The sequence below is a fragment of the Streptomyces sp. NPDC048297 genome (assembly GCF_043201585.1).
In the GTDB taxonomy this organism is placed as follows: Bacteria; Actinomycetota; Actinomycetes; order Streptomycetales; family Streptomycetaceae; genus Streptomyces.
On sequence record NZ_JBICZA010000019.1, the window covers coordinates 133,610 to 178,217 of the forward strand.

A 44,608-nucleotide genomic window follows, 5' to 3' on the forward strand; every position below is an offset into this window, starting at 1 on the left:
GGTTGGCGTCCTCGCGGGCGTCCGCCCGGGTCCGCGACGCCGCCTGGTCGGCCTCGGCCAGGGCGTCCGACGCCTCGGTGCGCACCCGCTGGGAGTACTCCGACGCGTCCGCGCGCAGCCGCTCGGCCTCCCCGATCGCCTCCGCGACCGTGTGCTCGGCGAGCGCCTTGGCGGCCTCCGTCTCCTCGCTCGCCTCCCGGCGCAGCCGCGAGGTGTCCTCGCTCGCCCGCTCCCGCTCGGCGTAGGCGTCGGAGCGGACCCGGTCCGCCTCCTCCTCGGCCTCCCGCTTCGTACGGTCCGCCGCGTGCTCGGCGGCCGAGCGCAGCCCGGCGATCTCCTCCTGGGCCTGCTCGTGCAGCCCGGCGACGGAGTCCCGTACCTGCTGGGCGTGCTGCTCGGCCGCGGACACCATCTCGGTGGCGCGCCGGTCGGCCTCCTCGACCAGCCGGGTCGCCTCGGTCTGCGCCTCCTCGACACGCTTGCGCGCCGAGGCCAGCAACTCCTCGCTCTGCTCGCGGGCCCGCAGCCGCTCCTGGTCGGCTTCCTCACGGGCGGCGCCGAGCAGTTCCTCCGCCTCACGGCGGCGCCGGACGGCCTCCTCCTGGGCGGCGGCCAGCGTCTCGGACGCCTCGGTGCCCAGCCGCTCGGCGGCGGCCTGCGCCTCCGCGCGCACCCGGTCGGCGGTGTCCTGCGCCTCCGCCTTGAGCCGCTCCGCCTCCGCCGCGGCCTCCGACCGCAGCCGTACGGCGACGGCCTCGCCCTCGGCGCGCGACGCGGACGCGTCCGCCGCGGCCTCCGTGCGCAGCCGTTCGGCCTCGGTCTCGGCCTGCTGCTGGAGCGTACGGATGCGTTCCGCCGCCTCCGAGCGCAGCCGCTCGGTCTCCTCGCCGGCCTCACGGCGGATCCGGGCCGCCTCCTCGCGGGCGTCCGTGAGCGCCTGCTCGGCGGCCGACAGCCGCTCCTGGGCCTCCGCCTGCAGCCGCGTCAGCTCCGCCGTCGCCTCGGCGCGCCGCGCCTCGACCGCACGCTCGGCCTCCTCGCGCAGCTCGCGCGCCGCGTTCTCGGCCTCCGCCTTCAGGGCCTCGGCCTGCTCGCCGGCCTCCGCGCGGTGCCGCTCGGCCTCCGTGCGGGTGCGCTCCAGGGTCTCTTCGGCCTGCCGGCGCAGCGTGGTCGCCCGCTCGATGGCCTCGGTGCGGACCTTCTCGCTGTCCGCGGTCGCGGTCCCCCGCAGCTCGTCGGCGTCGGCCTTGGCCTTGGCCAGCAGCTCCTCGGCGGACTTGGCCGCCTCCTCGATCTTCGATACCGCCTCGCGGCGGGCCTCGGCGCGGATCGACTCGCCCTCGGCGACCGCGTCGGAGCGCAGCTGCTCGGCCTCGCCGCGCAGCCGGCGGGCCTCCTCCTGCAGCTCGACCGTCTTGGCGCGGTACTCCTTGGTGTCGTCCTTCGCCGCGCCCTTGAGCTGCTCGGCGATGTCGTGCGCCTCCGCGCGCAGCCGGTCCGCCTCGGTCTCGGCCTCGGTACGGATCCGCTCGGCCTCCTCGGCCGCGGCCCTGGTGGTCTGCTTGGCGTCCTCGGACGCCCTGTCGAGGACCTCCTCGGCGGTCCTCGCCGCCTTCGCCAGCTGGCCGGCCGTCTCCTCGGCGGTGACGCTGCGCGCCTTCTCGGACGCCTCGGCGACGATCTTCTCGGCCTCGGCGCGCGCGTCGGCGACCAACTGCTCGGCCTCGGACCGGGTGGTGTCGGCCTCCTTGGTGGCCTCCTCGACCAGCCGGGCGACCTGTTCCTTGGCCGTACGCGTGCGTGCCTCGCCCGCGGCCTCGGCGCTCGACAGCGTCTTCGCGGCGGCCTGCTCGGCCTCCGTGACCAGCTTCTCGGCCTCGGTCTGCGCCTTGCGCAGCGCATCCTCGGCCTGCGTCATCCGGTCGTCGGCGGCCCGGCCCAGCTCGGCGGCCCGGCGGCGCACGGTGTCCGACTCGCTCGCGGTGGAGGAGCGCAGCTGCTCGGCGTGGTCGGTGGCCTCCTGCGCCTGCGTGGAGGCGGCGTTCAGCAGCCGCTCGGCGTCCGTGCGGGCGCGGCGCAGCAGCTGCTCGGCCTCCGCACGGGCCGTCTCGGCGTCGTTCTCCAGCCGCTCCCGGGCCTCCCGGGTCAGCCGCTCGGCCTCGGCGCGGGCGGCGGCCATGGACTGGTCGGCCTCGGCGCGGGACTCGTCCAGCAGCCGGCGGGCCTGCGACTCGGTGCGGGCGCGCAGTTGTTCGGCCCACGCCACGTTCTCGTTGACGTGCGACTCGACGGTCTGCCGGCGCTCGGCCAGCTCCTGGTCGAGCTGCTGGCGCCGGGTGACCGCCTCCTGGTGCAGCTCGGCCTGCAGACGGGCGGCCTGCTCGGCGTGTTCCTGGAGGATGCGCTGGGTCTGCGCGCGGACCTGGCTCAGCTCGCGCTCGGCGTCCTGGCGCAGCTGGTCGGCCTGCATCTGGGCATTACGGAGCAACTGCTCGGCCTGATAGCCGATGTCACCGCCCTCGTAGGAGGGCCGGGTCATCAGAGTGCGGCGCGCCTCGTGCAGCTTGGCGCGCAGCACCTCGACCTGGTAGCCGAGGTCCTCGGCGTGCTGGATCGCCTTTTCCCGCTCGGTCTTCAGCCGCTTCATCTCGGCCTCGAACCGAGTGAGGTGGTCGACGTCAGCCGCCGGCTCTCGCTCCTGGCTCTCGTAGCCCCGCACTGCGCGGTCCCATCCGTCCCCTGGTCAGCTTCTGCAACGAGCTCCGTCCATCGGCCGAACGGGGCCCCCGGGGGAATGGTGTCAGATCAACGGCGGAGCATGGGCTGCTGCCCCGACGCTCGTCCCCCGAAACCCGGACCCCGGCATGCGGCCGCCCCCGCGTTCGGAGACGACCGCCCCCAACCCTACCGGCCCATATGTACGCGGGTCAGTGCTCAGGTGACTCAACAGGGGCCGAAGTGACCAGTTCTGTCAGGACACCGTGGCAGTCCTTGGGGTGCAGGAAGGTGATCCGCGACCCCATGGAACCGCGGCGCGGCTCGTCGTAGAGGACCCGCACGCCCTTGCCACGGATGTCCGCCGCGTCCGCGTCCACGTCCGCCGTGCCGAAGGCGATGTGGTGCACACCCTCGCCGTTCTTCGCCAGCCACTTGCCGACCGCCGAGTCCTCCCGGGTCGGCTCCAGGAGCTGCAGATAGGAGGCGCCGCCGTCCGACGTCTCGTTGATCTTGAGCATGGCCTCCCGCACGCCCTGCTCCTCGTTGACCTCGGTGTGGAACACCTCGAAGCCGTAGGTTGCCTTGTAGAACTCGACAGTGGCGTCGAGGTCGTGACAGGCGATCCCGATGTGGTCGATTCGCGTCAGCATGGATTCAGTGGAGCGCTCGGGAGGTGGTTACGCAACGTGCGCGCGATCACACCGACGGCCCGATGACGGCACGGAGTGCCACTCAGTACATTCGAAGTAAACCCTCGTTCACTCCTCGGCTGCACAAGCCGGTAAGGGGATCGCAGCTCATGTCTTCTGGAACTCCTGGTACGACCAGCTCGGTGATCGTCGCGGGCGCGCGCACGCCCATGGGACGACTGCTGGGCTCGCTGAAGTCCTTCTCCGGAGCCGACCTCGGCGGCTTCGCTATCAAGGCCGCCCTCGATCGTGCGGGGATCGGCGGCGACCAGGTGCAGTACGTCATCATGGGCCAGGTGCTGCAGGCCGGCGCGGGCCAGATCCCGGCCCGCCAGGCGGCCGTCAGGGCGGGCATCCCGATGAGCGTCCCGGCGCTCACCATCAACAAGGTGTGCCTCTCCGGCCTCGACGCCATCGCGCTCGCCGACCAGCTGATCCGCGCGGGTGAGTTCGACATCGTGGTCGCCGGCGGCCAGGAGTCCATGACCAACGCCCCCCACCTGCTGCCGAAGTCCCGCGAGGGCTTCAAGTACGGCGCGATCGAGATGCTCGACGCCATGGCCTACGACGGCCTGACCGACGCCTTCGAGGGCATCGCCATGGGCGAGTCGACGGAGAAGCACAACGCCCGCCTCGGCATCCAGCGCCCCGAGCAGGACGAGATCGCCGCGCTCTCCCACCAGCGCGCCGCCGCCGCGCAGAAGAACGGCGTCTTCGAGGCCGAGATCACCCCGGTCGAGATCCCGCAGCGCAAGGGCGACCCGGTCCTGTTCAGCAAGGACGAGGGCATCCGCGCCGACACCACCGTGGAGTCCCTGGCCAAGCTGCGCCCGGCCTTCACCAGGGACGGCACGATCACCGCGGGCACCTCGTCGCAGATCTCCGACGGCGCCGCCGCGGTGGTCGTGATGAGCAAGGCCAAGGCCGAGGAACTGGGCCTGACGTGGCTCGCCGAGATCGGCGCCCACGGCAACGTGGCGGGCCCCGACAACTCCCTGCAGTCGCAGCCCTCCAACGCCATCCAGCACGCCCTGAAGAAGGACGGCCTGGAGGTCTCCGACCTCGACCTCATCGAGATCAACGAGGCCTTCGCCGCGGTCGCCGTGCAGTCAATGAAGGACCTCGGCCTTTCCACGGAAAAGGTGAACGTGAACGGCGGCGCGATCGCCCTCGGACACCCGATCGGCATGTCGGGCGCCCGTCTGGTCCTCCACCTGGCGCTGGAGCTCAAGCGCAGGGGCGGCGGCGTCGGCGCGGCCGCGCTGTGCGGTGGCGGCGGCCAGGGTGACGCGCTCATCGTGCGGGTACCGAAGGCGTGAGCGCTCTCCTTGGACGTCGGTGAAGTCGTGCGGCTTGTGCGGCTTGTACGTCCGTGAAGCTGGTCGATGAAGTCGCACGTCTTGTGCGTCTTGTGCGTCTTGTACGTCGGTGAAGTGAACGGAGCTGTTTGATGCAGGACGTCTCCTCTCTGGTGGCCCAGGCCAGGGAAGGCCGGCCGCGGGCCGTGGCCCGGCTGATCACCCTGGTGGAGGGGGCGTCCCCGCAGCTCAGGGAGGTCATGGCGGCACTGGCCCCGCTGACCGGCAACGCCTACGTGGTCGGCCTGACCGGCTCCCCGGGCGTCGGCAAGTCCACCTCCACCTCCGCGCTCGTCACCGCGTACCGCAAGCAGGGCAAGCGGGTCGGCGTCCTGGCCGTCGACCCCTCGTCCCCGTTCTCCGGCGGCGCCCTCCTCGGCGACCGCGTGCGCATGTCGGAGCACGCCTCCGATCCCGGCGTCTACATCCGCTCGATGGCCACCCGCGGTCACCTCGGCGGCCTGGCCTGGTCCGCCCCGCAGGCGATCCGCGTCCTGGACGCGGCCGGCTGCGACGTGATCCTGGTCGAGACGGTCGGCGTCGGGCAGTCCGAGGTCGAGATCGCCTCCCAGGCGGACACGAGCGTGGTGCTGCTGGCCCCGGGGATGGGCGACGGCATCCAGGCGGCCAAGGCCGGAATCCTGGAGATCGGCGACGTCTACGTCGTCAACAAGGCCGACCGGGACGGCGCCGACGCCACGGCCCGCGAGCTGAACCACATGCTCGGCCTCGGCGAGGCCCGCGGCCCCGGCGACTGGCGCCCGCCCATCGTCAAGACCGTCGCCGCGCGCGCCGAGGGCATCGACGAGGTCGTCGAGGCCCTGGAGAAGCACCGGGCCTGGATGGAGGAGCGGGGCGTCCTGGCGGAACGCCGCCTGGCCCGCGCCTCCCGCGAGGTCGAGACCATCGCGGTCACCACCCTGCGCGAACGCATCGGCGACCTGCACGGCGACCGCCACCTGGGCGCCCTGGCGGAACGCATCGTCGCCGGTGACCTGGACCCGTACCGCGCCGCCGACGAACTGGTGGCGAGCCTGACGGAGGCCTGACGGCCGGTCCAGGGTGGGGTGGGTGGTGCGGTTGGCCTGGGTGCCTGGGTGCCTGGGTGCCCGGGGGCGGTCGGTGTGGCCGGTTTGGCTGCGCCTGGTTGGGGGGCGGTCGGTTGGGTTGGGTGGTGCGGTCGGCTTGGCGCTCGTGGCGGGGTGATGCGGCTTGGTTGTGCCGGATCGGGTGCCCGTATCGCTTTAGGGGTCTCTGGCGAGGGTGGTGCGGTCGGTTTGGCCGTGCCCGGTCGGGGGCCGGTATCGCCTTGGCCGTTTCTGGTGGGGCACTGTCGTTGGTCGGCTGTGCCAGGTCGGGTGCCGGCATCGCCTTGGGGGTCTCTGGCGGGGTGGTGCGGTCGGTTTGGCTGTGCTGGGTCGGGGGCCGGCAACGCCTTGGCCGTTTCTGGTGGGGCGCTGCCGTCGGTCGGCTGTGCAGCATCGGGCGCCGGTATCGCCCCGGCCGTCCCCGACGGGGTGGTGCCGTCGGCTCGTCCGCCCCTGACCGGCCGTCGCGTTCCGTCCGGCTGTCCGGGGTCGGCCACGGTCCTGGCTCTGGCTGTTCAGCCCCGGGTACTGGCATGGCTCCGGCCCTTCAGCCCCGTCACTGCAAATGCTCTGGTCGCCCCCGGCAGGGCACTGCTAGCTTGAGTGCCATGTTCCTCCTCATGGCGTAGGGCGCACCACGCACCGTTCAGGTGCTCAGGTGCCCTGTTTCCGTCTCCCGTCGAGGAACTTCCGCATGTCCGCGACCACTTCGCCATGCCCGTCGTACGCCGCCGTTCTGCGCGTGCCGTACGCCCGTCGCACCTTCGCCGCCGCGCTGGTCGCGCGGCTGTCCTACGGCACCGTCACGCTCTCGGTGCTGCTGTCCGTCACCCGGGCCACGGGCTCCTACGCCGTCTCGGGTGTGGTGATGTCCCTGTTCGGCGCCGCGACGGTCTTTCTGCTGCCCCTGCGCGCGTCGCTGATCGACCGGTACGGCCCGCGCCGCGCCCTGCTCCCGATGTCCGCCCTCTACGGCACCCTGCTCACCGCCCTGGCGGCCCTCACCTGGCGCCCCGGCGCCCCGGCGGCTCTCGTCGCGACGGCCGCCGCCCTGGCGGGCGCGTGCGCGCCTCCGCTGGGGCCCACCATGCGTGCCCTGTGGTCCGAACTCGCCGCCGACCGACGACTGTTGCAGCGGGCCTACAGCCTGGACGGCGTCGCCGAGGAACTGCTCTTCGTCTCCGGCCCGGCCCTGGTCGGCGCGCTGGTGACCTGCGCGCCCCCGGCGGCCGGCATCCTGCTCAGCGCCCTGCTGAACGTCACCGGCACCTGCGCCTTCGTCACGTCCCCCGCGATGACCGGCCCCCGTCCCACGCCTCGCGCGAGGCGCTCGGGTGCGCTGCGCGGTCTGCTGCCGTCGGTCGCCGTGGCCGCGGGGACCGGACTGGCGCTCAGCGGTGTGGACCTGCTGGTGACGGCCTTCGCGAGTGAACGCACCCACGGCACGGCCCTCGTCCCGTGGATTCTGGGCGCGCTCTCGGCCGGCAGTGCGGTGGGCGGTCTGGTCAACGGCGCGATCGACTGGCGCCGGCCCGCCCGCGTGCGGCTGGCGGGCTTCGCGACGGCCCTCGGCCTGGTGATCGCCGCCGCCGGTCTCGCGCCCGGCCTCTGGTCCCTCACGGCGGCCATGGTCTGCGCCGGCGCCTTCATCGCCCCGGCCCTGACGACGGCCTACCTCCTCGCCGACGAGACGGCGCCTGAGGGCTCCCGTACACGGGCGGGGGCGTGGGTGAACATGGCGGTGAACGCCGGATCCTCCGCGGGAGCGCTGGCGACGGGGCTGCTGATCGGCGCGCTGCCGCTGCCGTGGTGTTTCGCACTGGCAGGCGCCGCCGCACTGCTCTCGGCCGCTGCCGTGACCGCGGGCGGCCGTGCCACCGCGGTCGTGGGGGCGGAGACAGAGGTGGAGGCGGAGGCGGAGGCGGAGCTTCCCGCGGCTGATCCCCCGGTGCGGGCGTAGTCGAGGGCCCGGGGGACGGTCCGGGAGAGGAGCCCCACCGGCGCCGGGCCGTGTGACCCTCCCCCGCCGACCGCCGACCGCCGACCGCCGACCGCCGACCGCCGACCGCCGACCGCCGACCGCCGACCGCCGACCGCCGACCGCCGACCGCCGACCGGAGGACCGCGCCGCGTTCGGCTCTTCACCGGGCAGGCGTCGTCAGGGACGCCCCCGCTGTCCTCTCAGATGGTCGGCGATCGGCTTGAGCGACGTCTCCAGCTCGGTCAGCGCCTCGGGTGAGAGGAGATCGATGAAGTGCCGGCGCACGGACGCCACGTGGTACGGCGCGACCTTCTTCATCGTCTCCAAGCCGTGCTCGGTCAGCACCGCGTACAGCCCCCGCCGGTCGGACTCGCAGTTCTCGCGGCGCACCAGGTCCGCGTTCTCCATCCGGGTGATCTGGTGCGACAGCCGGCTCTTGGACTGCAGCGTGGCGGAGGCCAGGTCGCTCATCCGCATCCGCACGTCGTCCGACTCGGACAGATTGACGAGGATCTCGTAGTCGTTCATCGTCAGGCCGAAGGGCTGCAGATCCTTTTCGAGCTGGTACGTCAACAGCCTGTTGACCTCCAGGTGTGTGCGCCAGGCGCACTGCTCCGCATCGGTCAGCCAGCGCGTGGCCGTCTCGGTCTCCATGAATGAAGTCTACCTAAGAATGTTGAATGGCGAACTACTTCGGTTGGTGTGACGGTGCGCACGCGTTCGATGTCACACTCCGCAGATTACCGCTCACAGCCCGAAGCGACGCTGGAGGTCTCCCAGCTGTCCGGGAAGGCGCGGTGCCCCCGGCGACCCCGGACCGTGCCCACCCGGCCCCGTTCCGCCACTGCCGGGGACTCCCGGTTCGGACGGAACGGCACCCGTGGCCTGCTCGGCCATGAGGGTCTCGCTCGACTGCAGCAGGACCGTCCCCGCTCCCACGAACTCGAACTGGTGCTCCTCACCGGAGGCGCCCCCGAGGCCCGTCATCGCACGTAGACCGCCCATCACGCCCGTCAGGTACCCGTGGTCGTAGTGATGACACGGCGACGGGCAGTCGGCCCACCCGACGAGTGCCTGGGGGTCCACCCGGATCGGAGGTTCCATGAACACCACCGGACCGTTAGATGCGGCCACGAACTTCCCGGTTCCGATCAGGGTCAGAAAGCCCGGCACGATCGACTGTTTGAGGGCGAGACTTGGCTGAAACGCGAGCAGATTGCCCGCGCGAATGGTCAGGTTCCCGTCGTCGAGGTCGTACGAATTGACGTCGAAGGCCCGGTCGGCGAGCAGCATCTTCCCCGAACCCTCCGCCACGACCCAGTCGCTCGCGTGCAGTGGCGAATGGAACGAGGTGCGCACGAGCCGGTCCAGTCGCCCGTGCCCGATGCCGTTGAACTCGATCGCCCCGTAGTAGGCGATCATCTTCCCCTTCTGCAGGAACCACTGCCCGCTCTTGAGCTCGACGCAGAACGTGTAGCTGTTCACGTTGTCGTCGGCGGGCAGCGTCATCGGATCGTGCACGACCGGGCCGCCGGGGGTTCCGTACGCGCTCACAGCTTCTCCTCCGACGCCTGGACGTACACCGTGCCGCTGCCGCTCAGCTCCAGCTGGAAGGCCTCGCCGGAGCCGCGGCCCACCATGTCGCGCCAGCCGAGCGCGGTGGAGAGCTTGTTGCGCACGTCGCCGTGGTGGGCGACGTAGGCCTGCGGGTCCACATGGACCGGACGCTGGGGGGTGATCGGCACCTCGAAGACGCCGCCGTGCGCCATCACGGCCACCGAGCCGTGCCCCTGGAGGGTCGTGGTGAACAGGCCCTGCCCGGTGACCTGGCCCCGGACCAGGCCCATGACCCCGCCCTGCGAGCCCATGAACATCGTGCCCTGGTGGAGGGTGCCCTCGAAGGCGAGGAGCCGGTCGGCCTCGACGTACAGGGTGTCACCGGAGAGGTTGATGACGTGCACGTGGTGGCCGCCGTGCCCGAAGAAGACGGTGCCGCTGCCCTCGACGCTCATCAGCGGGGTCGCCTCGCCGGTCACCCGGCGCCCGATCATGGACATGAGGCCGCCCTGACCGCCCTGGAGGTTGGGCGTGAAGGACACGTCCCCCTTGTAGGCGAGCATCGCCCCGCGCTGGCTGAACAGCCGCTGACCGGGCAGCACGGTCGCCTCGACCATCTTGGAGTTGATCTCCCGGAAGCTCATCTCACAGATCCCCCGCGATCGTGTTCCGCTCGCTGGGCTGCACATAGACCAGTCCGTCGCCCTCGAAGCGGATCTGGAACGCCTCGCCGCCGCCCTCCCCGAACAGCGTGCGGAACGTCACGCCGGACTGGAAGGACTGCCGGACCTCGCCCTGGTGGGCGATGTAGGCGCCCGGGTCGACGATCAGCGGGTACTGGGGGCTGACCCGGAGCACCACCGCCGGCCCGTCCGAGAGGAGGGCCGCCTGGCCGTGGCCCTCGACGGTCGTGGTGAACAGCCCGTTGCCCTGCGCGGCGCCGCGCATCCCCGTGAACGTCGTGCCGGTGCGCAGGCCCGCGTCCGTCGCGAGCAGGTTGCTCGACTCGACGTAGAGCTTGTCGCCCTGCAAGGAGACCAGGTTGATCTCCGACGCCCGGTCCGCGAACCAGCAGGTCCCCTGCCCCCTCACCTCCATCACCGTCATCTGCTCGCCGGTCAGCCGCCGGGTCACCATCCCGCGCAGCCCCTCGCCGCCGCCCGTCATCTTCTTGAAGGTCATCTGCCCGTCGTACGCGACCATCGAGCCGTTCTTCGCCTTCACGGCATCCCCGGTCATGTCGACGGCGAGCACCTTGCTCCCTTGGAGCCGGAACATCGCCACGCTGCGAAAGTAGCGGCCACGCGGGTGGACCGGCCAGGGCCCCCGGGTGGAGGACGACCCTGAGCGAACCCCTAGGGACACCGTTTGCCACAATGGGGGAACGCTTGTGCTTGCGTTCACAAAGAGTGGACGCCTCTCCCATCGAAGGTGACCTGTGGACATCAAGACCGCCACCGCCCTCCGCCGCCTCCGCCTGGTCTCGGCCCCGGAGGCCGTGTCCTTCCTGATCCTGCTCGTCTGCTCGGTGCTGAAGCGGACGACGGACTTCGACGCGGTCCCCGTGATGGGTGCGGTGCACGGCGTCCTGTTCATCCTCTACGTGCTCTTCTGGGCGGACGCCTGGAACCGCACCAAGTGGTCGCTGAAGACCGCGGCCCTCTACTTCGTCCTCTCGGTGCTGCCCACCGGTGGTTTCTTCGCCGAGCGCAAGCTGCGCCGTGAGTCCGAGGCCGCGGTCATCGCCGCCCGCGCCCGCAAGGAAGAGGTGGCGAGCGCATGATCGTCGCCTTCTCCGTGACGCCCCTCGGTGTCGGTGAGGACGTGGGGGAGTACGTCGCCGACGCCGTCCGCGTGGTCCGCGAGTCGGGCCTGCCCAACCGCACCGACGCCATGTTCACCTCGATCGAGGGCGACTCGTGGGACGAGGTCATGGACGTCGTCAAGCGCGCCGTGGCCGCCGTCGAGGAGCGTGCGCCGCGCGTCTCGCTCGTCCTCAAGGCCGACATCCGGCCCGGTGTGACCGACGGCCTCACGTCCAAGGTCGAGACCGTCGAGCGCCATCTGGCGCAGTAGCGGACGCCGAACTCGCAGGAAACCCCGGCCCGTTGGAGCCGGGGTTTTCTCGTCCCTACTCTTTGAGCGATCGCTCAAAACGGTGTACGTTGCAGGCCAGAAGTTTTGAGCGGTCGCTCAAACATGACTCTGACGTGGGGGAACATCATGGGTCTCTACATAGAGACACGTATCCGCGCCGACCTCGACGACCTGTGGGACCGCACCCAGGACCCCGCCCAGCATCAGCGCTGGGACCTGCGGTTCACCGAGATCCAGTACCTCCCGCGCGCGGAGGGCGAGCCGCAGCGCTTCCGCTACGCCGTCCGCCTGCTGCCGTTCCTCACCGTGTCCGGCACCGGCGTCGCCGCCGGCGAGAAGCAGCGACCCGACGGCACCCGCACCTCCGCCCTGCGCTTCCGCTCCCCGCACCCCCTCTCCCTGCTCGCCGAGGGCAGCGGCTACTGGCGCTACGTGCCCGACGGTGACGGTGACGGCGACGGCGACGGCGTTCGTTTCCTCACCGGGTACGACTACCGGCCCCGCTGGGGCGCGTTCGGCGCCGTCGCCGACCGGCTGGTGTTCCGCCCGCTCATGGGATGGGCGACCGCCTGGTCCTTCGACCGGCTGCGGCTGTGGCTGGAGCGCGGGATCACCCCCGAACGGGCCCTGGTCAACTGGCTGGCCGAACTGGCGGTCCGGGCGCTGGTGCTCGTCGTGTGCCTGACCGGACTGGGTCTTGGCCCCGTCCTGCGGGCCTTCGGACCGCTCACCGTCCTCGTGGTCTACCTCTGCCCCGTCCTGCTCGTGGTCGCCGTGTCCCTCGCGCTCCTCAAAGCACCGCTCGCCTGCACCCCGGCCGCCCGCCGCTGCCTGCGCAGCCCCCTCGTCCAGAGCGGCACACCCCGTGTCCTCGCCACCCTGGAGGAGCACTCATGAGCGCGGCCTCGATGTTCCGCACGGTCATGGGCGACGACTTCGACCGGCTCCACCCCCGGCTGCGGCGCCGCTTCTCGGTGGGCCTGGCCGGCGGGGAGGCCTGCACCGGCCGGGGCGTGATGCACCGGATCTGGCACGGACCGGCCTTCGTGAGGCCGTTCCTGGCCCTCGGCACCACCCGCAACATCCTGGTGCCCGAGGCCGGCCGGAACGTCCCCTTCGTCATCGAGAACGTGCCGTACGCCGACACCTTCGGCCGTGAGACGGTGAGCTTCGTGCGCACCTTCGACCTGCCCGGCCGCTCCCGGCGCTTCGACGCCCAGATGGTGCTCAGCCCCAAGGGCGACCGCATCCTCGACTACCTGGGCACCCACCAACACCTGGCCAGCGAACTCCACTTCGCCGCCGAACCCGACGGCTCCCTGCTCATCCGCTCCGGCGAACACCGCTTCCGGGAGGGGCCGGTGGATATCCGCGTGCCCGAACTCGTCGGTGCCACGGCCGAGGTGCGGGAGTCGTACGACGACGCGGCCGGCCGCTTCCGGATCCGCGTCCGGGTCGTGAACCGGTACTTCGGCCCGCTCTTCGGCTACGAGGGCTCCTTCACGGCGTCGTACGCGTCCGTGCGTGGCCGCGGCGTACGGGCGGGGCTTCGGCCGGTGAGGGAGGAGGCGCGGGCATGACGCCGCAGCACGCGGGGCGGGGCGCCTCGGGGGGCGAGCCGGTGAAGGCCGAGACCGCCAAGTCCCAGGAGACGAAGACCAGGCTGCTGGAGGGTGCCCTGCGGGTGCTCACCGAGCAGGGCATCGCGAAGACGTCCGCCCGTACGGTCGCGGCGGCTGCCGGGGTCAATCAGGCCCTGGTCTTCTACCACTTCGGATCCGTGGACGAACTTCTCGCGGCGGCCTGCCGGTACGGGGCGGAGCAGACCGTGGCGCGGTACCGGGAGCGGTTCGCGGTGGTGGGATCGCTGTCCGAACTCCTCGCGGTCGGGCGGGAGATGCACGAGCAGGAGCGGGCGGTCGGGCATGTCGCCCTGCTCGGGCAGCTGATCGCCGGGGCCTCGGCCCACCCCGTGCTCCGACCGGCCACGACCGCCGGGCTCGACCTGTGGATCACCGAGATCGAGCAGGTGCTGAGGAGGGTGCTGGCGGGGACGCCGTTCGGCGAGTTCGCCGATCCGGCGGGGCTTGCGCGGGCGGTGGCGGCGTCGTTCGTCGGGATCGAGCTGTATGAGGGGGTGGACGAGGCGGGGGCGCACGCGGCGCTGGACGCGTTGGAGGGGTTGGGGGCGGTGGTCGCTGCGCTGGAGGGGTTGGGGCCGGTGGCGCAGAGGGCGGTGAGGTATCGGTTGCGGGGGGCTGGGAGGGGGGCGTAGGGGGCGGGCGGGTGGTTTGCCGGGTGCGACGCCGTTGTGGCTGGTCGCGCAGTTCCTCGCGCCCCTTGGGTGATGTGGTGGTCGTTGGCTGGGGTGGTGCCCGTGTTGTCGTGCGTCGGGTGCGGGGTGGTTGTGGCTGGTCGCGCAGTTCCTCGCGCCCCTTGGGTGATGTGGTGGTCGTTGGCTGGGGTGGTGCCCGTGTTGTCGTGCGTCGGGTGCGGGGCGGTTGTGGCTGGTCGCGCAGTTCCTCGCGCCCCCTGGGTGATGTGGTGGCCGTTGGCTGGGAAGGCGCCCGTGCCGTCGTGCCCGTGGGGTGATGTGGTGGTCGTTGGCTGGGATGGGGCCCGTGCCGTCGTGCCCCGAGGCTTCGGGGGGCTTGGTGACCGAAGGTCGAGACGGGGCTGCTCGGGATATGACCGGCCGGTAGGGTCTGATGACGTGCCGAAGCCTCTCAGTCTCCCGTTCGACCCCATCGCCCGTGCCGACGAGCTCTGGAAGCAGCGCTGGGGAAGCGTGCCCTCGATGGCCGCGATCACCTCGATCATGCGGGCGCAGCAGATCCTGCTCGCCGAGGTCGACGCCGTGGTCAAGCCGTACGAGCTGACGTTCGCGCGGTACGAGGCGCTGGTGCTGCTCACCTTCTCCAAGGCCGGTGAGCTGCCGATGTCCAAGATCGGTGAGCGGCTGATGGTGCATCCCACGTCCGTGACGAACACCGTCGACCGGCTGGTGAGGTCCGGCCTGGTGGCCAAGCGCCCCAACCCCAACGACGGCCGCGGCACCCTCGCCGTCATCACCGAGAAGGGCCGCGAGGTGGTCGACGCGGCCACCCGCGACCTGATGGCCATGGACTTCGGTCTCGGGGCGTATGACGCCGAGGAGTGCGGGGAGATCTTCGCGATGCTGCGCCCGCTGCGGATCTCGGCACACGACTTCGACGAGGGGTGACCCGGGGCAAGATCTCCCGGAACGGGTCGTTACGCTCTTCGGCATGAAGAAGAGCGTGCTGACCCGCTACCGCGCCCTGGCCTACATCACCGGTGTGCTTCTGGTGCTCCTGTGTCTGAGCATGATCGCGAAGTACGGGTTCGACATCGACGGCGCCGCCGCCGTCACCCGCGTCGTCGCCATCGCGCACGGCTGGCTGTACGTCGTCTACCTGGTCTTCGCCTTCGACCTGGGCTCCAAGGCGAAGTGGCCGGTCGGCAAGCAGCTGTGGGTGCTGCTGGCGGGGACCATTCCGACCGCCGCCTTCTTCGTCGAGCGGAAGATCAGCCGCGAGCTGGAGTCCCGGGTCGAGAGCCCGGCCCCGGCTGTCGCCAAGGCGTAGGGGTCGTATGGGCCCGTATGGGCCCGTATGGGCCCATAGAGGACCGTAGAGGCCCGTAGCGTCCGCGGTGCGCGCCCCGGCGCGGCCTGCGCGTTCCGGGCGGCTCCACCGCCGTACGAGTGTCGTACGGCGGTTGCCCATCGACATTTACTAGGACGTCCAAGTAAATTCGATGGCATGGACGCTCACGCCATCGAGGAAGGCCGCCGGCGCTGGCAGGCCCGTTACGACGCCGCGCGCAAGCGCGACGCCGACTTCACCACGCTCTCCGGCGACCCCGTGGAGCCTGTGTACGGCCCCCGGCCGGGGGACACGTACGAGGGATTCGAGCGGATCGGCTGGCCCGGGGAGTACCCCTTCACCCGCGGCCTCTATCCGACCGGCTACCGCGGGCGTACCTGGACGATCCGGCAGTTCGCCGGGTTCGGGAACGCCGAGCAGACCAACGAGCGGTACAAGATGATCCTGGCCGCGGGCGGCGGAGGGCTGTCCGTCGCCTTCGACATGCCGACCCTCATGGGCCGCGACTCCGACGACCCGCGCTCGCTCGGCGAGGTCGGGCACTGCGGGGTCGCCATCGACTCCGCGGCCGACATGGAGGTCCTGTTCAAGGACATCCCGCTCGGTGACGTCACGACGTCCATGACCATCAGCGGGCCGGCCGTACCCGTCTTCTGCATGTACCTGGTCGCCGCCGAGCGGCAGGGAGTGGATCCCGCGGTGCTCAACGGGACCCTCCAGACCGACATCTTCAAGGAGTACATCGCCCAGAAGGAGTGGCTCTTCCAGCCCGAGCCGCACCTGCGGCTGATCGGCGACCTGATGGAGTACTGCGCGGCGGGCATCCCCGCGTACAAGCCGCTGTCCGTGTCCGGCTACCACATCCGGGAGGCCGGCTCGACGGCCGCGCAGGAGCTGGCGTACACGCTCGCGGACGGCTTCGGGTACGTGGAGCTGGGGCTCTCCCGCGGCCTCGACGTGGACGTGTTCGCGCCCGGACTTTCCTTCTTCTTCGACGCCCACGTCGACTTCTTCGAGGAGATCGCCAAGTTCCGGGCGGCCCGGCGGATCTGGGCGCGCTGGATGCGGGACGTGTACGGCGCGAAGAGCGAGAAGGCGCAGTGGCTGCGGTTCCACACCCAGACCGCCGGCGTCTCGCTGACCGCGCAGCAGCCGTACAACAACGTCGTCCGTACGGCCGTGGAGGCGCTCGCGGCGGTGCTCGGCGGGACGAACTCGCTGCACACGAATGCGCTGGACGAGACCCTCGCCCTGCCCAGCGAGCAGGCCGCCGAGATCGCGCTGCGCACGCAGCAGGTGCTGATGGAGGAGACCGGGGTCGCGGGCGTGGCCGACCCGCTGGGCGGCTCCTGGTACGTCGAGCAGCTGACGGACCGGATCGAGGCGGACGCGGAGAAGATCTTCGAGCAGATCAGGGAGCGGGGCCTGCGGGCCCATCCGGACGGACGGCACCCGGTCGGTCCGATCACCTCCGGGATCCTGCGCGGCATCGAGGACGGCTGGTTCACCGGCGAGATCGCGGAGGCCGCCTTCCGCTACCAGCAGGCGCTGGAGAAGGGCGAGAAGAGGGTCGTGGGCGTCAACGTCCACACCGGCTCGGTCACCGGGGACCTGGAGATCCTGCGGGTCAGCCACGAGGTGGAGCGCGAGCAGGTACGGGAACTCGCCGGGCGCAAGGGCGGGCGGGACGACGCCGCCGTACGCTCCGCTCTGGATGCCATGCTGGCCGCCGCGCGGGACGGCTCCAACATGATCGTACCGATGCTGGACGCGGTGCGCGCCGAGGCGACACTCGGTGAGATCTGCGGCGTGCTGCGGGACGAATGGGGGGTCTACACGGAGCCCACAGGCTTCTGAGGGACCCGCACGTCGGCTTTGCGGCTTCCCGAGGAGCGCGACCAGACGCCCGGCCGACTTCCGTGGCCGGGCGTCGTCGACCGCGATCAGGTCCGGGTACGGCTTCTGGAGCGTGGGAGCCTGGAGGGCCTCGCTCTGTTCGCATCCGCCGAGGACGACTGCGGGGCGCACGGCATTCCCGAGCGGCCCCACACGCGGAACCTCGGGAGCGGGGGCTGGGCAGCGGGAGCGGTGGTGGCGGGACGCTCGCGGTGGGTGCTGCGGACCGCGACCCCGACGAGCTGCTGACCTCGGCAGGGCGCGAACACCCCGACACGCTCGGTCGCATGGTCAAGCACTTCGCGCGCGCTCTGACGTCAACCCATGACGCGCGCTCTGACGTCAACCCATGACGCGCGCTCTGACGTCAACCCATGACGCGCGCTCTTACGTCAACCCCATGACGCGCGCTCTGACGTCAACCCATGACGCGCGCTCTGACGTCAACCCATGACGCGCGCTCGTACGTCAACCCCATGACGTACGTGACCTGTCCTTCGGCGGGCCCGCTCCGGGGCGTCGCGGCCCGGTTCGCGCCAAAGAGACACGCTCTAGCCGAGGCGCGATGCCCCTGCCAGTCCCAGCAGCAGGACGCGGGTGAAGCCGTGGACCCAGTCCTCGTCCGCCGGTTTGCCGCTGACCAGGGTGCGGTGGACCACGGCGCCCGCGACCATGTCGAAGATCAGGTCCGCCGCGCGGGCGGATTCCGCCGGGTCCGGTTCCGAGGGGAGTTCGCCGCGGCACTGGGCGCGGGCGCGGCCCTCCAGGACCAGGCGCCGCTGGCGGCCGACGATGGAGCCGCGGATGCGCTCGCGCAGGGCCTCGTCGCGGGTCGACTCCGTGACCACCGCCATCAGGCCGCTCTTGGCCTCCGGCCGGGCCAGGATGGCCGCGAACTGGAGGACCACGCCCTCGATGTCGGCGGCCAGGCTGCCGCGGTCGGGGAGTTCGAGTTCGTCGAAGAGCTCGGCGACCGCGTCGACCACCAGCTCGTTCTTGCCGGCCCAGCGCCGGTACAGCGTCGTCTTGGCGACCCCGGCCCGCGTCGCCACGTCCCCCAACGTGAGCTTGGACCAGCCCAGTTCGACCAGAGCCTCCCGCGTGGCGGCCAGGATCGCGGCGTCCGCCTCGGCGCTGCGCGGGCGCCCGGGGCGGCTGGCGGGGGTGCGGCTCTGCATCCCCTGACCATAACCGGCGCGTTGAACGGCGCAATCTGTTCGGTCGTGAGGGAGATCACCGGGCAGTGGTGTACCGCAGCCCCCTCGTGCCATTACGCTACGACTCGTAGCGAAAGCTCGTGACGGACGTACGCGAGCGGCCGTCACCGGCGTGGGGTGGGGACCCCGGCGTCACAAGACATCGCACTTTTTTCTTTCATACGCGGGAACGGGGGAGGATAGACGCATGCAGCCACGGAACATGTCCATGAGCGGCGTCGTCGACCTCGCCGCGGTGAAGGCGGCCCAGGAGGCCAAGGCCAAGGCCGAGCAGACGCGCGCCGCAGCCGCCCGGCAGGGCGGCACGGGGGCGATCTCCCCGGCCGATCTCGTCATCGACGTCGATGAGGCCGGATTCGAGCGGGACGTCCTCCAGCGGTCCGCCGAAGTGCCGGTCGTCATCGACTTCTGGGCCGAGTGGTGTCAGCCCTGCAAGCAGCTGAGCCCGGTCCTGGAGCGGCTGGCCGTCGAATACGACGGGCGCATCCTCCTCGCCAAGATCGACGTCGACGCCAACCAGATGCTGATGCAGCAGTTCGGGGTGCAGGGCATCCCGGCGGTGTTCGCCGTCGTCGCCGGCCAGGCGCTGCCCCTCTTCCAGGGCGCGGCGGGCGAGCAGGAGATCCGCCAGACCCTGGACCAGTTGGTGCAGGTCGCCGAGGAGCGGTTCGGTCTGACCGGCCTGGCCGTCGACCCGGACGCCGAGCCGGGCGCCGTCCCCCAGGAGGCGCCCGAGGGACCGCACGACGCCCTGCTGGAGGCCGCCGCGCAGGCCCTGGACGCCGGGGACCTTGGCGGGGCCGTCCAGGCGTACAAGAACGTGCTGGGCGACGACCCGGCCAACACCGAGGCCAAACTCGGGCTCGCGCAGGCCGAGTTGCTCCAGCGGGTGCAGAACATGGACCCGCAGAAGGTGCGCGCGGACGCGGCCGGGAAGCCGGCCGACGCGGCCGCCCAGATCGCGGCGGCCGACCTGGACCTGGTGGGCGGTCACGTCGAGGACGCCTTCGGGCGGCTCATCGAGGCCGTGCGGCGTACGGCGGGCGACGACCGGGACAGCGTCCGGCGCCGGCTGCTGGAGCTGTTCGAGGTCGTGGGGCCCGAGGATCCGCGTGTGGTGGGGGCGCGACGGGCGCTGGCGCGCGCCTTGTTCTGACCAGTCGCTAAACGCCACGGCTTGTGATGCCGGGGTGAAAGATTTACCGATGAACCGTCAGCACGGCTTCGCTTTACCAAATCTTGGTAATCGCGCATGCTGTTACTCGGAGTAAATCAAGGCCGTTGATCTGTCTGGTTTCGACCAGGGATCAACGGCTTTGTTCTGCCCTTGGGCGGCACCCTGTGTCGCGCCTCGAAAGCGTTCGGCCGTGGCTCGGTTATCCGTCCGTTACTAGCGAGTAACGAACCCCCTTGTGCCCGGCGCGAGAATGCACCACGATCGGCGACGCTCGGTCCATTCCCGTACCCCGGCAACCGGTCGGGTCGCGGGAGAACCTGGGTCCCCACCGAGCAGGGCCGGCGGCAGGAGCGCCGGCTCTAGGGCAGGGGGGTCTTCGCCTCACCGGCGAAGCCTGTCCGGAAGGTTGTGCGTGATGCGTGTCAGGCGCGACCAGTGGTTGTCGCTCGGGGGTGATCGCCGGTGATTCGGGCGCTGTTGGCGCCACCGAGCGCAGGCGCTCTCCTTCCCGAGGACGTAGCACTTCTCCCATCCCTGTCCGGCTGAGCCGCCGACCGGTTCGAGCGCGGGCCAGGAGATGTACGTCCGAGAAGGAGGAAATATGGAGTCCCAGGTGCGTGGCGGGACCAGATGGAAGCGCTTCGCTGTGGTCATGGTGCCCAGCGTCGCCGCTACGGCCGCGATAGGTGTCGCCCTCGCGCAGGGCGCTCTCGCTGCTTCGTTCAGCGTTTCCGGTCAGTCGTTCAAGGTGAGCGCGGACCGGCTCGAAGGCAAGGGCTTCGAACAGTACGGGGCCATCGACAACGGTTACACCCTGGACGGCAAGAAGACCGCCCACCCGGTGGCCGTCTCGGCGTTCAGCCACGCCGAGATCACCAACCTGTGCCAGTCCGTGGTCACCCCGGACGTGCCGGTCTTCGGCAAGGTCAGCCTGATCCTGCGGGCCGGCGCCGGCGAGAAGCACGTCCAGGCCGACCGGATCTACATCGACGTCGCGGACCTCAACGCCGACGCGACCTTCAACAACATCGACATCGGTGTTGCCGCCAAGGACGCCGGCAAGGGTCCGGGCATGAAGGGTGGCAGCGAGCAGGCCAACCCGTACGGCTTCGCGCAGCAGGCCGACTCGGCCACGCTGCTCAACGTGAAGCAGACGGCCTGGGCGACCACCGCCGGTACCTTCGAGCTCAGCGGGCTGCACATGTCGCTGTCGACGGAAGGCAAGGAGTGCTACTAAGCACTCGCTGACGGGCGGGGGAGCCACTGGCGCCCCCGCCTGTCCCTACTCCGGCCGCGTCTTCACGCGCGGCACACATCACCACCACAGCAACGCCGCACCAGGGAGCTGTTTTCCATGAGCGCCGAGACCCCTGCCGCCGCACCCGGCCAGTTCACCCACCGGAGGCAGCAGTTCCGCGCCTGGCGGGGTGACCGTCCGTTCTGGGCCGGTCTGTACGTCCTGCTCAGCGGCCTTCCGATCATCTACTTCCCGTACTTCCACCTGCAGGTGGGCCACCTGACCCTGGCGATGGCGACCACGGCGGGAGCGGGATCCCTGATCATCGGCGTGCTGCTCATCGTCCTGGGCATCAGCCTCTGGTTCCAGAAGCACATCCGGACCTTCGCGGGTGTCGCGGCGATCCTGCTGGCGCTGGTGTCCCTCCCCGTGTCCAACTTCGGTGGCTTCATCATGGGCTTCCTGCTCGCCCTCGTCGGCGGTGCGATGGCCGTCTCGTGGGCCCCGGGCGGGACGCCGCAGCCGGAGCCGCCGGCCAAGGCCGCCCCGGGCGAGGGCGACGCCCCCGCGACCGCGCCGCTGCCCCACCAGGCGGCGGACGGGGCGTACGAGGCGAATGACCTGTCAGGAACGAGCCCGGCCAACGGGGCGAACGGGAGGCACAGTGCCGGCTGACGAGGTGACCCACGGGACCGATGTGGACGGGGCCCGTGAGAGAACCAGGGCCCGCCACGCGGCACCCAAGAAGCCGCTGTTCACCAGGTTCCACATGCCGGCGGGCAAGGCGATCGCCTCCGTGGCCATGCCCACGGCGGTGCTGGTGGGCCTGGGCTTCACATCCTCGCTCGCCCTCGCCGACAACGGCGGCGGCGGCACGGCGACGGCCAACAGCCAGAAGGCCTCGGACTACAAGGACTGCGTCGCGGCGCTGGACGGCTCCAAGGACGCCTCCGCCTCGCCCTCGCCGTCCGAGAGCCCGTCCGCCGACAAGGCCACGCCGAGCCCGTCCGCTTCGGCGTCCGCCGACGCGAAGGACACCACGGGCGCCAAGGACACGGGCGCCAAGGACACCAAGGACTCGGGCACGACGTCGTCCTCGGGCACCGGTTCCGGTTCCGGCGACACGGCCACGCCCGAGCCGACGGCGACCTCCGGATCCTCGGACTCCGCCGGCACCAGCACGCCCGCCCCGTCGGCGTCCAAGAACAGCGGCGGTCTGCTCGGCGCGGTCGGTGACACGCTCGGCGGCCTCCTCGGGGGCGGCAGCACGAGCTCCGGTACGTCCGCGAGCCCGAGCCCGTCCGCGTCCTCGTCCGGTACGTCCGCCACGTCGTCGCCGGACGCCTCGGCGTCCCCGGGCAAGACCGGCGGCACCCTCACGGACACCGTCGGCAAGGTCACCGACACCGTCGGCAAGACCGCCGGCAAGGTCACGGACACCGTCAAGGACACCACCGACGGGGTCTCCAAGACGGTCCAGGACACCACCGGCGCGGTCACGGGCGCGGCCTCCGCGGCCACGTCCGGCGCCTCCGCCGGTGCCGTCCCGGACAACTGCGAGCAGGCCACCGACGACGTCAGCGGCGTCGACAACAAGGTGCCGGTGGCGGACGACCCCTGGTACCTGAACGCCAGCTCGCTGCTGCTCAAGGGCGCCGACTACCAGGGCATCGTCGAGGTGAAGACGGCCAACGGCTCCACCAAGAAGGTGCTGAAGTACGTCATCTCCGGCGGCACCGACATCGGTGACCTGCACCAGACGGTGAAGGACAAGCTGTCGGGCAAGACGTACCACGTGCAGGCGGCGGCCGGTTCGACGTCGACCATCCGCGACGGCGACACCGTGTTCTACACCGAGAGCATCTCGGGCAACCTGTTCGGCCTGGTCCCGCTGACCTTCAGCCCGGACAGCCCGCCCCCGCTGAACCTCCCGCTGATCTACTTCACCAACGTCAAGGTGGTCCAGGCCGCTCAGTTCGGTGGCAACCTGCACGTGCCCGGGATGCACGTGTACACCACCGACAACTGACCGGTCCCGCAAGCCGGTCCGGGAGCCGCACAAGCCGTGGCCCGGTCCTCCTCAGGGAGGGCCGGGCCACGGTGCGTCGCGCTGCGGGGGCGTCAGGCGGGGTCGCCGCCGCCCACATGGTGGACCCGCACCATGTTGGTGGTGCCGGGGACGCCGGGGGGCGAGCCGGCGGTGATGATCACCGTGTCGCCCGCGTTGAAGCGGTTGAGCTTGGCCAGCTCCTGGTCGACCATCTCCACCATCTCGTCGGTGCTGTTCACGAACGGCACCACGTGCGACTCCACGCCCCAGCTGAGGGTCAGCTGGTTGCGGGTGCCTTCGTCGGTGGTGAAGGCGAGGATCGGCTGGGCCGCGCGGTAGCGGGACAGCCGGCGGGCGGTGTCACCGGACTTGGTGAAGGCGATCAGGCCCTTGCCGCCGAGGAAGTCGGCGATCTCGCAGGCCGCGCGGGCCACCGAACCGCCCTGCGTGCGCGGCTTCTTGCCGGGCACGAGCGGCTGCAGGCCCTTGGAGAGCAGCTCCTGCTCGGCCGCCTGGACGATCTTCGACATCGTCTTCACGGTCTCGACCGGGTAGGCGCCCACGCTCGACTCGGCGGACAGCATGACCGCGTCGGCGCCGTCCAGGATCGCGTTGGCCACGTCGGAGGCCTCGGCGCGGGTCGGACGGGAGTTGGTGATCATCGACTCCATCATCTGGGTCGCCACGATCACCGGCTTGGCGTTGCGCCGGCACAGCTCGATCAGGCGCTTCTGCACCATGGGGACCTTCTCCAGCGGGTATTCGACGGCGAGGTCGCCACGGGCGACCATCACGCTGTCGAACGCCATCACGACGTCCTCCATGTTCTCGACCGCCTGCGGCTTCTCCACCTTGGCGATCACCGGGACCCGGCGGCCCTCCTCGTCCATGACCTTGTGGACGTCCTGGATGTCCTTGGCGTCGCGGACGAAGGACAGCGCGACCATGTCGCAGCCCATGCGGAGGGCGAAGCGCAGGTCCTCGACGTCCTTCTCGGACAGCGCGGGCACGTTGACGGCCGCGCCGGGCAGGTTGATGCCCTTGTGGTCGGAGACGACACCGCCCTCGATGACGATCGACCGCACCCGGGGGCCCTCGACGTCCAGCACCTTCAGCTCGACGTTGCCGTCGTTGATCAGGATCTGGTCGCCGCGCGAGACGTCACCCGGCAGCCCCTTGTAGGTCGTTCCGCACATGTGCTTGTCGCCCGGGACGTCCTCGGTCGTGATGACGAACTCGTCACCGCGCTCCAGTTCGACCGGACCCTCGGCGAAGGTCTCCAGGCGGATCTTCGGGCCCTGGAGGTCGGCGAGGACACCGATGGCCCGGCCGGTCTCCTTGGACGCGGCCCGGACACGGTCGTACCGCGCCTGGTGCTCGGCGTGGGTGCCGTGGCTGAAGTTGAACCGGGCCACGTTCATGCCCGCCTCGATCATGGCGACGAGCATCTCGTGGGTGTCGACCGCGGGGCCGAGAGTACAGACGATTTTCGAACGGCGCATGGGGCGATCCTATCGGTTTGTTTCGCTGCGGAATATTCCGTCTGACGGAAGATACAAATGGGCGGACATGCGCTCAGGCGTGTTACTGCGCTGTATTGTTCAGCCGCTCTTTTCGACCAGCGCATACGTCTGTGTGGCGATCTCCAGTTCCTCGTCGGTCGGCACCACCGCGACCGCGACCCGCGCGGAATCGGGCGAGATCAGCCGGGGCCCGTCGCCGCGTACGGCGTTCCGCCCGGCGTCGACCTCCAGGCCCAGGCCCGCCAGCCCCCCGATCGCGGCCTCGCGCACCGGCGCCGCGTTCTCCCCGACGCCCGCCGTGAAGACGACGGCGTCCACCCGGCCGAGTACCGCGTAATAGGCGCCGATGTACTTCTTGATCCGGTGAATGTAAATGTCGAAGGCGAGCCGGGCCACTTCGTCGCCCTCGTCGACGCGGCGCCGGATCTCGCGCATGTCATTGTCCCCGCACAAACCGAACAGACCGCTCATCTTGTTGAGAAGAGTGTCGACTTCGTCCATGGACATTCCGCCAACGCGCTCCAAATGGAAGATGACCGCCGGATCCAGATCACCCGAGCGCGTCCCCATCACGAGCCCCTCCAGCGGCGTCATCCCCATGGAGGTGTCCACACAGCGGCCCCGCTCCACCGCCGCGGCGGAGGCGCCGTTGCCGAGGTGCAGCACGATCACGTTCACCTCGGACGGGTCCTTGCCCAGCAGCCGCGCGGTCTGCCGGGACACGTACGCGTGCGAGGTGCCGTGGAAGCCGTAGCGGCGGATGCGGTAGCGGTCGGCGATCTTCGGGTCGATCGCGTAGCGCGCCGCCGACTCCGGCATCGTCGTGTGGAACGCCGTGTCGAACACCGCGACCTGCGGCAGGTCCGGACGCAGTGCCCGCGCGGTGCGGATGCCCGTCAGGTTGGCCGGGTTGTGCAGCGGGGCGACCGGGACCAGCCGCTCGATCTCGGCGAGGACCGCGTCGTCGATCACGGTGGGCTCGGTGAAGAACATGCCGCCGTGCACCACCCGGTGCCCGATCGCGGCCAGCTCCGGAGAGTCGAGACCCAGGCCGTCCCGGTGCAGCTCCTCGCCGACCGCCTTCAGGGCCGCCTCGTGGTCGGCGATCGGGGCCCGCTGCTCACGCATCTCGCCGGTGACCCGGCAGGTGTGCTTCAGCCGCGAGGTCTGCTCGCCTATGCGCTCGACCAGACCCACCGCCAGACGGCTGCTGTCCCGCATGTCCAGCAGCTGGTACTTCACCGACGAGGAGCCGGAGTTGAGGACGAGGACACGGGTGGGGGAACTCACTGCTGAGACGCCTCCTCGGTCGGGTGCTGGGCCTGGATCGCCGTGATGGCGACGGTGTTGACGATGTCCTGGACGAGCGCGCCCCGGGACAGGTCGTTGACCGGCTTGCGCAGACCCTGCAGCACCGGGCCGACGGCGATCGCGCCGGCCGAGCGCTGCACGGCCTTGTACGTGTTGTTACCTGTATTGAGGTCCGGGAAGATCAGAACCGTTGCCTGCCCGGCGACATCGGAGTCCGGCAGCTTGGTCGCCGCGACGGACGGCTCCACGGCCGCGTCGTACTGGATCGGCCCCTCGATCTTCAGGTCGGGGCGGCGCGAGCGCGCCAGCTCGGTCGCCTCGCGCACCTTGTCCACGTCGACGCCGGAACCCGACGTACCCGTGGAGTACGACAGCATCGCGATCCGCGGCTGGACACCGAACCGCGCGGCCGTGCCCGCCGACTGCACCGCGATGTCCGCCAGCTGCTCGGCGTCCGGGTCCGGGTTGACCGCGCAGTCGCCGTAGACGAGCACCTTGTCGGCCAGGCACATGAAGAACACCGACGACACGATCGAGGAACCCGGCGTGGTCCTGATGATCTCGAAGGCGGGCCGGATCGTCGCGGCCGTGGAGTGCACCGAACCGGACACCATGCCGTCCGCCAGGCCCTGCTCGACCATCAGCGTGCCGAAGTAGTTCACGTCGGAGACGACGTCGTAGGCCAGTTCCACCGTGACGCCCCGGTGCGCGCGCAGTTCGGCGTACCTCTCGGCGAAGGAGTCGCGCAGCTCGGAGGTGGCCGGGTCGATCAACTGGCTGTCACCGAGGTCGATGCCGAGGTCGGCGGCCTTCTTGCGGATCAGGTCGACCGGTCCGAGCAGGGTCAGGTCGCACACGCCCCGGCGCAGCAGCACCTCGGCCGCGTGCAGCACCCGTTCCTCGGTGCCCTCCGGCAGCACCACCCGGCGCCGGTCCGCGCGGGCCCGCTCCAGCAGCTTGTGCTCGAACATCATCGGGGTGACCCGGTCGCCGCTCGGCGCCGAGACCCGGCGGGCCAGGTCGGCGGTGTCGGTGTACCGCTCGAACAGGCCGAGCGCGGTCTCCGCCTTGCGCGGGGTCGCCGCCGTCATCTTCCCCTCCAGGGAGAAGAGCTGCTCGGCGGTCGGGAAGCTGTTGCCGGCCACCGAGAGCACCGGGGTGCCGGGCGCGAGCCGGGCGGCCAGGGTGAGGATCTCCTCGCTCGGCACCTCGTTCAGGGTCAGCAGCACACCGGCGATCGGCGGGGTGCCGGCGCTGTGCGCGGCCAGCGAGCCGACGACCAGGTCGGCGCGGTCCCCGGGGGTGACGACCAGGCAGCCCGGGGTCAGGGCGGGCAGGAGCTTCGGCAGCATCGCGCCGCCGAAGACGAAGTCCAGCGCGTCGCGGGCGAGCCCGGACTCGTCGCCGAGCAGCACCCGGGCGCCGAGGACCTGGCCGATCTGCGCGACCGTCGGCGCGGACAGCGCGGGGTCGTCGGGCAGCACGGAGGCGGGGACGGGGAGGCGGCCCGCCAGCCGCTCGGCTATCGCGTCGCGGTCCTCGCGGGCCACCCGGTTGGCGACCATGGCCAGCACGTCGCAGCCCAGGCCGTCGTAGGCGCGGAAGGCGTTGCGGGTCTCGGCCAGCACCGATTCCGCCGTCTGCCCGCGGCCGCCCACCACGGGGATCACGGACGCGCCGAACTCGTTGGCCAGCCGCGCGTTCAGGGCGAGTTCGTCGGGCAGCTGGGTGCCGGCGAAGTCGGTGCCGAGGACCAGGACGACGTCGTAGTCGCGGGCCACCAGGTGGAAGCGGTCCACCAGTGTGGAGACCAGTTCGTCCGTGCCCCGCTCGGCCTGGAGCGCGGACGCCTCGTGGTAGTCCATGCCGTAGACCGTGGCGGGGTCCTGGGAGAGCCGGTAGCGCGACCGCAGCAGCTCGAACATCCGGTCGGGCCGGTCGTGCACGAGCGGACGGAACACCCCCACCCGGTCGACCTGCCGGGTCAGCAGCTCCATGACCCCCAGCTCGACGACCTGGCGGCCGTCGCCGCGGTCGATCCCGGTCACGTACACGCTGCGCGTCACGCGTAGTCTCCGATCCTTCTCGTCCTGCGCGTCCTGCGCGGTCCTGCTCGTCCTGCTCGCCGTGCTCGTCCTGCGCGGTGCATCTCGCGGGCTGGACCCTGTCATAAAAATCGCCCACCGAGGTGAGCTGAACCATCTTGACAATACCCCTGAGGGCAGCTAATGCGCCCGTCAGGGCAGTGTGGTTCCGCTCCGTCCCCGGACCGTGCTCGGACCTCCGGGAGCGTGACAGAATCGAAGCGGCTCACCGGTACCGACAGCGAGCAGGAGACACAGCACGATGCGCATCGGAGTTCTCACCGCAGGCGGCGACTGCCCCGGCCTGAACGCCGTGATCCGTTCGGTCGTGCACCGCGCGGTGGCGCAGTACGGCGACGAGGTCATCGGCTTCGAGGACGGCTACCGGGGCCTGCTCGACCGTCACTACCGCGCCCTCGACCTGGACGCGGTCAGTGGCATCCTGGCCCTCGGCGGCACCATCCTCGGCTCCTCCCGGCTGGAGCGCGACCGGCTGCGCGAGGCCTGCGATCGGGCCACCGACATGGTCGAGGAGTTCGGCATCGACGCGCTGATCCCGATCGGTGGCGAGGGCACGCTCACCGCGGCCCGCATGCTCTCCGACGCGGGCCTGCCCGTCGTCGGCGTCCCGAAGACCATCGACAACGACATCTCCGGCACCGACCGCACCTTCGGCTTCGACACCGCCGTCGGCGTGGCCACCGAGGCGATGGACCGCCTCAAGACCACCGCCGAGTCCCACCAGCGCGTGATGGTCGTCGAGGTCATGGGCCGGCACGCCGGCTGGATCGCCCTGGAGTCCGGCATGGCCGCCGGCGCCCACGGCATCTGCCTGCCCGAGCGCCCCTTCGACCCCGCCGACCTGGTCAAGATGGTCGAGGAGAGGTTCTCCCGCGGCAAGAAGTTCGCCGTCGTCTGCGTCGCCGAGGGCGCCCACCCCGTCGAGGGCACCATGGACTACGGCAAGGGCGAGATCGACCAGTACGGCCACGAGCGCTTCCAGGGCATCGGCACCGCGCTCGCCTACGAACTCGAACGGCGCCTCGGCAAGGAGGCCAAGCCGGTCATCCTCGGCCACGTCCAGCGCGGCGGCGTCCCCACCGCGTACGACCGCGTCCTCGCCACCCGCTTCGGCTGGCACGCCGTCGAGGCCGCCCACTGCGGCGACTTCGGCCGGATGACCGCGCTGCGCGGCACCGACATCGACATGGTGCCGCTCGCCGACGCGGTCACCGAGCTGAAGACGGTCCCGCAGGACCGCATGGACGAGGCGGAGTCGGTCTTCTAGGGGGCGGTCCAAGGGGGCCGGTCCAAGGGGTCCGTCCAAGGGAGCCCGGGTCCCCAAGGGGGCTCTTCCGGGGGGATTTCAGGGAGCGGCGAGCGCCCAGAAACGGTCGACGATCCCGTCGAGGAACTCGTGACCCGAGTCGCCCGAAGCGGTGGCCGCCCTGTTCCCGCCCCAGTTGAGGCTGGCCACCATCTGCCCCTGGTAGTCCGTGTGCAACTGCCGCAGGGCGTCCTCCAGCAACCCCCGCTGAAGGGGCACCGTCCTGGCGACCGGCCGCACATAGGCCTGCCATCGCGTGGTCACCGCGCTGCGCAGCAGCTCGGCCAGCCTGCCCTCCTGCCCGGTCACGCTGACGAAATCCGGCAGCGAGAGCTGAAGCACCTCGGCGAGGGCGGCGGACTGGCGCTCGTTGCCGCGCCATTCGCCGCTCTCCTCCATCCGCAGATACGCGCGGTGCTCCAGACCGGCCGCACGGGCCACGTCCTCGCTGGCGAGCTCGCGGGAGACGCGGTGCTCGCGCAAGGTCCGCGGACGAGCGATGAGTTCACCCGGGGAACACCACAACACACCAGCGAGAGCGGTGAGTTCGGGGTCGCTGGGTGCGACGGCGCCTCGCTCCCAGGCGACGACGAGACCGGGCGTGACATGGGGCAGACCGTACGAGGCCCGCATGCCGTAGGCGACATGTTCGGGGCCCATGCCGAGTGCGGCGCGCAGTCTGCGGGCGGCGAGGGCGTCGAACGGGAGAGCCGGGGGCCGGGCTGAGGGTTGGCGCACCTCGCACAGGCTAGCGGTGCGCGGCGGTGCCGGCCACGGTCCGTTCGCACGAGATCACCCATCGTGGATTCGTACCTCTCACCCCTTCACCGCACCCCTTCACCGCACCTCTTCACCGCACCTCTTCGCCTCACCTCTTCGCCTCACTCCTTCACCCCACCCCTTCGCCTCACCCCCCACCTCACCCCGTCACCGCCCCTGCGGCACCCACTGATAGACCAGTTCCGGCCTGCCCACCTGCCCGTACAGCGGACTGCGTCCGGCTCTGCCCGCGTCCACCAGGTGCTCCAGATACCGGCGGGCGGTGATCCGCGAGATCCCGACCGCCACCGCGAGCCCCGCCGCGGTCAGCCCCTGCGACGACTCCCGCAGCGCCACCGTGACCCGCTCCAGCGTCGGTCCGCTCAGCCCCTTCGGGAGGGCCGCCGGTGAGGGGGCGCGCAGGACGGCGAGGGCGCGGTCGACCTCGTCCTGGCCGCTGGCCTCGCCGGCCGCCGCGTGGAACTCGGCGTACCGCACGAGCCGGTCCCGCAGCGTAGCGAAGGTGAAGGGCTTGAGTACGTACTGGACGACGCCCAGGGAGACGCCCTCGCGGACGACGGCGAGGTCGCGCGCCGAGGTCACCGCGATGACGTCGGCGTGATGCCCGGCCGCCCGCAGCGAACGGGCGAACTGCAGGCCGTGGACGTCCGGCAGATGCAGGTCCAGGAGCAGGAGGTCCACCGCCGTACGGTCCAGGACACGGCGGGCTTCCGCGCCCGTGTGCGCCTTGCCGACCGCGACGAACCCCGGGACCCGCCCGACGTACATCACGTGCGCGTCGGCGGCCACGGGGTCGTCCTCGACCACGAGGACCCGGATCGGCCGGGGGTCCGTCATGCGTCGCCTCCCCGGGCCGGGGAGTTCCCCGCCGCCGTGCGCAACGGCAACCGCACCTCGAACACCGCGCCACCCTCCTCCGAGGCCGACCCCGACTCGGACCCCGACTCCGACCCGGACCCCGACTCCGTCACCGGCTCCGAATCCGCCGCCACCGTCAACGTACCGCCGAGCCGGGTGACCGTCTGGCGGACCAGGGCGAGCCCCAGGCCCCGCCCGCCCGGTCCGGCCGGCTTCGTCGAGAACCCGCGCTGGAACACCAGGTCCGCGTGGGCGGGCTCGACACCGGGTCCGGTGTCCGCGACGCGCAGCACCAGCTCGGTGTCCGCGGCGTACCTCGCCGTCACGGTCACCCGGGCCCGTACGCTTCCCTGGGCCGCGTCGACCGCGTTGTCGATCAGGTTGCCCAGGATGGTCACCAGGTCACGGGCCGCGAGGCCGGGCGGGAGCACGCCGTCGTCCAGCCGGCTGTCCGGCGACAGCACCAGCTCGACGCCCCGCTCGTTGGCCTGCGCCGTCTTGCCCAGCAGGAGCGCGGCCAGCACCGGTTCGCCCACCGCGGCCACCACCTGGTCGGTGAGCGCCTGTGCCAGCTCCAGTTCCGCCGTCGCGAACTCCACCGCCTCCTCGGCCCGGCCCAGCTCGATCAGCGAGACCACCGTGTGCAGCCGGTTGGCCGCCTCGTGCGCCTGGGAGCGCAGGGCCTGCGTGAAGCCGCGCTCGGAGTCCAACTCGCCCGTCAGGGACTGGAGTTCGGTCACATCGCGGAGGGTGGCCACCGTGCCGCGATGCTCGCCGCCGGACACCGGCGAGGTGTTGACGACCAGCACTCGCGCCGACGTCAGATGCACCTCGTCCACGCGCGGCAGGGACGACAGCAGCGCCCCCGTCAGCGGAGCCGGCAGGCCCAGGTCGGCGACCGAGCGCCCGACCACGTCCTCGTCGGGGCCGACGCCCAGCAGGTGCCGCCCGCCGTCGTTGATCAGCGCCACCCGGTACTGCCCGTCGAGCATCAAGAGCCCCTCGCGCACCGCGTGCAGCGCCGCCTGGTGGTAGTCGTGCATCCGGCTCAGCTCGGTCGCGTTCATGCCGTGGGTGTGACGGCGCAGCCGCGCGTTGATCACGTACGTGCCGAACGCGCCCAGCAGCAGGGTGCCGCCGGCCACCCCGAGCAGGGCCGTGACCTGGTCCTGGACCCGTGCGCTGATCGCCTCCACCTTGATGCCGGCACTGACCAGGGCGACGATCCGGCCGTTCTCCTCCACCGGGGTCACCGCGCGCACGGACGGGCCGAGGGTGCCGGTGTACGTCTCGGTGAAGGTGCGGCCGTGCTGGGCGGGGCCGATGCGGCCGAGGAAGGGCTTGCCGATCTGACCCGGGTCGGGGTGGGTCCAGCGGATGCCCTGCGGATCCATGATCGTGACGAAGTCGACGTCCGCGTCCCGCATGACCTGGAGCGCGTACGGCTCCAGCTCGGCCGTGGGGTCGGGGGTGTGCAGCGCCGAGCGCACCGAGGGGGCGTCCGCGATCGACCGGGCCACCGCGAGGACCTGGCGGACCGCCGCGTCCTCGGCCTGCCGCTGGTCGCTGAGGTAGGTGAACAGCGCGTATCCGGCCACGACCACCGCTATCAGCACGGCCTGCATGGCGAAGAGCTGGCCCGCCAGGCTGCGGGGGCGGGACACGGACGGGAAACGCATGTGTGCAGTGTGCCTCCCGGTTGAGCGTGAACTAAATGAACGCAAGGGTGACCGCGCTCACAGACAGGGAGATAGTCACGGCATCCCCCACCCCGGACGTGAGCCGCACGCCGGTGATGCCGACGAAGACGTCAAGGAGGGCAGCCGTGGCCGCCACTTCCCCCGATACGGCACCAGCCGCACCCGCCGTGAAGCGGGACCGTACCCACTATCTGTACATAGCCGTGATCGTGGCGGTCGCGCTCGGCATCGCGGTGGGGCTGATCTGGCCCGACGCCGGGATCGAGCTCAAGCCGCTGGGCACCGGGTTCGTGAGCCTGATCAAGATGATGATCTCGCCGATCATCTTCTGCACGATCGTGCTCGGCATCGGATCCGTCCGCAAGGCCGCGAAGGTCGGCGCGGTGGGCGGAATCGCGCTCGGCTACTTCCTCGTGATGTCGCTCGTCGCCCTCGCCATCGGCCTCGTCGTCGGCAACGTGCTGCATCCGGGCGACGGGCTGCACCTCACCAACGCCCTCAAGGCGACCGGGCACGAGCAGGTCTCCGCCGACGCGCTGCCGCCCGTCGACTTCGTCCTGTCGATCATCCCGACGACCTTCGTGTCCGCCTTCACCGACGGCCAGGTGCTGCAGACCCTGCTGGTCGCGCTTCTCTCCGGGTTCGCGCTCCAGGCGATGGGGTCGGCCGGGCTGCCCGTGCTGCGCGGCATCGAGCACATCCAGCGGCTGGTCTTCCGCATCCTGTCGATGGTCATGTGGGCCGCGCCGATCGGTGCGTTCGGCGCCATCGCGGCGGTCGTGGGCTCCGCCGGTCTGGACGCGTTGAAGAGCCTCGCCGTGCTGATGCTCGGGTTCTACGTCACCTGCTTCCTGTTCGTCTTCGTCGTGCTGGGCGCGGTGCTGCGGATCGTGGCCGGGCTGAACGTCTTCTCGCTGTTCAAGTACCTCGGCCGGGAGTTCCTGCTGATCCTGTCGACGTCGTCCTCCGAGTCGGCGCTGCCGCGGCTGATCGCGAAGATGGAGCACCTGGGCGTCAGCCGGGCCGTCGTCGGCATCACCGTGCCGACGGGGTACTCCTTCAACCTCGACGGCACGATGATCTACATGACCATGGCGTCGCTGTACATCGCCGACGCGCTCGGTACACCGATGTCGATCGGCGAGCAGATCCCGCTGCTGCTGTTCCTGCTGCTGGCGTCCAAGGGGGCCGCGGGGGTCAGCGGCGCCGGGCTGGCGACGCTCGCGGGCGGCCTCCAGTCGCACAAGCCCGCGCTGGTAGACGGGGTCGGGCTGATCGTCGGGATCGACCGGTTCATGAGCGAGGCGCGTGCGCTGACGAACTTCGCGGGGAACGCCGTCGCCACGGTGCTGATCGGGACGTGGACGAAGGAGATCGACCGGGACCGGGTGGGGAAGGTCCTGACCGGGGAGCTGCCGTTCGACGAGACGACGTTGCTGGACGAGGACGGGGTGACGGGGGAGCGCAAGGAACTGGCGGCCGCGTAGCCGGTACCCCTGTTGTTGGTACCCCTGCAGTCCGTACCTCTGTAGTCCGTACCCCTGAGAACTCCGTACGTCCGGGCCCAGCTGAACGGGGGCCGGACGTACGGAGTTTCTCGTTTCACGGTGATCCTTCTTTCACAGTGATCCTTCGTCCTGCCCCCGCCTCGCCCCCGTCCGATAGCGTGCCGCTTCCGATAGCGTGCCGCTCCGGATCAACCGGAACGGCACGTCCGTCCCCGGCGTCCGTACGGGTGAGTCAGTATGTGTCCGGTACATGTGCGGAGGCGCGGGGGATGGCGATCGACTGGGACCGGCGGGCGTGCGCCCGCAAGGGGCATGTGACCTACGCGCCCGACGACCCGAGACTGCGGGTACGGCTGCACGCCCAGACCGCGCTCGGTGACGTGTGGCGCTGTCTGCGCTGCGGGGACTTCGTCCTCGGGGAGCCGCACGGCTCGGGACCGGCCGACGACGCGCCGCTGGTGCCGCGCGGCAAGGTGCTGCGGGACCTGTTCGTCCTGCGCTTCCTGGCGATCGAGCGGGCCGTGCGGGGCGTGTTCATCGTGCTGGTCGCGGTCGCGGTGTGGAGGTTCAGCAACAGCCAGGACGCGGTGCGCCGCCTCTTCAACGACTACCTGGACGCCTTCCGCCCGGTCTTCAGGCACTTCCACTACGACCTCGACCACTCACCGGTCGTCGGTTCCATACAGAAGGCCTTCGGCTACAAGCACTCCACGCTGCTGATCGTGGCCTCCCTGCTGCTGGCCTACGCGCTGGTCGAACTCGTCGAGGCGGTCGGCCTCTGGTACGCCAAGCGCTGGGCGGAGTACCTGACCGTGGTCGCCACCGCGGCCTTCCTCCCGCTGGAGATCTACGAACTCACCGAGCACATCAGCTGGCTGAAGATCACGACCCTCGTCCTCAACATCCTCGCGGTCCTCTACATCGCCCTGACCAAACGCCTGTTCGGGCTGCGGGGTGGCCGCCGGGCCTTCGACGAGGAGCGGCACAGCGCCTCCCTGATGGAGGTCGAGGTGTCGGCGGGCGTGCCCGTCTGACCCCCGGGCGCAGGGCGCCGCCGGAGGATGCTGCTTGCCTTGACGTCGGGGGCAAGGCCTAACGTCGTGGACATGCGAATCGGCGAGCTGGCCGCGCGGGCCGGGACCACCACCCGCGCCCTGCGTTACTACGAGGCGCGGGGGCTGCTGCCCGCACGGCGGGACGGCAAGGGACACCGCACGTACGACGAGAGCGATGTCAGGCTGCTCCGGCAGATCCGGACGTTGCGGGACTTCGGGTTCGAGCTGGAGGAGACGCGGCCGTTCGTGGAGTGCCTGCGGGCCGGGCATCCGGACGGCGACTCCTGCCCGGCCTCGCTCGTCGTCTACCGGCGCAAGCTGGCTGAGCTGGACGCGCTGATCGGACAGCTGACGGCGGTGCGGGAGACGGTCGCGGGGCAGTTGGAGCGGGCCGAGAAGGCCCGGGACGAACTGGCCGCCGAGGCGCTGGCTCCGGGGGGTCCGGAGCCCGGGTGCGAACTGGGAGAGGTGACGCGGTGAGTCTGGTGAGCGGACTGGCCGAGGTGACGGACGCGGACTTCGAGACGGAGGTGATCGGATCGGACCTTCCGGTGCTGGTGCAGTTCACCGCCGACTGGTGCGGGCCGTGCCGGCAGCTGGCGCCGGTGCTGAGGGACATCGCCTTCGAGGAGGGCGACCGGCTGAAGATCGTCCAGATCGACGTGGACCGCAATCCGGGGACGACGGTCGCCTACGGGGTGCTGTCGACGCCGACCCTCATGGTCTTCCGGGACGGCGAGCCGGTGCGGTCGATGGTGGGCGCACGGCCCAAGCGGCGGCTGCTGGAGGAGCTGTCCGACGTGCTGTGAAGCGCGGCCGCCCACGAAAAAATCCCCTGAGCAATTGCGCTCGGGGGATTTCGCTGCGTATATTCGGTGATTCACGACTTCATTTGGGTGAGCTCGTGGAGCAGTTCACTGAGCACAGTATATCCGGGCGGGAGCGGAATTGTCAAACACCGAATTTCCAGACGATGAATTGCACCAGGAACAGGAATTCATCGACGGACTGTACGCGCGCGTGGACGTGCTGCGCGGCGAGGCCGAGACCTCGGTCTCTGACGCGCTCGCCCAGGGCGACAAGCCCATGCAGGCCCGGCTGGAGCGGGACATCCTCGTCGCCGAGCGCTCGGGGCTGCTCGCCGCGCTGAACGCCGTCGACGGCTCGCTCTGCTTCGGCCGGATCGACCTCACCGACGGTACCGGCCACCACATCGGCCGTATCGGACTGCGCGAGGACGACGCCGAACGCACCCCCGTCCTCATCGACTGGCGGGCCGACGTCGCCCGCCCCTTCTACCTGGCCACCGGCCACACCCCGATGGGCCTGCGCCGACGCCGGCACATCACCACCCACGAGCGGACCGTCACCTCCCTGCACGACGAGATCCTCGACCTCGGCGACGCCACCCGCACCGGGTACGAGGACCCGAGCGGCGACGCCGTGCTGCTGGCCGCGCTGAACTCGGCCCGCACCGGCCGCATGAGCGACATCGTGCAGACCATCCAGGCCGAGCAGGACGAGATCATCCGGGCCCCGTACCGCGGTGTGCTCGTCGTGGAGGGCGGCCCCGGCACCGGCAAGACGGCGGTGGCACTGCACCGGGCCGCCTACCTCCTGTACGAGTACCGCGAACTGCTGGCACGCCGGGCCGTGCTCATCGTCGGACCCAACCCGGCCTTCCTCGGCTACATCGGCGAGGTGCTGCCCTCGCTCGGCGAGACCGGGGTCCTGCTGGCCACGGTCGGCGAGCTGTTCCCCGGCGTGAAGGCGACAGCGGCCGACAGCAGGGAGGCGGCCACGGTGAAGGGCCGCGCCGGCATGGCCGACGTCCTCGCCGAGGTCGTACGCGACTGGGAGTCGCTGCCCGATCCGGTGATCGCGATCGAGCACGAGCGCGAGATCCTGATGCTCGACGACGGACTGGTGGCGGTGGCCCGCGAGCGCGCCCGCGCCGCCGGGCTGCCGCACAACGCGGCCCGGGAACACTTCGAGGGCCACGTCCTCAACACCCTCACCGAGTTGTACGCCGAGCGCGTGGGCACCGACCCGTACGACGGCGGCAGCCTGCTGGACCCCGCCGACATCACCCAGATCCGCGACGACCTCGCCGAGAACCCCGAGGTCTGGGCCGCCATCGACCAGCTGTGGCCGCGGCTGACACCGCAGCGCCTGGTCGCGGACTTCCTCGCCGACCCCGTCGGCTACCTCCCCGACGAGGACGCGGCCGCCGTCCGCCGCCCGGTGACCCGGGAGTGGACCGTGGCCGACGTGCCGCTGCTGGACGAGGCGGCCGAACTGCTCGGCGTGGACGAGCGGCTCGCGCGGGCGCTGGCGGAGCAGGAACGGGAGACCCAGGTCGCCTACGCGCAGGGCGTCCTCGACGTCTCGTACGCCTCCCGGACCTACGAGTTCGAGGACAAGAACGACGAGGACTCCGAGGTGCTGTCCGCCCACGACATCATCGACGCCGAGCGGTTCGCCGAACGGCAGGAGGAGGCGGACCACCGCAGCGCCGCCGAACGGGCCGCCGCCGACCGGACCTGGGCCTTCGGCCACATCATCGTGGACGAGGCGCAGGAGCTGTCGCCGATGGCCTGGCGGCTGCTGATGCGGCGCAGCCCCACCCGCTCGATGACCCTCGTCGGAGACCCCGCGCAGACGGCGGAGGCGGCGGGCGTCGGCTCGTGGTCGCAGATCCTCCAGCCGTACGTCGAGGACCGCTGGGAGCACACGCGCCTCGGCGTCAACTACCGCACCCCGGCCGAGATCATGGACCTCGCGGCAGCCGTCGTCCGCGCCGAGAACCCCGGTTTCGAACCGCCCAGCTCGGTGCGTTCGACCGGGGTACGGCCCTGGGTGCGCGCCACCGACGACCTGCCCGGCGCCGTCGCCGAGGCGGTCCGGGAGCTGACGCCCGCCGAGGGCCGGCTCGCGGTCATCGCCCCGCGCCACCTGCACCGCAAGCTGGCGGCGCGGCTGGACGGGGTGACGGCCGGTGCGGAGCCGGACCTGACCCGGAGCGTCGTCCTCCTGGACCCCCGCCAGTCCAAGGGTCTGGAGTTCGACTCGGTGCTGGTCGTGGAGCCGGCCCGCTACGGCACCAGCGACCTGTACGTGGCCCTGACCCGCGCCACCCAGCGGCTCGGGGTACTGCACACCGGGACGCTGCCCGAGGCGCTCAAGCGGGCCGCAGCCACACCGTAGCCAGCGGAGGCAGGGTCAGCCGGATGCTCGCGGGGCGGCCGTGCGCCCCCTGCGGCTCCGGCTTGACCGGGTCCGGCCGCACCACCCCGCTCCCGCCGTACCTCGCCGCGTCGGTGTTCAGCACCTCCAGCCACGCCGGAACGTCCTCCGGCACACCGATGCGGTAGTCGTGCCGGACCACCGGGGCGAAGTGGGACACCGCCAGCAGCGGGCCGCCCTCCGCGTCGAGGCGGAGGAACGCCAGCACGTTGTCCTCCGCCGCGTCCCCGGCGATCCACTGGAAACCGGCCGGGTCGGTGTCCCGCTGCCACAGCGCGGGCGTGGCCCGGTAGCCGGTGTTCAGATCGCGGACCAGGTCACGCACGCCCCGGTGGTCGGCCTCGGCGCCGTAGGACGGGTCGAGCAGCCACCAGTCCGGGCCGTGCACCTCGGACCACTCCGCGCCCTGGGCGAACTCCTGGCCCATGAAGAGGAGTTGCTTGCCGGGGTGCGCCCACATGAAGGCCAGGTAGGCACGGAGGCCGGCGCGCCGCTGCCACCAGTCGCCGGGCATCTTCGAGACGAGGGAGCCCTTGCCGTGCACGACCTCGTCGTGGGAGATGGGCAGGACGTAGTTCTCGCTGTACGCGTACACCATCGAGAAGGTCATCTCGTGGTGGTGGTACTTGCGGTGGACGGGGTCGTGTTGCATGTACTCCAAGGAGTCGTGCATCCAGCCCATGTTCCACTTCAGCCCGAAACCCAGCCCGCCGAAGCCGCTCGGGCCCCGGTGGTGGGTGGGCCGGGTGACCCCGTCCCAGGCGGTCGACTCCTCGGCGACGGTCACCACACCCGGGCAGCGCCGGTACACCGTGGCGTTCATCTCCTGCAGGAACGCCACCGCGTCCAGGTTCTCCCGGCCGCCGAACTCGTTGGGCGTCCACTGGCCCGGCTCGCGCGAGTAGTCGAGGTAGAGCATGGAGGCGACGGCGTCCACCCGCAGCCCGTCGATGTGGAACTCCTCGCACCAGTACACGGCGTTCGCCACCAGGAAGTTGCGCACCTCGCGGCGCCCGAAGTCGAACTCCAGCGTGCCCCAGTCCGGATGGGCGGCCCGCAGCGGATCATGGTGCTCGTACAGCGGGCGCCCGTCGAACTCGGCCAGCGCCCACTCGTCCCGCGGGAAGTGCGCCGGCACCCAGTCCATCAGCACACCGATGCCGGCCCGGTGCAGCGCGTCGACGAGGAACTTGAAGTCGTCCGGGGTGCCGAGCCGGGCGGTGGGGGCGTAGAAACCGGTGACCTGGTAGCCCCACGAGCCGCCGAAGGGATGCTCGGCGACCGGCATCAGCTCCACGTGCGTGAAGCCCATGTCGGTGACGTAGGCGGTGAGTTGCTCCGCCAGTTGGCGGTAGGTGAGTCCTGGCCGCCAGGACGGCAGATGCACCTCGTACACCGAGAAGGGCGCCTCGTGCACGGGCGGTTCGCCCCGGCGGGCGAGCCACTCGGCGTCGCCCCACTCGTACTCCGAGTCGTCCACGACGGAGGACGTGGCGGGCGGGACCTCCGTACGGCGGGCCATCGGGTCGGCGCGCAGGGTGCGGGAGCCGTCCGGGCGGGTGATCTCGAACTTGTACAGCTCGCCCGCGCCGATGCCGGGCACGAACAGCTCCCACACCCCGGAGGAGCCGAGCGAGCGCATCGGGAACCCGGACGCGTCCCAGAAGTTGAAGCTCCCCGCGACCCGCACGCCCCGCGCGTTCGGCGCCCACACCGCGAACCGGGTGCCCGTCACGCCCTGATGGGTCATGACGCGCGCCCCCAGCGCCTGCCACAGCTCCTCGTGCCGGCCCTCGCCGATCAGGTGCAGGTCCAGCTCGCCGAGCGCGGGCAGGAAACGGTAGGCGTCCTCGGTCTCGTGCACGGTGCCGTCGTACGTCACGAGCAGCCGGTGGGTGGGGACCTCGGTGAGCGGGAGCAGCCCGGAGAAGAAGCCGTCCCCGTCGTCGTGCAGCGGGGCCGTGAGGGTCCCGGAGACGACGGTGACCGCCTGGGCGTACGGCCGGAAGACCCGGAAGGCGACCCCGCCGGGTACCGGATGCGCGCCCAGCACGGCATGGGGGGCGTGATGGGTGCCGTTCAGCAGCCGTTCCCGGTCCCCGGCGTCGAGGGCGGGGGAGACGGCGACGGGCAGGGGGTGCGAGGGGATGGGGGGCGAGGGCATGGAGGGCACGGCCCCGCTCGTGCCGGACGGCTTCTTCGCGGGCGCGGGCTTGTCGGGGTCGGCCGGCTTCTTCGCGGGGGCCGATTTCTGTGCGGGCACGGGCTTCCTCGCGGAAACCGGCTTCTTCGAAGCGGCGGACTTCTGCGAAGCAGCCGATTTCTGTGCGGGCACGAGTTTTTTCGCAGCGCCCGCCTTCTTCGCGGCACCCGCCTTCTTGGCAGCGCCCGTCTTCTTCGCAGCGCCTGCCTTCTTGGCAGCGCCTGCCTTCTTCGCGGCTGTCGATTTCTGCGCGGGGACCGATTTCTTCGCGGCCGGGGGCTTACGGCCGGGTGCCGTCTCCTTCGACGCGGCCGGTGCAGGCTGCTGCTCCGGTGTGGCCGCGTTCTCGGGGGTGGCCGAACTCTTCGGGGTGGCAGGCTTCTTGGACGTCACGGATGAGTCTCCGGGGCGGGTCGGGTCGGGTCGGACGTGGCGAGGCGGCGGACGGCCGCGAGGGGAACGGGGAGCCAGTCGGGGCGGTGCCGGGCCTCGTAGACGACCTCGTAGATCGCCTTGTCCGTCTCGAAGGCGCGCAGCAGCACCGGGTCGGTGCGCGGATCCCGGCCGGTGACCTCGGCGTACCCGGAACAGTAGGCGGCCCGGCAGGCGTGGGCCCAGTCCGGTGCGGGAGGGGTGGCCGAGTGGGCGGCGTAGTCGAAGGAGCGGAGCATCCCGGCGATGTCCCGGGCCGGCGGCTGCGGCAGCCGGCGTTCGGCCAGCGGCCGGGCCGGCTCGCCCTCGAAGTCGATCAGCGACCACTGTCCCGACGGCGAACGCAGACACTGGCCGAGATGCAGGTCGCCGTGGACGCGCTGGGCGGTCCAGGTGCGGCCCTCGTCGGCGAGCCGGGCCAGGGCCTCGAAGGAGGACCGCAGCCCCGGCTCGTAGGGGCGCAGCGCCGGTACGGCCTGGGCGGCGGCGGTGAGGCGCTCGGTCATGCCGTCCGCCAGCGGTCCCAGCTGGGCGTGGCCCAGGGCGACCGTGGGCAGGGCGCGGGCGAGGGCGGTGTGCACCTCGGCGGTGGCCCGGCCGAGCGCCCGCGCCTCGGCGGTGAAGTCCTCGCCCTTGGCCAGCTGTCCCAGCGCCAGTTCCCAGCCGTCGGCCGCGCCGCTCACGAACGGCTGGAGCACGGCCAGGACGTACGTCTGCGCGCCCAGCTCGGTACGGAGCCAGGCCGTCGGCGCGGGCACCCGGGCACAGCCTTCGCGGGCCAGCGCGAGCGGCAGCTCCAGATCGGGGTTGACGCCGGGCACGACCCGGCGCAGCAGCTTCAGGATGAACGTATCTCCGTAGACGACCGACGAGTTGGACTGCTCGCCGGTCATCAGCCGGGCCACGAGACCCTCCCGGATCTCCTGGCCCTGGTCCCGCTCAAAACGCAGCCCGCCGATGCGGGCCTGGGTGCGCAGGGCCTCCAGGAGCACTTCGGCGGGCCGGGGGTCGTGCAGTGCCTCGTACACCGTGCGGCCGGCGAGCGGGCCCTCGGTGACATGGCCGATCAGCGCGGGCGCCAGCCGGGGCGGCAGCGCCTCGCGCACGCCTATCAGCAGCTGGTAGCAGTCCCCGGGGTGCGGCGCGCCGCCCGGCGCGGTGGGCTGGTGGACGCGCAGCAGCAGGTGGAGCAGGCCCAAGCGGCCGTCGGTGGGCAGCAGTTCGGTGACGGCCACGGGTGTGAACCCGGTGACCGGCCGGCCCTTGCCGGCGAACCAGCGCTGTCGCGGCAGCCATTGGCGCAACAGGGGGTCGAGCGAGGCGAGCAGGTGAGCGGTCGTGCTGGAGGTGTCGGACGGGTTGACCGCATCCGCCATGGGCGTCACGTCCCTTCCCCGGGTCGTCGGGGTGTTAGTGATGCGTGCCCCGGGTGGGGCGGCGGAAACCGCGGGCCGCCCCACCCGGTCGCACTACGAGACGTCCCGGCGCAGCCGGAACCAGTAGAAGCCGTGGCCTGCCAGGGTCAGCAGGTACGGTAGTTCGCCGATCGCAGGGAACCGTACCCCGCCGAACAGTTCGACCGGGTGCCGCCCGCCGAACCGGCTCAGATCCAGCTCCGTGGGCTGTGCGAACCGCGAGAAGTTGTGCACGCACAGCACCGTGTCGTCCCCGCCGTCCTCGGACAGCGGGGCCTCGCGCAGGAAGGCGAGGACCGCCGGGTTGGAGGACGGCAGTTCGGTGTAGGTCCCCAGTCCGAAGGCAGGATTCTGCTTACGGATCTCGATCATGCGGCGGGTCCAGTGCAGCAGCGACGACGGCGACGACATGGACGCCTCGACGTTGGTGACCTGGTAGCCGTAGACCGGGTCCATGATCGTCGGCAGGAAGAGCCGTCCGGGATCGCTGGACGAGAAGCCGGCGTTGCGGTCGGGGGTCCACTGCATGGGGGTGCGGACGGCGTCGCGGTCGCCGAGCCAGATGTTGTCGCCCATGCCGATCTCGTCGCCGTAGTAGAGGATCGGCGAGCCGGGCAGGGACAGCAGCAGGGCGGTGAAGAGTTCGATCTGGTTGCGGTCGTTGTCGAGGAGGGGGGCGAGGCGGCGGCGGATGCCGATGTTGGCGCGCATACGCGGGTCTTTCGCGTATTCGGCCCACATGTAGTCGCGTTCCTCGTCGGTGACCATTTCGAGGGTCAGCTCGTCGTGGTTGCGCAGGAAGATGCCCCACTGGCAGCCGGAGGGGATGGCCGGGGTCTTGGCGAGGATCTCGGAGACGGGGTAGCGGGATTCGCGGCGCACGGCCATGAAGATGCGGGGCATGACGGGGAAGTGGAACGCCATGTGGCATTCGTCGCCGCCCGATTGGTAGTCGCCGAAGTAGTCGACGACGTCCTCGGGCCACTGGTTGGCCTCGGCCAGCAGCACGGTGTCCGGGTACTGGGCGTCGATCTCCTTGCGCACCCGCTTCAGGAACTGGTGGGTCGCCGGCAGGTTCTCGCTGTTGGTGCCCTCCTGCTGGTACAGGTACGGCACGGCGTCCAGCCGGAACCCGTCGATGCCCAGATCCAGCCAGAACTTCAGCGCGGAGATGATCTCCTCCTGCACGGCCGGGTTCTCGTAGTTGAGGTCCGGCTGGTGCGAGAAGAAGCGGTGCCAGTAGTACTGCTTGCGTACGGGGTCGTACGTCCAGTTGGAGGCCTCGGTGTCGACGAAGATGATCCGGGCGTCCTGGAACTGCTTGTCGTCGTCGGCCCAGACGTAGTAGTCCCCGTACGGACCCTCCGGGTCGCGCCTCGACTCCTGGAACCACGGGTGCTGGTCGCTGGTGTGGTTCATGACGAAGTCGATGATGACGCGCATGCCGCGCTGGTGGGCGGCGTCGACGAACTCGACGAAGTCGGCGAGGTCGCCGAACTCGGGCAGGACGGCCGTGTAGTCGGAGACGTCGTAACCGCCGTCACGCAGCGGTGACTTGAAGAACGGCGGGAGCCAGAGGCAGTCCACGCCGAGCCACTGCAGATAGTCCAGCTTGGCGGTCAGACCCTTCAGGTCGCCGATCCCGTCGCCGTTGCTGTCCTGGAAGGAGCGGACCAGGACCTCGTAGAAGACGGCGCGTTTGAACCACTCCGGGTCCCGGTCCCTGGCGGGAGTGTCCTCGAACGTGTCCGGGACGGGCTCGTTGACGATCATATGGTGGGTGACCCTCCGATCTGCGGGGTGGACGGTCGCAGAACCGAGAAGACGTGCGCGGGTCGACGACCCGGTTCGAGTCGCACGTAGTTGGCCCTGCCCCAGTGATAGGTCTCGCCGGTGAGCAGGTCACGCACCGGCACCGACTCGTGCCATTCCAGGCCGAGTTGCGGCATGTCCAACGAGACCGTGGCCTCCTGGGTGTGGTGCGGGTCGAGGTTGGCGACGACCAGAACCGTGTTCGAGCCGCTGCGCTTCGAGTACGCGATCACCGCTTCCTTGTCCGTGTGGTGGAAGTGGAGATCGCGCAGCTGGCGCAGGGCCGCGTTCTGCCTGCGGATGGCGTTGAGGCGGGTGACGAGGGGGGCGATGGTGCGGCCCTCGCGGGCGGCGGCCTCCCAGTCGCGTGCTGTGAGCTGGTACTTCTCCGAGTCGAGGTATTCCTCGCTGCCTGCGCGCAGCGGGGTGTTCTCGCACAGTTCGTAGCCGCTGTAGATGCCCCAGGTGGGGGAGAGGGTGGCGGCGAGGATCGCGCGGACCTCGAAGGCGGGCCGGCCGCCGTGCTGGAGGAAGGCGTGCAGGATGTCCGGGGTGTTGGCGAACAGGTTGGGCCGCATGTAGGCGGCCGCGTCCCCGGACAGCTCGGTCAGGTAGTCGGTCAGTTCCTGTTTGCTGTTGCGCCAGGTGAAGTAGGTGTACGAC

Annotated in this window: 38 protein-coding genes; 21 read left to right on the top strand and 17 right to left on the bottom strand. The window is 70.9% G+C overall.

All coding sequences use genetic code 11. The annotated features are described in order from the left end of the window. On the bottom strand, positions 1–2,719 hold a 2,719-nt coding region (scy, locus tag ACGFYV_RS22055), incomplete at its 3' end, for a polarized growth protein Scy (RefSeq protein WP_393880105.1). Positions 2,720–2,927: 208 nt separating this feature from the next. Next, the gene (mce, locus tag ACGFYV_RS22060) at positions 2,928–3,368 is read right to left on the bottom strand and encodes a methylmalonyl-CoA epimerase (RefSeq protein WP_393880106.1); all 441 of its coding nucleotides are present in this window, start codon (positions 3,366–3,368) and stop codon (positions 2,928–2,930) included. 149 nt (positions 3,369–3,517) lie between these two features. On the opposite strand from mce, the gene ACGFYV_RS22065 reads away from it, so the two are divergent. The 3 genes from ACGFYV_RS22065 to ACGFYV_RS22075 all read left to right on the top strand — a co-directional run bounded on the left by ACGFYV_RS22065 (position 3,518) and on the right by ACGFYV_RS22075 (position 7,813). Next, on the top strand, positions 3,518–4,726 hold the full coding sequence (locus ACGFYV_RS22065; protein WP_393880107.1) for an acetyl-CoA C-acetyltransferase: 1,209 nt from the start codon (positions 3,518–3,520) through the stop codon (positions 4,724–4,726). A gap of 131 nt (positions 4,727–4,857) precedes the next feature. Beyond that, positions 4,858–5,814: a methylmalonyl Co-A mutase-associated GTPase MeaB gene (gene meaB / locus ACGFYV_RS22070; RefSeq protein ID WP_393880108.1), complete on the top strand. Its 957-nt coding sequence runs from the start codon at positions 4,858–4,860 to the stop codon at positions 5,812–5,814. Positions 5,815–6,547: 733 nt separating this feature from the next. Further along, positions 6,548–7,813: an MFS transporter gene (locus ACGFYV_RS22075; RefSeq protein ID WP_393880109.1), complete on the top strand. Its 1,266-nt coding sequence runs from the start codon at positions 6,548–6,550 to the stop codon at positions 7,811–7,813. A 198-nt stretch (positions 7,814–8,011) separates the two neighbouring features. Here the strand turns inward: ACGFYV_RS22075 and ACGFYV_RS22080 are convergent, their stop codons facing one another. From ACGFYV_RS22080 to ACGFYV_RS22095, 4 genes are all read right to left on the bottom strand, one after another. Further along, positions 8,012–8,488 (bottom strand): MarR family winged helix-turn-helix transcriptional regulator, encoded by a 477-nt coding sequence (locus ACGFYV_RS22080; protein WP_393880110.1) that lies wholly within the window; start codon positions 8,486–8,488, stop codon positions 8,012–8,014. A 93-nt stretch (positions 8,489–8,581) separates the two neighbouring features. Continuing rightward, positions 8,582–9,388 carry an AIM24 family protein gene (locus ACGFYV_RS22085; protein WP_393880111.1) on the bottom strand — a complete coding sequence of 269 codons (807 nt, stop codon included), beginning with the start codon at positions 9,386–9,388 and terminating at the stop codon, positions 8,582–8,584. Then, a complete protein-coding gene (locus ACGFYV_RS22090; protein ID WP_393880112.1) occupies positions 9,385–10,035 on the bottom strand; it encodes an AIM24 family protein in 651 nt (216 codons plus the stop codon). Before ACGFYV_RS22090 ends, ACGFYV_RS22085 begins: the two co-directional genes overlap by 4 nt. Position 10,036: 1 nt before the next feature. After that, on the bottom strand, positions 10,037–10,669 hold the full coding sequence (locus ACGFYV_RS22095; protein ID WP_393880151.1) for an AIM24 family protein: 633 nt from the start codon (positions 10,667–10,669) through the stop codon (positions 10,037–10,039). 160 nt (positions 10,670–10,829) lie between these two features. Here ACGFYV_RS22095 and ACGFYV_RS22100 point away from each other — a divergent pair, with 160 nt between their 5' ends. From ACGFYV_RS22100 to ACGFYV_RS22135, 8 genes are all read left to right on the top strand, one after another. Further along, a complete protein-coding gene (locus tag ACGFYV_RS22100; RefSeq protein WP_393880113.1) occupies positions 10,830–11,174 on the top strand; it encodes a DUF3817 domain-containing protein in 345 nt (114 codons plus the stop codon). After that, positions 11,171–11,467, top strand: a complete 297-nt coding sequence (locus ACGFYV_RS22105) for an MTH1187 family thiamine-binding protein (RefSeq protein WP_393880114.1) — start codon at positions 11,171–11,173, stop codon at positions 11,465–11,467. The genes ACGFYV_RS22100 and ACGFYV_RS22105 overlap by 4 nt, the downstream gene beginning before the upstream one ends. A gap of 147 nt (positions 11,468–11,614) precedes the next feature. Next, entirely contained in the window at positions 11,615–12,385 is a 771-nt protein-coding gene (locus ACGFYV_RS22110; protein WP_393880115.1) for a hypothetical protein, read from the top strand. Further along, positions 12,382–13,068: a DUF4166 domain-containing protein gene (locus ACGFYV_RS22115; protein ID WP_393880116.1), complete on the top strand. Its 687-nt coding sequence runs from the start codon at positions 12,382–12,384 to the stop codon at positions 13,066–13,068. Before ACGFYV_RS22110 ends, ACGFYV_RS22115 begins: the two co-directional genes overlap by 4 nt. 41 nt (positions 13,069–13,109) lie before the next feature. Further along, on the top strand, positions 13,110–13,763 hold the full coding sequence (locus ACGFYV_RS22120; protein ID WP_393880152.1) for a TetR/AcrR family transcriptional regulator: 654 nt from the start codon (positions 13,110–13,112) through the stop codon (positions 13,761–13,763). A gap of 438 nt (positions 13,764–14,201) precedes the next feature. Then, positions 14,202–14,711: a MarR family winged helix-turn-helix transcriptional regulator gene (locus ACGFYV_RS22125; protein ID WP_393880117.1), complete on the top strand. Its 510-nt coding sequence runs from the start codon at positions 14,202–14,204 to the stop codon at positions 14,709–14,711. Between the two features lie 43 nt (positions 14,712–14,754). Next, a complete protein-coding gene (locus ACGFYV_RS22130; protein WP_393880118.1) occupies positions 14,755–15,093 on the top strand; it encodes a DUF3817 domain-containing protein in 339 nt (112 codons plus the stop codon). A gap of 177 nt (positions 15,094–15,270) precedes the next feature. Continuing rightward, positions 15,271–16,971 carry a methylmalonyl-CoA mutase gene (locus ACGFYV_RS22135; RefSeq protein WP_393880119.1) on the top strand — a complete coding sequence of 567 codons (1,701 nt, stop codon included), beginning with the start codon at positions 15,271–15,273 and terminating at the stop codon, positions 16,969–16,971. Between the two features lie 590 nt (positions 16,972–17,561). Here ACGFYV_RS22135 and ACGFYV_RS22140 read toward each other — a convergent pair. Continuing rightward, positions 17,562–18,188 (bottom strand): TetR/AcrR family transcriptional regulator, encoded by a 627-nt coding sequence (locus tag ACGFYV_RS22140; protein ID WP_393880120.1) that lies wholly within the window; start codon positions 18,186–18,188, stop codon positions 17,562–17,564. Positions 18,189–18,414: 226 nt separating this feature from the next. On the opposite strand from ACGFYV_RS22140, the gene ACGFYV_RS22145 reads away from it, so the two are divergent. The 4 genes from ACGFYV_RS22145 (at position 18,415) to ACGFYV_RS22160 (ending at position 22,670) form a co-directional block, all read left to right on the top strand. Beyond that, positions 18,415–19,383 carry a tetratricopeptide repeat protein gene (locus tag ACGFYV_RS22145; protein WP_393880121.1) on the top strand — a complete coding sequence of 323 codons (969 nt, stop codon included), beginning with the start codon at positions 18,415–18,417 and terminating at the stop codon, positions 19,381–19,383. A gap of 622 nt (positions 19,384–20,005) precedes the next feature. Beyond that, positions 20,006–20,641, top strand: a complete 636-nt coding sequence (locus tag ACGFYV_RS22150; RefSeq protein WP_393880122.1) for a DUF6230 family protein — start codon at positions 20,006–20,008, stop codon at positions 20,639–20,641. Between the two features lie 117 nt (positions 20,642–20,758). Then, complete coding sequence (locus ACGFYV_RS22155) at positions 20,759–21,316, top strand: DUF6114 domain-containing protein (protein WP_393880123.1); 558 nt, start codon at positions 20,759–20,761, stop codon at positions 21,314–21,316. Continuing rightward, positions 21,306–22,670 (top strand): hypothetical protein, encoded by a 1,365-nt coding sequence (locus ACGFYV_RS22160; RefSeq protein WP_393880124.1) that lies wholly within the window; start codon positions 21,306–21,308, stop codon positions 22,668–22,670. Before ACGFYV_RS22155 ends, ACGFYV_RS22160 begins: the two co-directional genes overlap by 11 nt. 92 nt (positions 22,671–22,762) lie before the next feature. Here ACGFYV_RS22160 and pyk read toward each other — a convergent pair whose 3' ends face one another. From pyk to pta, 3 genes are all read right to left on the bottom strand, one after another. Beyond that, a complete protein-coding gene (pyk, locus tag ACGFYV_RS22165) occupies positions 22,763–24,193 on the bottom strand; it encodes a pyruvate kinase (protein ID WP_393880125.1) in 1,431 nt (476 codons plus the stop codon). A gap of 99 nt (positions 24,194–24,292) precedes the next feature. Then, positions 24,293–25,504 carry an acetate kinase gene (locus ACGFYV_RS22170; RefSeq protein ID WP_393880126.1) on the bottom strand — a complete coding sequence of 404 codons (1,212 nt, stop codon included), beginning with the start codon at positions 25,502–25,504 and terminating at the stop codon, positions 24,293–24,295. Next, positions 25,501–27,591: a phosphate acetyltransferase gene (gene pta / locus ACGFYV_RS22175; RefSeq protein WP_393880127.1), complete on the bottom strand. Its 2,091-nt coding sequence runs from the start codon at positions 27,589–27,591 to the stop codon at positions 25,501–25,503. The genes ACGFYV_RS22170 and pta overlap by 4 nt, the downstream gene beginning before the upstream one ends. A gap of 280 nt (positions 27,592–27,871) precedes the next feature. Between pta and ACGFYV_RS22180 the strand changes: the two genes are divergently transcribed. Beyond that, the gene (locus tag ACGFYV_RS22180; protein WP_393880128.1) at positions 27,872–28,897 is read left to right on the top strand and encodes an ATP-dependent 6-phosphofructokinase; all 1,026 of its coding nucleotides are present in this window, start codon (positions 27,872–27,874) and stop codon (positions 28,895–28,897) included. A 78-nt stretch (positions 28,898–28,975) separates the two neighbouring features. Here ACGFYV_RS22180 and ACGFYV_RS22185 read toward each other — a convergent pair whose 3' ends face one another. From ACGFYV_RS22185 to ACGFYV_RS22195, 3 genes are all read right to left on the bottom strand, one after another. Continuing rightward, positions 28,976–29,674 carry a helix-turn-helix domain-containing protein gene (locus tag ACGFYV_RS22185; protein ID WP_393880129.1) on the bottom strand — a complete coding sequence of 233 codons (699 nt, stop codon included), beginning with the start codon at positions 29,672–29,674 and terminating at the stop codon, positions 28,976–28,978. A 189-nt stretch (positions 29,675–29,863) separates the two neighbouring features. Further along, a complete protein-coding gene (locus ACGFYV_RS22190; RefSeq protein ID WP_393880130.1) occupies positions 29,864–30,553 on the bottom strand; it encodes a response regulator in 690 nt (229 codons plus the stop codon). Beyond that, a complete protein-coding gene (locus ACGFYV_RS22195; protein WP_393880131.1) occupies positions 30,550–32,253 on the bottom strand; it encodes an ATP-binding protein in 1,704 nt (567 codons plus the stop codon). The genes ACGFYV_RS22190 and ACGFYV_RS22195 overlap by 4 nt, the downstream gene beginning before the upstream one ends. Before the next feature lie 116 nt (positions 32,254–32,369). On the opposite strand from ACGFYV_RS22195, the gene ACGFYV_RS22200 reads away from it, so the two are divergent. The 5 genes from ACGFYV_RS22200 (at position 32,370) to ACGFYV_RS22220 (ending at position 38,044) form a co-directional block, all read left to right on the top strand. Then, positions 32,370–33,761 (top strand): cation:dicarboxylate symporter family transporter, encoded by a 1,392-nt coding sequence (locus ACGFYV_RS22200; RefSeq protein ID WP_393880153.1) that lies wholly within the window; start codon positions 32,370–32,372, stop codon positions 33,759–33,761. A gap of 290 nt (positions 33,762–34,051) precedes the next feature. Continuing rightward, on the top strand, positions 34,052–34,816 hold the full coding sequence (locus ACGFYV_RS22205; RefSeq protein ID WP_393880132.1) for a DUF2127 domain-containing protein: 765 nt from the start codon (positions 34,052–34,054) through the stop codon (positions 34,814–34,816). Between the two features lie 72 nt (positions 34,817–34,888). Continuing rightward, positions 34,889–35,317: a MerR family transcriptional regulator gene (locus tag ACGFYV_RS22210; protein ID WP_393880133.1), complete on the top strand. Its 429-nt coding sequence runs from the start codon at positions 34,889–34,891 to the stop codon at positions 35,315–35,317. After that, positions 35,314–35,646 carry a thioredoxin gene (gene trxA / locus ACGFYV_RS22215; RefSeq protein WP_393880134.1) on the top strand — a complete coding sequence of 111 codons (333 nt, stop codon included), beginning with the start codon at positions 35,314–35,316 and terminating at the stop codon, positions 35,644–35,646. The genes ACGFYV_RS22210 and trxA overlap by 4 nt, the downstream gene beginning before the upstream one ends. A gap of 169 nt (positions 35,647–35,815) precedes the next feature. After that, entirely contained in the window at positions 35,816–38,044 is a 2,229-nt protein-coding gene (locus ACGFYV_RS22220) for a HelD family protein (protein WP_393880135.1), read from the top strand. Here ACGFYV_RS22220 and glgB read toward each other — a convergent pair. The 4 genes from glgB to ACGFYV_RS22240 form a co-directional block, all read right to left on the bottom strand. Further along, the gene (gene glgB, locus ACGFYV_RS22225; RefSeq protein ID WP_393880154.1) at positions 38,019–40,247 is read right to left on the bottom strand and encodes a 1,4-alpha-glucan branching enzyme; all 2,229 of its coding nucleotides are present in this window, start codon (positions 40,245–40,247) and stop codon (positions 38,019–38,021) included. The two genes, ACGFYV_RS22220 and glgB, sit on opposite strands and share 26 nt — an antisense overlap. Positions 40,248–40,675: 428 nt before the next feature. Continuing rightward, complete coding sequence (locus ACGFYV_RS22230) at positions 40,676–42,094, bottom strand: maltokinase (protein ID WP_393880136.1); 1,419 nt, start codon at positions 42,092–42,094, stop codon at positions 40,676–40,678. 93 nt (positions 42,095–42,187) lie between these two features. Then, positions 42,188–43,906 (bottom strand): maltose alpha-D-glucosyltransferase, encoded by a 1,719-nt coding sequence (gene treS / locus ACGFYV_RS22235; protein ID WP_393880137.1) that lies wholly within the window; start codon positions 43,904–43,906, stop codon positions 42,188–42,190. Further along, a partial coding sequence (locus ACGFYV_RS22240) for an alpha-glucosidase C-terminal domain-containing protein (RefSeq protein WP_393880138.1) occupies positions 43,903–44,608 on the bottom strand: 706 nt, incomplete at its 5' end. The genes ACGFYV_RS22240 and treS, both read right to left, overlap by 4 nt.

Bases quoted from the DNA above. Each gene is read 5' to 3' on its own strand.
- ACGFYV_RS22065 (WP_393880107.1), top strand. From the start codon at position 3,518: ATGTCTTCTGGAACTCCTGGTACGACCAGCTCGGTGATCGTCGCGGGC.
- ACGFYV_RS22140 (WP_393880120.1), bottom strand. From the start codon at position 18,188: ATGCAGAGCCGCACCCCCGCCAGCCGCCCCGGGCGCCCGCGCAGCGCC.
- ACGFYV_RS22110 (WP_393880115.1), top strand. From the start codon at position 11,615: ATGGGTCTCTACATAGAGACACGTATCCGCGCCGACCTCGACGACCTG.
- ACGFYV_RS22105 (WP_393880114.1), top strand. From the start codon at position 11,171: ATGATCGTCGCCTTCTCCGTGACGCCCCTCGGTGTCGGTGAGGACGTG.
- ACGFYV_RS22115 (WP_393880116.1), top strand. From the start codon at position 12,382: ATGAGCGCGGCCTCGATGTTCCGCACGGTCATGGGCGACGACTTCGAC.
- ACGFYV_RS22155 (WP_393880123.1), top strand. From the start codon at position 20,759: ATGAGCGCCGAGACCCCTGCCGCCGCACCCGGCCAGTTCACCCACCGG.
- ACGFYV_RS22135 (WP_393880119.1), top strand. From the start codon at position 15,271: ATGGACGCTCACGCCATCGAGGAAGGCCGCCGGCGCTGGCAGGCCCGT.
- ACGFYV_RS22210 (WP_393880133.1), top strand. From the start codon at position 34,889: ATGCGAATCGGCGAGCTGGCCGCGCGGGCCGGGACCACCACCCGCGCC.
- ACGFYV_RS22095 (WP_393880151.1), bottom strand. From the start codon at position 10,669: ATGTTCCGGCTCCAAGGGAGCAAGGTGCTCGCCGTCGACATGACCGGG.
- ACGFYV_RS22090 (WP_393880112.1), bottom strand. From the start codon at position 10,035: ATGAGCTTCCGGGAGATCAACTCCAAGATGGTCGAGGCGACCGTGCTG.
- ACGFYV_RS22230 (WP_393880136.1), bottom strand. From the start codon at position 42,094: ATGGCGGATGCGGTCAACCCGTCCGACACCTCCAGCACGACCGCTCAC.
- ACGFYV_RS22180 (WP_393880128.1), top strand. From the start codon at position 27,872: ATGCGCATCGGAGTTCTCACCGCAGGCGGCGACTGCCCCGGCCTGAAC.
- ACGFYV_RS22080 (WP_393880110.1), bottom strand. From the start codon at position 8,488: ATGGAGACCGAGACGGCCACGCGCTGGCTGACCGATGCGGAGCAGTGC.
- ACGFYV_RS22190 (WP_393880130.1), bottom strand. From the start codon at position 30,553: ATGACGGACCCCCGGCCGATCCGGGTCCTCGTGGTCGAGGACGACCCC.
- ACGFYV_RS22150 (WP_393880122.1), top strand. From the start codon at position 20,006: ATGGAGTCCCAGGTGCGTGGCGGGACCAGATGGAAGCGCTTCGCTGTG.
- ACGFYV_RS22075 (WP_393880109.1), top strand. From the start codon at position 6,548: ATGTCCGCGACCACTTCGCCATGCCCGTCGTACGCCGCCGTTCTGCGC.
- ACGFYV_RS22200 (WP_393880153.1), top strand. From the start codon at position 32,370: ATGCCGACGAAGACGTCAAGGAGGGCAGCCGTGGCCGCCACTTCCCCC.
- meaB (WP_393880108.1), top strand. From the start codon at position 4,858: ATGCAGGACGTCTCCTCTCTGGTGGCCCAGGCCAGGGAAGGCCGGCCG.
- pyk (WP_393880125.1), bottom strand. From the start codon at position 24,193: ATGCGCCGTTCGAAAATCGTCTGTACTCTCGGCCCCGCGGTCGACACC.
- glgB (WP_393880154.1), bottom strand. From the start codon at position 40,247: ATGCCCTCGCCCCCCATCCCCTCGCACCCCCTGCCCGTCGCCGTCTCC.
- ACGFYV_RS22205 (WP_393880132.1), top strand. From the start codon at position 34,052: ATGGCGATCGACTGGGACCGGCGGGCGTGCGCCCGCAAGGGGCATGTG.
- treS (WP_393880137.1), bottom strand. From the start codon at position 43,906: ATGATCGTCAACGAGCCCGTCCCGGACACGTTCGAGGACACTCCCGCC.
- mce (WP_393880106.1), bottom strand. From the start codon at position 3,368: ATGCTGACGCGAATCGACCACATCGGGATCGCCTGTCACGACCTCGAC.
- ACGFYV_RS22195 (WP_393880131.1), bottom strand. From the start codon at position 32,253: ATGCGTTTCCCGTCCGTGTCCCGCCCCCGCAGCCTGGCGGGCCAGCTC.
- ACGFYV_RS22130 (WP_393880118.1), top strand. From the start codon at position 14,755: ATGAAGAAGAGCGTGCTGACCCGCTACCGCGCCCTGGCCTACATCACC.
- ACGFYV_RS22145 (WP_393880121.1), top strand. From the start codon at position 18,415: ATGCAGCCACGGAACATGTCCATGAGCGGCGTCGTCGACCTCGCCGCG.